Below are 56,565 nucleotides of genomic sequence, written 5' to 3'. Positions count from 1 at the left end.
CGCGATCAGCTCGCGCCGCGTCAGGCCGTAGCGGCCGCGGTACTCGGAGCCGTCGGCGAGCAGAGCGCCGTAGGGTCCCGCCGAGGCGGCGACCCAGCGCGCCCGCCCGTCGCCCGCGACGGCGTCGCGCGCCCGCCGGGCCAGCTCGACGCTGCGCCGCAGCAGCGCGGCGGCCCCGGCCCTGTCGATGCCGTGTGCGGCGAAGCCGGGGAAGCTCGCCTGGTAGCTCGCCGTCGTGGCGACCTCGGCCCCCGCGCGGAAGAACGCGGCGTGCGCGGCGACGATCTCCTCGGGCGCGTCGGCGAGCAGCCGCGCCGACCACAACGCGTCGGAGAGGTCGTGCCCGCGAGCCTCCAGCTCGGTGGCGAGCCCGCCGTCGAGCACCACGGGCCGCCCGGTCGACAACACGCTCCCAGCCTAACCACCGCGAGTCGTGCGTTCCGGGCCGCGAGTCGTGCGCTCCCGACAGCGAGTCGTGCGCTCCCGACAGCGAGTCGTGCGCTCCCGACAGCGAGTCGTGCGCTCCCGACAGCGAGTTCCCCGCTCCCTGCTTCCCTTAGCACACAACCGATCCACCCGGACGTGCCGGGCGGTCGGTACTCGGCCCGGCGCGGGGACGCCCTAGGGTGAGCGCTGCCGAGGAGGTGCCGGATGCCTGACGTCGACTACTACGAGCTCCTTGGCGTGCGGCCCGATGCCACCCCGGAGCAGATCAAGTCGGCCTACCGGGCACTGGCCCGCTCGATGCACCCCGACACGGGCGGAACGGCGGGGACGTTCCGGTTGCTGCGCGAGGCGTACGAGACCCTCGGCGATCCGGTTCGGCGCGCCGAGTACGACGCGGGTGACACCGACGAGTACGAGCGGGCCGCCCCCGCCACCCACACGGCGACGGCGACCCGCACCCGGCCCGCACCCCGCACGCGCCCCCGCCGCTTCGGCGAGGACCCCGCCTTCACCCCGGCGGCCCCGCGCGTCGATCCGGCGACGATCCCGTGGTGGCACACGGTGGATACCGGCCAGCGCATGCACGACACCGGAGCGCCCGGCCACGCTCCGGCCACCATCGCGCTCGGCGCGGTGGTGGTGCTCGCGCTGCCCCTGCTGCTCGGCGTCCCCTTCGCCACCCCGGTACTCGTGCTGTGGCTGCTCCTGCTCGCCGCGGCTCTCGGCGCGTCGTACGTACTCGTCCGGCGGCACCTGTCGGCGCTGCGCTCGGCGCGGTCGTTCCGCACCGAGTTCGGCGGCCGCGCCGTGTTCGGCACCCCCGGCCAGGACGACGACCAGGTGGCCGAGCGCCTCACCGCCGACCTGCTCGCCCGCTACCTCACGCGGCTGCCGGGCGTGCGGGTCTTCCACGGCCTCGCCTGGCCGGAGTCGGTGTTCGCCGACGTGGACCACGCGGTGCTGTGCGGGCGCAGGCTCGTGCTGGCGGAGTCGAAGCGCTGGCTTCCGGGGCACTACGAGACCGGCGAGGACGGGGTGCTGTACCGCAACGGGCAGCGTTTCCGCGGCGGTGGCAGCAGGCTCGCCGAGAGCGTCGCCGAGTTCCAAGCGCTGCTGCCGGAGGTGGAGGTCCGCGGCGCGCTCGTGCTGTACCCCAGCCGCGCGGGCGAGCTGACCACCGAGCCCGGGGCCGACGACGTCGCCGCGCCGATGACGCCGGAGCTGTTCGTGCGTGAGATCGGCGCGTGGCTCGCCGTGGAACCCTCCACAGTGGACCGCGACGTGTTCAGGACCATACTGCGCCGCGTCGTCACCTGACATCGCGCTCACACCCTCCGTGGCTGAATGGAACGAACCGGACACGGAGGGGGTTTCATGGCGGACGACGCACCGGCCCGCACCAGCGCCGCGCTCCCGGCGACGGGACTCGCGGCGCTCGCACTCGGCAGCCTCCTGATGGGCCTGCTGCACCTGCTGCCCGTCACCAGCGCCGACGTGGACCCGGTGCGCCGCACCATCAGCGAGTACGCACTCGGGTCCGGCAAGCTCCTGTTCGACCTCGCCGTGCTGCTCGTCGCGGCGGGGTCGGCGGCGGTGTTCCTGGCGCTCGTGCGGCAGGGCCGGGTGCGGGCGCTCTCGGCCACGACGCTGTTCGGCGCGGCCTGGACGCTGGGGCTGCTCGTGATCGTCGTGTTCCCCAAGACGGACTGGTCGATCGGGCCGAGCCTCGGCGGCACCATCCACCGCTACGCGAGCGTGGTCGCGTTCGTGGCCCTGCCGCTCGCGGTGCTCGCCGCCGCCCGCGCGGCCTATCCGCACTCCCCGGGCCTGCGGCTGCTCACCCGCGCGCTCGCGGTGACGTCGCTGGCGTGGTTCGGGCTGATCATCGGCGCGGTACTGGTGATGCTGGCCGGCGGCGAGCCGTGGTGGCGCGCGATCCCGCTCGGGCTCGTCGAACGGTTCCTCGCCCTCAACGAGGTACTCGCCCTCGCCGCGCTCGTTCCCGGCCTGATCCGCGTGCGCGCGCCCGCTGCCGCCACGGCCGGTCCCCTGGTACCTTCCTAAGCGCACGCTTACTCACTGAGGAGGAACCACGTGACCGAGTCCCCTTCCCGTGTCGCGATCGTCACCGGGGCGGGCCGCGGCATCGGCGCGGCCATCGCCCGCAAGCTCGCCGGTGACGGCTTCGCCGTCGGCCTGCTCGACCTGGACGAGGCCGGCGCCAAGGCGGGCGCCGAGGCGATCGTCGCCGACGGCGGCAGGGCGACCGGCGTGGGTCTCGACGTGAGCGACGCCGAACAGGTGGAGGCCGCCGTGGCCACCGTCGCCGAGCAGCTCGGCGCCCCGACGGTGCTGATCAACAACGCCGGCATCACGCGCGACAACCTGCTGTTCAAGATGAGCGAGGCCGACTGGGACTCGGTGATGGGGGTGCACCTGCGCGGCTCGTTCCTGATGAGCAGGGCCGTCCAGAAACACCAGACCGAGCAGGGCTGGGGCCGCATCGTCAACCTCTCCTCCACCTCGGCGCTCGGCAACCGCGGCCAGGCCAACTACTCCACCGCGAAGGCGGGCCTGCAGGGCTTCACCAAGACGCTCGCGATCGAGCTCGGCAAGTTCGGCGTCACCGTCAACGCCATCGCCCCCGGCTTCATCGCCACCGACATGACCGCGGCGACCGCCGAGCGGATCGGAATGTCGTTCGAGGACTTCAAGAAGGCCGCCGCGCAGGAGATCCCGGTGCGCAGGGTCGGCGAGCCCGAGGACATCGCCAACGTGGTGTCGTTCCTCGTCAGCGAGGGCGCCGGGTTCGTGTCGGGCCAGGTCATCTACGTCGCGGGCGGACCGAAGGCGTGAGCGGCGTGCGTGTCTTCCCCAGCCTCGACGACTTCGCCGCCGCCGTGGGCGAGCACCTCGGCCACAGTGACTGGCACACCGTCACCCAGGAGCAGGTGAACCTCTTCGCTGACGCCACGGGCGACCACCAGTGGATCCACGTCGACCCCGAACGCGCCACACAGGGCCCGTTCGGCGCGCCGATCGCCCACGGCTACCTCACGCTCTCGCTGATCCCCATGCTGGGCAAGGAGGTCTACCGCGTCGACGGGCTGCGCATGGGCATCAACTACGGCGTCAACAAGGTCCGCTTCCCGCAGCCCGTCAAGGTCGGCTCCAAGATCAGGGCGGGCGCCGAGCTCGCCCAGGTCACCGACACGGCACAGGGCAAGCAGGCCATCGTGCGCTGGACGATCGAGATCGACGGCGAGGCCAAGCCCGCCTGCGTCGCGGAGACCGTGGCGATCCTGGTCGCGTGACCCCGCGGGCGGCGCCCGCGACCAGTCGCACCGTTGACAAGGAGGTCAGATGAGCGACGAGAACCCGCCCGGGCTCGACCTGGCGCGGCTGCGTGCCCACCTCGACCGCGAGCGCCCCGGCCTCGTCTCGGGGCCGCTGTCGGCCACGGTCGTGGAGGGCGGCCGGTCCAACCTCACCTACATCGTCACCGACGGCACCGGCCGGTGGGTGGTGCGCAGGCCGCCACTCGGTCACGTGCTGCCCACCGCCCACGACATGAAGCGCGAGCACCGCGTGATGAGCGCGCTCGGCCCGACGAACGTGCCCGTGCCGCCGACGGTGCTGCTGTGCGAGGACGAGTCGGTGCTGGGCGCGCGGTTCTACGTCATGGCGTTCGTCGAGGGCACGCCCTACCGCGGCGCCGACGAGCTCGCCGCGCTCGGGCCCGAACGCACCCGCGCGATCGCCGACCGGCTCATCGACACGCTCGTCGACCTGCACGCCGTGGAGCCCGGGTCGGTCGGCCTCGGCGACTTCGGCAGGCCCGAGGGCTTCCTGGAACGGCAGCTGCGCCGCTGGAAGAAGCAGCTCGACGCCTCGCGCAGCCGCGAGCTGCCCGGCATCGAGGAGCTGCACGACCGGCTCGCCGCCCGGATCCCGGTCTCGCCGCCGCCCGCGATCGTGCACGGCGATTACCGGCTCGACAACGTGCTCGTGGGCGGCGACGACCGGATCAAGGCCGTGCTCGACTGGGAGATGTCGACGCTCGGCGACCCGCTCACCGACCTCGGCCTGCTGGTGGCCTACGGCGAGCGCAGCACGCTGGACCTGAGTTTCGTCAGCAATGTCAGCACCGCACCCGGCCACCCCGGCACCGACGAGGTGATCGCCCGCTACGCCGAGCGCTCGGGACGCGACGTCTCCGCGCTCAACTGGTACATCGGCTTCGCGTTCTTCAAGCTGGCGGTGATCCTGGAGGGGATCTACTACCGGTTCAGCCAGGGCAAGACGGTCGGCTCCGGCTTCGAGGCGATCGGCGACGGCGTGCCCCCGCTCGTGGCGCACGGCAACGCCATTCTGAAGGAGGACTGATGGACTTCACGTTCGACGCCCGGACCGAAGAGCTGCGGGAGAAGCTGCTGGCGTTCATGGCCGAGCACGTCTACCCCGCCGAGCCGGTGTTCCACGAGCAGCTCGCCGAGCGCGAGAACCCGTGGACCAGCGTGCCCGTGGTGGAGGAGCTCAAGGCCGAGGCGCGCAAGCGCGGGCTGTGGAACTTCTTCCTGCCCGGGGAGCACGGCGCGGGACTCACCAACCTGCAGTACGCGCCGCTGGCCGAGATCACCGGCCGCAGCCCCTCGCTCGCGCCGATCGCGCTCAACTGCGCGGCGCCGGACACGGGCAACATGGAGGTGCTCGCGATGTTCGGCAACGAGCAGCAGCGCAAGCAGTGGCTGCAACCGCTGCTGGACGGGGAGATCCGCTCCGCGTTCGCGATGACGGAGCCCGACGTCGCCTCCTCCGACGCCCGCAACATCGCCACCCGCATCCGCCGCGACGGCGCCGACTACGTCATCAACGGGCGCAAGTGGTACATCTCCGGCGCCATGAATCCGAACTGCCGGATCTTCATCGTGATGGGCAAGACCGACCCGGACGCCGAACCGCACCGCCAGCAGAGCATGATCCTGGTGCCCAGGGACACCCCCGGCGTGCACGTCAAGCGCGGCATGCACGTGTTCGGCTACACCGACGGCGACCACGGCGGCCACGCCGAGGTCGTGTTCGACGACGCCCGCGTGCCCGCCGAGAACCTGATCGCCGAGGAGGGCAGCGGCTTCGCCATCGCGCAGGCTCGCCTCGGCCCCGGACGCATCCACCACTGCATGCGCCTGATCGGCATGGCCGAGCGCGCGATCGAGCTGATGTGCCGCAGGGCCGTCTCCCGCGAGGCGTTCGGCAAGGCGCTCGCGCAGCAGGACGTGATCCAGGAGTGGATCGCCGAGGCCCGCGTGCGCGTGGAGCAGCTGCGGCTGCTGGTGCTCAAGACGGCGTGGCTCATGGACACCAAGGGCAACAAGGGCGCCCACACCGAGATCCAGGCCATCAAGATCGCCACCCCCGCCTCGGTCGAATGGATCCTCGACAAGGCCATCCAGACCCACGGCGCCGGCGGCGTCTCACAGGACTTCCCGCTCGCCGAACTGTGGGCGGCGGCACGCATGCTGCGCCTGGCCGACGGACCCGACGAGGTCCACAAACGCTCACTGGCCCGGCGCGAGCTGAAGAGGTACCTGTGATGAGCGAGTCCACAGTAGACGCGCAGGAGCTGCGCGAGCGGGTCGCCGCGCTGCTCGCCGAGCACGACCCCGCGACCACCGACCGCCTGGAGTTCCTGCGCGCGCGGTTCGACGCCGGGCTGGCCTGGGTGCACTACCCCGAAGGGCTCGGCGGGCTCAACGCGCCGCGCGAGCTGCAGTCCGTCGTGGACGCCGAGCTGGCCTCGGCGGGCGCGCCGGACAACAACCCGCGCCGCATCGGCATCGGGCTCGGCATGGCCGCGCCCACGGTGCTGCGCTACGGCTCCGACGAGCTGAAGCACCGTTTTCTGCGTCCACTGTGGACTGGCGAGGAGGTGTGGTGCCAGCTCTTCTCCGAGCCGGGCGCCGGATCGGATCTCGCCGCGCTCGGCACCCGCGCCGTGCGCGACGGCGACGAGTGGGTGGTCAACGGGCAGAAGGTGTGGACCTCCAGCGCGCACACCGCGCGGTGGGCGATCCTGGTGACCCGCACCGATCCCGACGTCCCCAAACACGCGGGCATGACCTACTTCGTGTGCGACATGACGCACCCTGGTGTGGAGGTCCGCCCGCTGCGCCAGATCACCGGTGAGGCCGAGTTCAACGAGGTGTTCCTCACCGACGTGCGGATCCCCGACGCGCACCGGCTCGGCGCCGTCGGTGAGGGCTGGCGGGTCGCACAGACGACGCTGATGAACGAGCGCGTCGCCATCGGCGGCAACGCGATGCCACGCGAGGGCGGGATGCTCGGCAAGGTCGCCGCGACCTGGCGGGGACGGCCCGAGCTGCGCACGGCCGAGCTGCACGACCGACTGCTGACGCTGTGGGTGGAGACGGAGGCGTTCCGGCTCGCGGGCATGCGGTTGCGCCAGCAGCTCGCCGTCGGCTCGCCGGGCCCCGAGGGCTCCGGGATGAAGCTCGCGTTCGCGCGGCTGTCGCAGGCGCTGTCGGGGCTGGAGGTGGAGCTGCTCGGCGACGAGGGGCTGCGCTACGACGACTGGACGATGCGCAGGCCCGAGCTGGTCGACTTCACCGGGCGCGAGGCCGGATACCGCTACCTGCGCGCGAAGGGCAACTCCATCGAGGGCGGCACCTCGGAGATCCTGCGCAACATCATCGCCGAGCGGGTGCTCGGGCTGCCGTCGGAACCGCGTGCCGACAAGGACGTCGCCTGGAAGGACCTGCCCCGATGAGCAACCCGGACCTGCTGTACTCGGACGTCGAGACCGATCTGCGCGCGAGCGTGCGCGACCTGCTCACCGACCGCTGCGAGCCCGCCGCGCTGCTGGCCAGGGTCGAGAGCGCGGAGCCCTACGACGCGAAGCTGTGGCGGACGCTGTCCGCGGAGCTGGGACTGGCGGGCCTGCCGGTGCCGGAAGACCTCGGCGGACAGGGCGCGTCGGTGCGGGAGACCGCGCTGGTGCTGGAGGAGCTGGGCCGCAGCGTCGCCCCGGTGCCGTTCCTCGGCAGCGCCGTGCTCGCCACGGCCGCGCTGCTGGGCGCCGACACCGCGCGTGAGCCCGTCGCGGTGCTGCTGCGCAGGCTGGCCTCGGGCGAGGCGGCGGGCGCGCTCGCGGTGCCGCTGTCGACGGCGCCCGGCTCCGCGTTCCCCGCGGCCGTGGCAGCCGACGCCGACGGGCGGCTGACGGGCACCGTTCGCTCGGTGGCCGACGGCCCGGCGGCCGACGTGTTCGTGGTCCCGGCGACCGGGCCGGACGGTCCGCGGCTGTACGCGGTCGAGGCCGCGGCGGCGTCGGTGTCCGAGCCGGTGCCGCTGGACCTCACGCGCCGCATCGCCGACGTGACCTTCACCGACGCCGACGCGACGCTGCTCGCCGGCGCGAACGGAGCGCCCGCCGCGCTGGAGCGCGCGCTGCTGACCGGCGCGGGCCTGCTCGCGTCCGAGCAGCTGGGCGTGGCCGACTGGTGCCTGGAGACGACCGTGGCCTACGTCGGCGGCCGGTACCAGTTCGGCCGCCCGGTCGGCTCGTTCCAGGCGCTCAAGCACCGGCTCGCGGACGTGTGGCTGGAACTAGTGGCGGCGCGGGCGGCGGCGCGCTACGCGGCCGACGCGCTGGCCTCCGGCAGCGACGACGCGGGCGTGGCCGTGGCGGTCGCGCAGTCGTACTGCTCAACGGTCGCGGTGCACGCCGCCGAGGAGTGCGTGCAGCTGCACGGCGGCATCGGCATGACGTGGGAACACCCCGCGCACCTGTACCTCAAGCGCGCCAAGGCCGACCAGCTCGCCCTCGGCACCGCGGGCAGGCACCGCACCACCCTGGCGACCCTGGTGGACCTCCCCGCGTAGGCCGGGATGCGTTGAACGCAGGCATGGTGGCCTTCACTGCATGGGGCCGCCCCGGGGCTAGACCTTGGTCTCCGTGATCAGCCAGGCCAGGTAGTCGGCGTGCCCGCCGGTGATCGGGGTGACGATCACCTCGGGCACGTCGTAGGTGTGCCGGGCCTTGAGTTCCTCCACCAGGGCGCCTGCGCGGTCGGCGGCCGTCTTCACCTCCACCCGCCACTCCGTGGCGGTCTCCACAGCGCCCTCCCAGCGGTAGACGCTCGTGATGGGGCCGACGATCTGCGCGCACGCGCCGGTCCTGGTCTCGACGGCCGCCGCGGCGAGCGCGCGTGCGGCGTCCTCGGAGTCCGTGGTGGTCGCGACGATGACGTGCTCGGTAGCCATGCCGTCACCTTAGGACTCAGTGCTCGATCGCCTGCTCCACCTTGCGCTGCAGCTTGTTCATCCCGCCGAGCCACCGCTCGTTCTGCGTGGCGCGCGCCGCGTAATAGTCGGCGATCTCCGGGTGCGGCAGGATCAGGAACCGCCCGTCGCGCAGGCCCTCCAGGCACGTGTCGGCCACGTCCTCCGGCTCGATCGCGGAGGCACCCATGATGAACTCGCCCTCCTTGCCGGTGTCGGCGAGCATCTTCGTGCGCACGCCCTGCGGGCAGATCGCCTGCACCGTGATGCCGCGGTGCCGGTAGGTCACCGACAGCCACTCGGCGAAGGCGAGCGCCCCGTGCTTGGTGACCGAGTACGGCGCCGAGCCGAGGCTTGTGAGCAGCCCGGCGGCCGAGACCGTGGCGAGGAAGTGCCCCCGGCCCCGTGCCAGCCACCCGGGCAGCAGCTCCCGCGCGGCGCGCACATGCGCCATCACGTTGACCTCCCACGACAGCGCCCAGCCGTCCTCGGGGGTCTCCGGCCCTCCGTGCACGGCCACACCCGCGTTGGCGCAGAAGAGATCCACCTCGCCGAGCGCGGCCCGTGCCTCGGTCACGAGCCGCCGCACGCCCTCCTCGCTCGCCGCGTCACCGGCCACGGCCACACCGCCGACCTCCTCGGCGACCGCGCGCACGGCGTCGCCGTCGAGATCGGCGAGCACGAGCCGCGCGCCCTGCCCCGCGAGTTTCCTGGCGAGCGCGGCGCCGATCCCGCCACCACCGCCGGTGATCACCACCCCGGCGCCGTCGAGTTCCACGCTCACAGGCCGCCGCCCAGCGTCACGCCGCCGTCGAGCACGAGCGTCTGGCCGGTGAGCCAGCTCGCCTGGTCCGAGAGCAGGAAGCCCACGGCACCGGCGATGTCGGCGGGCACGCCGAGCCGCTTCATCGGGTAGGCCGAGGCCACCTCCTCCTCGCGGTCCTCGTACAGGGCGGTGGCGAACTTCGTCTTCACGATCGCGGGCGCGACGGCGTTGACCCTGATGCCGGGAGCCAGCTCACCCGCGAGCTCCATGGTGAGCCGGATGAGCGCGGCCTTGGTGACGCCGTACATCCCGATGCCGGGCGACGTGCGCAGCCCCGCGATCGAGGCGACGTTGACCACCGACCCGCCGTGCTCGCCCATCCACGCGTCGCGGGCCTTGCGGGTCCACGACAGCGGTGAGAGCACGTTGACGCCGAACAGCTTGGCCGCCGCGTCGGTGTCGACGTCGAGGATCGGCCCGTAGATCGGGTTGATGCCGGTGTTGTTGACGAGGAAGTCGAGGCTGCCGAACGTCTCGATCGTCCTGGCGATGGCGTCGTCCTGGTGCGCCGGGTCGTCGGCCTTGCCGGGCACGCCGATGGCGACGGCGCCGCCGCCCAGCTCCTCCACCGCCTCGGCGAGCGGATCGGGCTTGCGTGCCGTGATGCACACCTTCGCACCGCGCTCGACCAGCTCCTTGGCGATGCCGAGGCCGATCCCCCTGCTCGCCCCTGTCACAATGGCGACGCGATCCTTCAGTGAGTTCACCGGTGCCGTTCTCCAATCCGCGCTAAGCGCTCGCTTACAATCCCCGCATGACGATGTCGTTGTCGGCCGAGTTGTGGCCGGATGTCCAACCGGAAACAGCGCGCAGGCTGATGCTGGCAGGCGTCGAGTCGTTCGCTCAGCGCGGCTACCACGCCACCACCACCCGCGACATCGCCAGCAGCGCGGGCATGAGCCCCGCCGCGTTGTACGTGCACTTTCCCTCCAAGGCGGCGCTGCTGTTCGCGATCAGCCGCAGCGGCCACGAGCAGGCACTCAACCTGGTGCAGGAGGCCGCCGAGAGCACGGACTCGCCTGTGGAGGCGATGCGCGAGATCGTCGAGCGGTTCGTGGCGTGGCACGCGCGGCGGCACACAGTGGCCAGGGTCGTGCAGTACGAGCTGGGCGCACTGCCCGAGCGGGAGTACGAGATCGTGGCGGACCTGCGCCGCGGCATCGAGCGCATCGTACGCGACCTCGTGGCGCGGGGCGTCGAGGAAGGCGTCTTCACGGCCACCGACCCGGGCACGGCCGCGCGCGCGGTGCTCTCGCTCGGCATCGACGTCGCCCGCTGGTACACCGACCGTTCGCGCAAGACGCCGGCGCTGCTCGGCAAGGAGTACGGCCAGCTCGCGTTGCGCATGCTCGGCGCCGCGCAGAGCTGACCGCGTCACCCGGACTTCGTCGGCCACGGCGACATACTAAGCGCTCGCTCACCACTGCCGCCACCGTCCGCGCGTGAACCCGGAAAATGCTTGCCGACGGCAGGCGCGCTGCCGGAGAGTGGAGATCATGACCGCGTTCGACCCCGCCGCCCTGCTCACCGTGGCACGGGAGGAGGCCCGCACCGGTGAGGCCGAGGGCGGCGTCCCCATCGGTGCCGCCCTGTTCACCGTCACCGGCGAGCTGCTCGGCCGGGGACACAACCGGCGCGTCCAGGACGACGACCCCTCGATGCACGCCGAGACCAGCGCCTTCCGCGCCGCGGGCCGCCGCCCGCACTACCGCGACACGGTGATGGTCACGACGCTGTCGCCATGCTGGTACTGCAGCGGCCTCGTGCGCCAGTTCGGCATCTCCCACGTCGTGATCGGCGAGGCGAGAACGTTCTCCGGAGGGCACGACTGGCTCGCCGAGCACGGCGTCGGCATCACCCTGCTCGAGGACCCCGAGTGCATCGCGATGATGACCCGGTTCATCGAGCGGCGTCCCGAGCTGTGGTTCGAGGACATCGGCACCGAGCCGCCCCCGGAACACTGACCACTCCACCGCCGCGCCACAGCCGGCGGCACCGTGGCCCGGCTACGGCCTAACCGACCACGGGCTCCAGCATCTTCGCCCACTGGCTGGTGATCTGCTGCCTGCGCGCGGTGTCGTCGGCGAGCAGGTTCGCCAGCCCGAGGCCGCGCGCGAGGTCCAGGGTCGCCTGCACCGTCTCCCGCACGCCCGCCTGCGACTCGTCCGCGCCCAGCAGCTCCACGGCGACCCTGTGCGCCTCGCGGCCGACCTTCGCCTGCAGGGGCACCAGCACCGCACGCAGCGCCGCGTCGGTGGACGCGGCGACCCAGAGGTGCAGTGCGGCGCGGAACTTCTCGCCGGTGTAGAGGTCCAGCAGCATCCGCGCCACGGGCAGCGCGCGCGACGGGCCCGCCGGCAGTGCCGCGGCCCGCTCGCGCAGTTCCTCGATCTGCTCGTCGCCGAGGTAGCCGACGGCGGCGACCACGAGATCCTCCCGCGTCGGGAAATGGTGCTGGGCCGCACCCCGCGACACGCCGGCCCGCTCGGCGACGACCGACATGGTGGTGCCGTGCCAGCCGAGCTCGGCCAGGCACTCGACGGCGGCGTCGATCAGCCGCCGTCGCGTGGTCCGGCTGCGCTCCTGCCTCGGCTCCCGCAGCACAGGGGTGTCGCGGGTCAAGCCGGATCAACCCAGAAGTCGAGCTGAAGGTCCTCCTCGCGCTCCCCGATCCGGTACTTCGACAGGTCCGTGACGCCCTCGGCGGCCAGCACCTCGTCGTCGATGAAGAACCGCCCGGTGACCTCGCGGCTCGGCTTGGTCAGCACCGCGTACGCCGCGTCGGCCATGATCTCCGGGGTCCGCGACCGGCTCGCCAGCTCGGCGCCGACGACGTTGCGGATGGCGGCCGTGTCGATCGTCGTCCTCGGCCACAGCGAGTTCGCCGCGATGCCGTCGCCCTTCAGCTCGGCGGCGAGGCCGACGGTCACGAGGCTCATCGAGTACTTCGCGATGCTGTACGCCAGGTGCCCGGCCTGGAACCACTTCTCCTCCAGCCGGATGGGCGGCGACAGCGTGAGAATGTGCGGGTTGGCCGACCGGCGCAGGTGCGGGATCGCGGTGCGCGAGAGCACGAACGACCCGCGCGCGTTGATGTCCTGCATCAGGTCGTAGCGCTTCATCGGGATGTGCTCGGACGGCGTCAGGTCGATCGCGCTCGCGTTGTTGACGACGATGTCGATGCCGCCGAACTGCTCCGCGGTCTTCGCCACGGCCGCGGCGACGGCGTCCTCGTCGCGCACGTCGCCGACGATGGGCAGGGCCTTCCCGCCCGCCTCCTCGATCGCCTTGGCGGCCGTGTGGATGGTGCCGGGCAGCTTCGGGTGCGGCTCGGTGGTCTTGGCGATCAGCGCGACGTTCGCGCCGTCGCGCGCGGCGCGCACCGCGATGGCCTCCCCGATGCCCCGGCTGCCGCCGGACATGATCAGCGTCTTCCCCGCCAACGTCATGGCTTTCGTCTCCGTTCCGGTCGTACTCAGTAGGACTTGGGCAGGCCGAGGCTGTGCTGGGCGACGAAGTTCAGCACCATCTCCCTGCTCACCGGTGCGATGCGGCCGACGCGCACGGCGCCGAGCAGCGTGCCCAGCCCGTACTCGGTGGCGAGGCCGTTGCCGCCGTGCACCTGCACGGCCTGGTCGACGGCCCGGATGGCCACCTCCGCGCCCGCGTACTTGGCCATGTTGGCGGCCTCGCCCGCGCCGAAGTCGTCACCGGAGTCGTAGAGCGCGGCGGCCTTCTGCGTCATGAGCTTGGCCAGCTCCAGCTCGATCTTCACCTGGGCGAGGGGGTGCGCGAGACCCTGGTGCGCGCCGATCGGCACGCCGAAGACGCTGCGCTCCTTCGCGTAGGCCACGCCCTTGGCGAGCGCGTACCGCGCGATGCCGACGGAGAACGACGCGCCCATGATGCGCTCGGGGTTGAGCCCGGCGAACAGCTGCGCGATGGCCGCGTCCTCCGAGCCGACCAGCGCCTCGGCGGGCAGCCGCACGTCGTCGAGGAACAGCCCGAACTGCTTGTCGGCCGAGACGAGGTCCATCGGGATCTGCTGGTACTCGAAGCCCGGCGTGTCGGTGGGCACGATGTAGAGCGCGGGCTTGAGCCGTCCCGTCTTCGCGTCCTCGGTGCGGCCGACGATCAGCACGGCGTCGGCCTCGTCGACGCCGGAGATGAACACCTTCCGTCCGCTGAGGATCCAGTCGGACCCGTCGCGCCGCGCGGTGGTGGTGATGCGGTGCGAGTTGGACCCGGCGTCGGGCTCGGTGATGCCGAAGGCCATGCGCACGCTGCCGCCCGCGAACCCGGGCAGCCACTGCTTCTTCTGTTCGCCGGTGCCGTAGCGGGCGATCACGGTCGCGCAGATCGCGGGCGACACCACCATGAGCAGCATCGGCGTGCCTGCCGCGCAGAACTCCTCACACACGGCGGCGAGATCGCCGATGCCCGCGCCCCCTCCGCCGTACTCCTCGGGCACGGACACGCCGAGGTAGCCGAGCCTGCCCGCCTCGTCCCACAGCTCGGTGGTGTGCCCACCGCTGCGCGCCTTCTCCGCGTAGTACTCGTGACCGTAGCTGCGCGCCAGGTCAGCGACGGCCTTGCGCAGCTCCTGCCGCTCGGCCGACTCGACGAACTCCATGCCTCACTCCTCCGTGTTCACGACCGCGAGCACCGTGCCCGGTTCGACCTGCTGGCCGACCACCACGGGCAGTTCCGTCACCACGCCGTCCGCGGGCGCGGCGATCCGGTGCTCCATCTTCATGGCCTCCAGCCACAGCAGCGGCGCACCCGCGCGCACCGTGTCCCCCGGCCCGACCGCGATCCGCACGACCGTGCCGGGCATCGGCGCGAGCAGCGAGCCCGCGGCGACCTCGGCGTCCGGGTCCGTGAACCGGGGCACGGGCGTGAGGCTCACGGGGCCGAGCGGCGAGTCCACCGCGACCAGCCCCGGGTACCGGGCGACGGTGAACACCCGCCGCACGCCGTCCGTCTCCAGCACCACGCGCTCCGGCGCGGCCTCGGCGAGCACCACATCCTCGTAGCCCTCGGCCTTCAGGCCGTCGCGGCCGAGGGTGTAGCGCACCTCGTGCTCCTCGCCTGTCACGGTGTAGGCCTTGCGCTGCGGCAGCCCGCCGACGTTGCGCCAGCCGCTGGGCAGCCCGCCCAGCACCGCCGCGCGCTCGCGGTTCGCCGCGGCGTCGGCGAGTGCCGCCGCGAGCACCGAGAGCCGCACGGTGTCGCCGCCGGCCAGTGGCGCGGCGAGCGTGGCGAGCCCGTGCCGGTCGAAGAACGCGGTGTCGGTCTCCCCCGCCAGGAACGCGGGGTGCCGCAGCACGTTGACCAGCAGGTCGCGGTTGGTGCGCAGGCCGTGGATCTTCGCCCTCGCCAGCGCACCGGCGAGGGCCCGGGCGGCCGCGGCCCGGTCGGGGCCGTGGGCGATCACCTTCGCGAGCATCGGGTCGTAGTGCACGCCCACCACCGAGCCGCCGGCGACGCCGCTGTCGAGGCGGATGCCGTGGCGACCCGGGACGGCGAACTCGGCGACCACGCCGGGCACGGAAAACGCGTGCAGCACCCCGCTCTGCGGCCGCCAGTCCGCGGCGGGATCCTCGGCGTAGAGGCGGACCTCGATCGCGTGCCCTGTCCACTGTGGAGGCTCGCCGTCGAGCCGGGCTCCCTCGGCGATCCGCAGCTGGAGGTCCACCAGGTCGAGTCCCGTCGTGCACTCGGTGACGGGGTGCTCCACCTGCAGGCGGGTGTTCATCTCCAGGAAGTAGAAGTCACCGTCGGCGGTGGCGAGGAACTCGACGGTGCCCGCGCCGACGTAGCCGACGGCCTTCGCGGCCTTCGCCGCGGCGTCGAACAGGCGCTCCCGCATCGCCGCGTCCACGAGCGGGGACGGCGCCTCCTCCACCACCTTCTGGTGCCGCCGCTGGATCGAGCACTCGCGCTCGCCGACCGTCCACACGGTACCGTGCCGGTCGGCCATCACCTGCACCTCGATGTGCCGCCCGGTGTCGAGATACCGCTCGCAGAACACGGTCGCGTCGCCGAACGCCGAGGCCGCCTCCGCGCTCGCGCCGCGCACGGCGTCGTCGAGGCCGGCGAGCTCGCGCACCACCCGCATGCCCCGTCCCCCGCCCCCGGCCGATGCCTTGACGAGCACCGGCAGGTCGGCCACGCCGACCTGCGAGGGGTCCAGCTCGGGCAGCACCGGCACGCCCGCGGCGGCCATGAGCCGCTTGGACTCCACTTTGGAGCCCATCGTCTCGATGGCCTCCGGCGACGGCCCGATCCACACCAGCCCGGCGTCGAGCACGGCACGCGCGAAGGCGGCGTTCTCCGCGAGGAAGCCGTAGCCGGGGTGCACGGCGTCCGCCCCGGCGTCGAGCGCCGCCTTCACCACGAGGTCGCCGCGCAGGTAGGTGTCCGACGGCGCGTCGCCGGGCAGGCGGATCGCGGCGTCGGCGGCGGCGACGTGCGGCGCGCCCGCGTCGGCGTCGGAGTACACGGCGACGGTGCCGATCCCGGCATCGCGGCAGGAGCGGAAGATCCGCAGGGCGATCTCACCCCGGTTGGCCACCAGCACGTTCTCGATCATCAGCTCACATCCGGAAGACGCCGAAGCCGGTGCCGTCGAAGGTGGCACCCTGGACAGGGTTGTTGTGGATGGCCGAGAGGCACAGGCCCAGCACCGTGCGCGTGTCCCTCGGGTCGATCACGCCGTCGTCGTAGAGGCGGCCGGAGAGGAACATCGGCAGCGACTCGGCCTCCACCTGCGCCTCGACCGCCGCCCGCATCGCGGCGTCGCCGTCCTCGTCATAGGCCTGCCCGCGCGCCTCGCTCGCCGCCCTGGCCACGATCGACAGCACGCCGGCCAGCTGCTGCGGGCCCATCACCGCCGACTTCGCGCTGGGCCACGCGAAGAGGAACCGCGGATCGTAGGCGCGCCCGCACATGCCGTAGTGGCCCGCGCCGTAGGAGGCGCCGATGAGCAGCGAGATGTGCGGCACCTTGCTGTTGGACACCGCGTTGATCATCATCGCGCCGTGCTTGATGATGCCGCCCTGCTCGTAGTCCTTGCCCACCATGTAGCCGGTGGTGTTGTGCAGGAACAGCAGCGGCGTGTCGGTCTGGTTGGCGAGCTGGATGAACTGCGCCGCCTTCTGCGACTCCTCGCTGAACAGGATCCCGCGCGCGTTGGCGAGCACGCCCACCGGGTAGCCGTGCACCCGCGCCCAGCCGGTGACGAGACTGTTGCCGTACAACGGTTTGAACTCGTCGAACTCGGAGCCGTCGACCACGCGCGCGAGCACGTCCCTCGGGTCGAACGGCACCTTGAGCCCGTCGGGCACGACGCCCAGCAGCTCCTCCTCGTCGTACCGGGGAGCGGTGACGGGGCCCGGTGCGGGGCCGCGCTTGCGCCAGTTGAGCCGCGCGACGATCCGGCGCCCCAGGCGGATCGCGTCGGGCTCGTCGCGCGCGAGGTAATCGGCGAGCCCCGAACGGCGGGCGTGCATCGCCGCCCCGCCGAGCGACTCGTCGTCGGACTCCTCGCCGGTGGCCATCTTCACCAGCGGCGGCCCGCCGAGGAACACCTTGGACCGCTCCTCGATCATCACGACGTGGTCGGACATACCCGGCACGTAGGCGCCGCCCGCGGTGGAGTTGCCGAAGACGAGCGCGATCGTGGGGATCCCGGCGGCCGACAAGCGCGTGAGGTCGCGGAACAGCCTGCCGCCGGGGATGAAGATCTCCTTCTGCGTCGGCAGGTCGGCGCCGCCCGACTCGACGAGGTTGATCACCGGGAGCCGGTTCTCCAGCGCGATGTCGGAGGCGCGGAAGATCTTGCGCACGGTCCACGGGTTGCTCGCCCCGCCGCGCACCGTGGGGTCGTTGCCGATGATCACGCATTCGACGCCCTCGACCACGCCGATGCCGGTGACCACGCTCGCGCCGACCGTGAAGTCGCTGCCCCAGCCCGCCAGCGGCGACAGCTCCAGGAACGGCGAGTCCTCGTCGAGCAGCAGCTCGATGCGCTCGCGCACGAGCAGCTTGCCGCGCTGGTGGTGGCGTGCGGTGTACTTCTCGCCGCCGCCCTCGACGGCCTTGGCGTGCTCGGCCTCCAGCTCGGCCAGTTTGGCGAGCATCGCGTCGCGGTAGCCGGCGAACTCCGCGCTCGCCGTGTCCAGTGTCGACCGCAGTGCCGTCACGCCGTGTACCCCAATCGCTTCGCCGCGAGTCCGGCCAGTATCTCGGTGGTGCCGCCGCCGATGCCGAGGATCCGCATGTCGCGGTAGTGCCGCTCCACCTCGGACTCGCTCAGGTAGCCGAGCCCGCCGTGCAACTGCACCGCTTCGTTGACCACCCACTCGCCCGTCTCGACCGCCGTGTTCTTGGCGAAGCACGCCTCGGCGATCATCTCCTCGCCCGCCACGTGCCGCTGGGCGACGTGCCGGACGTAGGTGCGCGCGACGTCGATCCTGCGCGCCATGTCGACGAGCTTGTGCTGCACGAGCTGCCGGGAGATGAGCGGCCTGCCGAACGTCTCCCGCAGCCGGCACCACTCGACGGTGAGGTCCAGCGCCCGCTGCGCCGTCGCGTACGCCTGCACCGCGAGCGACAGCCGCTCGGTGACGAACTGGGTGGCGACCTGCGCGAAGCCGCTGTTCTCGGCGCCCACCAGGTTCGCGGCCGGCACCTTGGCGTCCACGTAGGACAGCTCGGCGGTGTCGGAGCAGTGCCAGCCCATCTTGTCCAGCTTGCGGGTCACCGTGAAGCCGGGCGTGCCGCGCTCGACGACGAGCAACGACAGCCCGTGCGCACCGGGCTCGCCCGTGCGCACCACGGTGGTGACGAAGTCGGCCCGGCAGCCCGAGGTGATGAACGTCTTGGCGCCGTTGACGACGTAGTGGTCTCCTTCGCGCCGGGCGGTGGTGCGCACCCCGGCGACGTCGGACCCGCCGTCGGGCTCGGTCACGGCGAGGGAGCCGATCAGCTCCCCCTTCAGCGTCGGCCGGACCCAGGTGTCGATCTGGTCGGGATCGCCCGCCGCCGCCAGATGGGGTACCGCGATACCGCACGTGAACAGCGAGGCGATGAGCCCGCCGGAGCCGCCCGCGTAGTGGATCTCCTCGGTGACGGTGAGCGCGTCGAGGTAGTCGCCGCCCTCGCCGCCCACGCTCTCCGGGAAGGCGATGCCGAGCAGGCCGAGCTCGCCCGCCTTGCGGTGCAGGTCCCTCGGCAGCTCACCGGCACGCTCCCATTCGGCGAGATGGGGCAGCACCTCGGCCTCGGTGAAGCGGCGCACCGTCTTGCGCAGGGCCACGCGCTCCGGGGTGGCGAAGGGGTCGGTCACAGCAGCTCCTCCGGGATGTCGACATGGCGGCTTCGCAGCCATTCGCCGAGCGCCTTGGCCTGCGGGTCGAACCGGGCCTGCGCCGCGACGCCCTCGCCGAGCAGGCCCTCGATCACGAAGTTCACGGCACGCAGGTTGGGCAGCAGGTAGCGGTGCACCGGCAGTTCCGCGGTCTCGGGCAGCAGCCGCCGCAGCTCCCCAGCGGTCAGGGTGTGGGCCAGCCAGCGCCACGCGCGCTCAGAACGCACCCACACGCCGACGTTCGCGTTGCCGCCCTTGTCGCCACTGCGGGCGCCCGCGACGAGGCCGAGCGGCGCGCGGCGCACGGGCCCGTGCGGCAACGGCTCCGGCAGCGCCTGCTCGTCCACAGGGGACAGTTCGAGGGTCCGCTCAGCCGGGGCGACGTCCACCCTGGTGCCGTCGGGCAGCACGGCGACGTGCGGCACCTCGCGGGCGTCCACGTAGGCGTCGGTGTAGACGCCGTACGGCGAGGCGTCGGCCGGCGGCGCGGTGACGTGGAAGCCGGGGTAGCTCGCGAGGGCCTGCTCGATGGCGGCGCCGCTGAACGCCCGCCCGGCGACCTTCGGGTCGGGATCCTTGACGGCACAGTGCAGCAGCGCGCTCGCCGCCTCCTCGGTGCCGGCGTCCTCGTGGTCGGTGCGGCCGAGCGTCCAGCGCACCTCGCGCGGCGGCCGGTCCTTCAGCGCGGCCTCCAGCTGCTCGCGCACGAGTGCCGCCTTGGCCTCGATGTCCAGGCCGGTGAGCACGAACGTCACCTCGTTGCGGAACCCGCCGAGCCGGTTGAGGCACACCTTGAGCTCCGGTGGTGGCGGCTCGCCGCGCACACCGCCGATGCGCACACGGTCGGGGCCGTCGTCGCTCAGCACCAGCGTGTCGAACCGCGCGGTGACGTCGGGTCCCGCGTAACGGGCGCCGCCGATCTCGTACAGCAGCTGCGCGGTGACCGTGCCCGTGGTGACCACGCCGCCGGTGCCCTCGTGCTTGGTGATCACGCTGGAGCCGTCGGCGTGGATCTCGGCGATCGGGAACCCGGGCACGCCGACCGAGTGCTCGGTGAAGAACGCGTAGTTGCCGCCGGTGGCCTGCGCACCGCACTCGATCACGTGCCCGGCCGCGACGGCCCCCGCGAGGGCGTCGTAGTCGTCGCGGGCCCAGCCGAAGTGGGCGGCGGCGGGGCCGACGATCACCGACGCGTCGGTGACCCGGCCGGTCACCACCACGTCCGCGCCCGCCTTCAGGCATTCGGCGATGCCCCACGCGCCAAGGTAGGCGTTGGCGGTCAGCGGCTCGCCCAGCCCCAGCTCGCCCGCCCTCGGCAGCAGATCGTCGCCCTCGACGTGGGCGACGCGGACGTCGATGCCGAGCCGGGCGGCCAGCTCGCGCACCGCGTCGGCAAGCCCGGCGGGGTTGAGCCCGCCCGCGTTGGTGACGATCGTGACGCCGTTGTCCTTGGCCAGCCCCAGATTCTCCTCCAGCTGGCGCAGGAACGTCTTGGCGTAGCCGCGAGCGGGGTCCTTGAGCCGGTCGCGGCCGAGGATGAGCATGGTCAGCTCGGCGAGGTAGTCGCCGGTGAGCACGTCGAGCGGCCCGCCGGTGAGCATCTCGCGGACCGCGGCGAAGCGGTCGCCGTAGAAGCCCGACGCGTTGCCGATCCGGATCATGCGAACTGCCCCGGTTCCCGGCCCTTCCCCGGCGGGCCCGCGAACGCCTGCGCCAGGCCGAGCCACTCCTGGGCCGACTCGCCCTCGGCGCGCACGTCGGTGTCGGCGGGATGGCGGCGCTGGGTGACGATGAGGCAGAAGCCGAGCGCGCTGCCGGTGACGCGTTGCGTGGCGTCTTCCGGCCCGAAGGTCCAGCGGCTCCCGTCCGGCGCGGTCAGCTCGACGCGGAACTCCTCCGTGGGCGCGGCGAGCGAGTGCAGGGCGAACGCGAAGTCCCGGGTGCGCACACCGAACCTGGCGATGTGCCGCAGCCGCGCCGTGGGCGCGCGCTCGACGCCCAGCGCGTCGGCGATGTCCTGCCCGTGCGCCCAGGTCTCCATCATGCGGGCGGTCGCCATCGAGGCGGCGCTCATGGGCGGGCCGTACCACGGCAGTTTCGTGCCGGCGGGCACGGCGGCGAGCGCGTCGCGCAGGTCGGCCCTGCCGCGCCGCCAGCGCTCCAGCAGCTCGGCGGGCCGGGTGGGGGCCAGCTCAGCGGCGCCCTGATCGGCGTAGGCGTCGACCGCGACGAGGGCTCGCTTCAGCTCCTCGCCGAAGTCGTCCGGCCGGCGGGCGGCGAGCAGCGCCTTCTCGTCCGTCCAGTGCAGGTGGGCGATCTGGTGCGCGATCGTCCACCCCTCGGCCGGGGTCGGCCGGGCCCAGTCCGGCTCCGGTAGCCCGGCCACGAGCCCGTCGACGTCCCGGCTCTCCGCGTCCAGGTCGGTGAGGATCGCCTCGAGATCCGCCACGCAGCACCTCCTCGAGCTGTCTGCGGCCAGACTGGCACCGCCCACGACGGAAATCAAGCACGCGTGATTGTTTTCTTGTTGGCAAGTTGCCAGTAAGGTCGGCGTGCAATACGGTCGCCTCAACGACGACGCCAGGAGACCTTCGTGGGTGACGACAGCGAGTACACCGAGATCACGTACCGGGTCGCCGACCGGATCGCCACGGTCGCGCTGAACCGGCCGCAGGCGCGCAACGGCTACACCGTGCGCATGGCCGACGAGCTGGCCGCCGCGTTCGACCGGGCCGACGCCGACGAGGACGTGCGCGTCGTCGTGCTCACGGGCGAGGGCCCGGACTTCTGCGTCGGCGCCGACCTGTCGCAGGGCGGTTTCGACTTCGACGCCGAGACCGGGCCGGGCCCCGAGTGGCAGGAGCCGGCGGGCCGGTGCTCGAAGCGGATCTTCGCGATGGACAAGCCCGTGATCGCCGCCATCCACGGCGCCGCGATCGGCGGCGGCATCACCATCACGCTGTCGGCCGACTACCGGCTCGCCGCCACCGACGCGCGCTTCGGATTCGTCTTCACCCGCAGGGGCATCTACCCCGAGGGCGCGTCGGCGTGGTACCTGCCCCGGCTCGTCGGGCTCGGCCGCGCCGTCGACTGGATGGTCAGCGGCCGCGTGTTCGGCGCCGAGGAGGCCCACACCGCCGGGCTGGTGCACAGCCTGCACGAGCCGGGCGAGCTGCTCGACGCGGCGTACGCGCTCGCCGCCGACCTCGCCGCCAACACCGCGCCCGTGTCCGTCGCGGTCACCCGGCAGCTGCTCTACCGGATGTCCGGAATGGACTCACCGCTGCCCGTGCACGAGCTCGACTCCAAGCTCATCGGCAGCATCACCAGGAACCCCGACGCCGTCGAGGGCGTACTGTCGTTCCTGCAGAAGCGGCCACCGGAGTTCCGCCTGCGCGCCGGGGCGGACCAGCCGGACTTCCTGCCCTGGCGCCGGGAGAGCTGACATGCCGGAGTACCCGCCCGAACCGTGGAACCTCGCGGGCAACGCCTACCTGTCGGTGTGGACCGTGCCGCCGGCCGCCCTGCCCAGGGTGCCCGCCGTGGTCGATCCGGTCACGGTCGCCGGCAAGGCCGTGGTGTTCACCGCGTGGATCGACTATCAGCCGCCGGGCGAGCTGTCCTACCACGAGCTGCTGTCCACTGTGGCCGTCCGCAACGGACTGCGAGCCACCGGCAGCATCACCGAGATCTGGGTCGACAGCGAGGTGTCGCTCGCCGGCGGCCGGGCGCTGTGGGGCATCCCGAAGGACCTGGCGACGCTGGAGTTCGCCTACGGCAGGGGGTTCACCGCCTCGGCGAGCACCGGCGACGACTGGATCGCCACGGCGGCGTTCTCGCCCCGGCCCGGCCCGCCCGTGCGCCTGCCCGCGAACTTCGGGATCGCGCAGGAGGTCGACGGAAGGCCACTGGTGAGCGACGTCCGCTCGAAGGGCCGCCCGCACGCGGCGTCGGCGAGCTGGAACATCAATCCGCACGGCCCGCTGGGCTACCTGGCCGGCCGCCGTCCGCTGGTGAGCGCGCACCTGGGCGACTTCCGGATCCGGTTCGGCGCCTGAACTCCCTGGGGCTCACGCCCTTCCAGCGCGTGAACGCGTGGATGAAGCTCGACGCCTCGCTGTAGCCGAGCCGGTAGGCGATCTGCTCCACCGACAGCGCCTGCGTGGCGAGCAGCTCCTCGGCGTAGGCCTCCCGCACCTCGTCCAGCAGCGCGCGGTACGTCGTGCCCTCGGCGGCGAGCCTGCGCCGCAGCGTGCGCACCGTCATGGCGAGCGCGGCCGCGACCTGCTCCATGTCGGACCGCAGCCCGTCGACGGCCAGCAGCTGGTCCCGCACCAGGCGCGCGACCCCCGTGCGCGCGCGGCGGCGGGCGAGCAGCTCCCGGCACTGGCGCTCGCAGAGCGCCGCCGTGTGCTCGTTGGCCTGCGGCATCGGCTGGTCGAGCAGCGCCCGGCCGAACGACACGCGCGTGTGGTCGTACCCGAACTCCGGCTCGAGACCCAGCAGCCCCCGGTACGGCCCGGCATCGGCCGGCTCCGGCAGCCGCAGCGCGACCCGGTGCGCCCGCAGCGGCGCGCCGACCTGTTCCCTCACGAGGGTGAAGATCGCGGCGATGTCCCTGGCCAGCAGGAAGGACCGGACATCGGCGGGCACGTCGTCGTCGCGGCAGTGCAGGTGCGCGGCCTCGCCGTCGACCCGCAGCTCGGGCACGCAGAAGACGTAGGTCAGCTCGATGTAGCGCAGGGCGAGCTCCACCGCGTCGCGCACGGTGCGGCTGCTCGTGACGGCGTAACCCCAGATCCCGTACGACGTCGCGTGGTAGCGCTGCCCCGCGGTGAGCCCGAGCAGGGCGACGTCGCGGCCGGGACAGCTCCGGATCAGGTTGCGCACCACCGCCAGCTCCTGGTGCGCCTCGACCTGGGCGAGCGGGTCGTGGAGGACCGTCTCGTCGAGGCCCGTGCCGCGCAGCACCTCGCCCCTGGGTACGCCGAGCTCCCCCGCGAACTCGGCCAGCAGCGCGGCGCTCATCACCCCGCGCGGGAAGTCCCAGCCGATCATGTGTCCGAAAATATCAACAACTTGTCCCCGCTTCCGCTGGGGCGGGCCGAGGGCCGGACCTACCGTTGCCCGCATGACCACCACCCGCACGACCGCGCTGATCGTGGGGACCGGGTTCGGCGGCGTCGCCACGGCGATCGAGCTGCGCCGCTCCGGGCTCCATGACTTCGTCGTACTGGAGAAGGCCGAGGACCTGGGCGGGGTCTGGCGGGAGAACACCTACCCCGGCTCCGGCTGCGACGTCCCTTCGCCGCTGTACTCCTACTCCTACGCGCGCAACCTGCGGTGGCCCCGGCGCTACGCCGCCCAGCCCGACATCCACGCCTACCTCGAGCGCACCGCGCGCCGGTTCGGCGTGCTCCAGCACATCCGCTTCGGCCAGGAGGTGACCTCCGCCGAGTTCGACGGGGGCACCGGCGAGTGGCACGTGCGCACCGCGTCCGGCGCCGAGTACGTCACGCGTGCCTTCATCGCGGCCACCGGTCAGCTCTCGCGACCCGCGCTCCCGCCGATCCCCGGCATCGGCGACTTCGAGGGCACCTCGTTCCACTCGGCCGAGTGGAACCACGGCGCCGAGCTGGCCGGCAAGCGGATCGCCGTGATCGGCACCGGCGCGAGCGCGATCCAGTTCGTGCCGGAGATCCAGCCCGCCGCCGCGCACGTCACGGTGTTCCAGCGCTCGGCGCAGTACATCCTGCCCAAACGCGACCACGCCTACAAACCCTGGCACCACAAGGCTTTCCGGGTCCTGCCGATTCTGCAGACCCTGGACCGGCTCGGCTTCTGGCTCTACGCGGAGTTCGCGCAGCAGTGCCTGTCGAAGTGGCGGTTCTTCACCCCGTTGTTCGAACGGCAGACGAGCAGGCACCTGCGGGAGCAGGTCGCCGACCTGGAGCTGCGCCGCAAGCTCACCCCCGACTACGCGCTGGGCTGCAAGCGGGTGCTGTTCAGCAACGACTACCTCCCGGCCATGACGAAGTCCAATGTGGACCTTGTGACCGAGAAGGTGATCGAGGTGACGCCGCGGGGTGTGCGCACGGCCGACGGCGTCGAGCACGAGGTGGACGTGATCATCTACGGCACCGGCTTCGCCGCGCAGGAGCTGCTCGCGCCGATGCGGATCAGCGGGCTGGACGGGCGGGCACTGTCCGACGCCTGGAGCGAGGGCGCCCGCGCGCACCTGGGCATCACGGTTCCCGGCTTTCCCAACCTGTTCCTCATCTACGGGCCCAACACCAACCTCGGCGGCGGCTCGATCATCTACATGCTGGAGAGCCAGGCGCGCTACGTCCGCGACGCGGTGCGCATCCTCGCCGGGAATCCCGGCCGGTACCTCGACGTGCGCCCCGTGGCCGAGCAGGAATGGGACACCGAGGTGCAGACGCGGCTGGCGCGCTCGGTGTGGACCCGGTGCAGCAGCTGGTACCGCAACGAGCATGGCCGCGTGGTGAGCAACTGGCCCGGCCGCACGCACGAGTACCGCAGGCGGACCCGCAAGGTGAACCTGGCCGACTTCCGCGTCGGCGCCGCCGGGTAGGCTCTGAAAAAGACGCGGGCCATCGTGCTGGTGGCACCCGCTGGAGCGCTGTTAGCCTGCGCCTTTCCCACCACCCGCGGGGGAGCTTTCCGTGTCGCCCGGAACAGTTGCGGTCAGCGTTGCCGGATTCACCGAGGAACTGCGGTCACTCGCCTTCTGGATGAGCGACGAGGACGAGTTCCACGGCTGTGTGTCGCTGCGCGAGCAGCCGGACTGGGACGGCGAGCCGGGCGGCGTTCCGGATGCCGTCGTGGTGGTGCTCTGCGCTGACACGGCGAGCGCGTTCGTGACCTCCCTGCTCACCTGGCTCTCCCGCCACCATGCGCTCGGCAGGGTCACCCTCACGGCGCGCGGCCCCTCCGGCCGGGAGATCGAGCTGGAGTGCGGTGCCGAGGACGACGCGACCGCGCTCGTCGGGATCCTGCGCCCGCTGCTGGACGACGGCTGAGCTACCTCGGGCACCCGACCGGCGGAACGCTCTTGTCACGTTGCCAATAGTGCGGGACCGTGGAGACGGCTGAACGAGGAGATGGTCGCCATGGTGACAGCCGTCGACAGGATGACCGAGACGCTTCGCGAGCGGATCCCGCCGCTCACGGCCGTGCCCCTGCCCCGCGCGGTCGACGAGCGCGTGCTGCGCAGGCAGTGGCCGTCGAGCGAGTTCGCCGCCCCTCCGCCCGGCAGCGGGCTCAAGGCCATTCCCGGCGACGCCGGGCCACCGCTGCTCGGGCACACCGTCCGCATGATGCGCTACGGCGTGCCGTACGGCCTGCAGCGGTTCGAACGCTACGGGCCCGTGTGGTGGTCGGGCGCGTTCGGCAGGCGCATCGTGACGCTCACCGGCCCGGACGCCACACAGGTGGCCCTGATCAACAAGGACAAGGCGTTCAGCCAGGAGGGCTGGCGCTTCTTCATCGAGCGCTTCTTCAACCGCGGCCTCATGCTGCTCGACTTCGGCGAGCACCACACCCACCGCAGGATCATGCAGGAGGCCTTCACCCGCGACCGCCTCGTCGGCTACGTCGACAGCATGGGACCCACCCTGCGCGAGGGCGTCGCCTCGTGGGCGAGCACCCCGAACCCCCGCCTCTACTGGGCGCTCAAGCAGCTGACCCTCGACGTCGCCACCCGCGTGTTCATGGACATGCCCAGCGGCGCCGACGCGCTCAAGATCAACCGCGCGTTCGTGGCGTGCGTGCGCGCCGCGACGGCCGTGGTGCGCCAGCCCGTGCCCGGCGGCCGCTGGCGCGCGGGACTGAAGGGCAGGCAGCTGCTGGAGCGGTACTTCGCGAGCAACCTGCCCGCCAAACGCGCCGGCGAGGGCACCGACCTGTTCTCCGCGCTGTGCCACGCCACCACCGACGAGGGCGAGCGCTTCACCGACGCCGACGTGATCAACCACATGATCTTCCTCATGATGGCCGCGCATGACACGTCCACGATCACGAGCACGGCCGCCGCCTACTACCTCGCCAAGCACCCGGAGTGGCAGGAGCGGGCCCGCGAGGAGTCCCTCGCGCTCGGCGACGAGCTGCCCGGCACCGAGGCGCTCGACCGGCTGGACACGCTGGACCTGGTGATCAAGGAGTCGCTGCGGCTCGTCGCCCCGGTGCCGAGCATGTCGCGCAAGACGGTCAAGGACACCGAGGTGCTCGGCTACTACCTGCCCGAGGGCACCCTCGTCGGCGTGTCGCCCAGCGTGAACCACTTCGACCCGCGCTACTGGACCGCCCCGCACACGTTCGATCCCGAACGATTCGGCGCCGGGCGCAGGGAGGACAAGTCCCACCGGTTCGCGTGGATGCCCTTCGGCGGCGGCGCCCACAAGTGCATCGGCTTGCACTTCGGGACCTACGAGGTCAAGGCACTGCTGCACGAGATGCTGCGCCGGTACCGGTGGAGCGTCCCGCGCGGCTACCGGGTCCGCTGGGACTACGTCTCACTTCCCGTGCCGGTCGACGGCCTGCCCATCCACCTCCACCGCGTCTGACTACGATGAGTGATCATCTAGCGTGAGAGAACCACTCGGACAGCCGGTAGACACACCGTTGGGCGCATGATGCTGTTGCAAGGCTCTCGGCCGACTCGGGGCCGGTGCGTGCCGCGCGGCGGCCCACACCGGCACTGAGCTGGCCTTCGACGCGTGTGTGGAGAGGTGCAAGGTGCCGAAGCCTGGTGGCACACCAGGGTTGGTGGACATCGCCCGCCGCTGGGCGGCACAACTTGCCGGCACGAACGGGGTAACCCTGTCCGCCGGCGAACTCGAAGGCGTCCTCATGTCGGTCGCCGAGGAGGCCTACGCGCGCGCCGACACCGCCAAGGAGGCGGCGATCCAGCGCTTCGCCGACCTGTACTCGGCCACCCCCGTCGGGGTGCTGCTGGCCGACCAGGAGGGCAGGGTCCTCGACGCCAACCCCGCGCTCACCCACCTGCTCGGCCACCGGCCCGAGGACCTCGCGGGCAAGCCGGTCACCGACCTGTGCGCCACGCCGAAGGACACCGAGGCGGTGCTCGCCGGGCTGGAGGACCTGCGTTCGCTGCGCAAGTCCCGGCACCGCGAGCCGGTGGAGCTGGAGCACGCCGAGGACGGTCCACTGCGGACACACGTCACGATCGCGGGCCTGCCCGGTGACACCCCCGGCACGATCTACCCCGTGCTGCTGGTCGAGGACGTCAGCGAGCTGAGCCTGCTGCGCGAGGCGCTGCGCAAGCAGAACGTGCAGGACCCGCTCACGGGCCTGCCCAACCACCGCAGCTTCGTCAACAAGCTCGAGGCCACGCTCGCCCTGCCCGACGACGACCAGATCGCGCTCGTCTACCTCGACGTCGACGGCTTCAAGGTCGTCAACGACGGGCTTGGCCCCGGCGCGGGCGACCAGGTGCTGCGCCACGTCGCCCGCAAGCTCGAGGACACGTTCAGCGGCCACGGCGCGTTCCTCGCCCGCCTCTCCGGCGACGGCTTCGCCGTGCTGATGCGCGGCGCGCTCACGAGCGCCGCCGTGATCGACCTCGTCGAGGAGGCGATGACCGAGCTCGCGGAACCGGTCTACGTGGACGGCAAGGGCATCGGCGTGAGCGTCAGCGTCGGGATCGTCGTGCAGGACGCCCACGGCCGCACGCAGGAGGACCTGCACCGGGCCGCCGAGATCACGCTGCACCGCGCGAAGGAGAACGGGCGCGCGCAGTGGATGCTGTTCGAGGAGGAGCTCGACAGCCGCGACCGGCGCCGGTACGGCATCGGCGCCGTGATCGGCGGGGCGCTGGAGAACGGCGAGTTCGAGCTGGAGTACCAGCCGACCGTCAAGCTCGACGGCAGCGACGAGATCGCCGTCGTCAACGCCGTGCTCCGCTGGAACCACCCCGAGCACGGCGTGCTCGGTCCCGACGAGTTCTTCCCGCTCGCCGACACCACCGGCATGACGCCGAGCCTCGGGCGGTGGCTGCTCACCCGCTCGATGGCGGACGCGGCCGCCTGGCACGCCGCCTTCCCCGCCACCCCCGACCTCTGCATCCGGCTGCCGCTGCGGTTCGCGATCGACCCGAACCTCGTCGGCATCGTCAGGGACCAGCTGGAGTCCACCGGGCTGCCGTCGCACAAGCTGCGCATCTGCACCGACGCCGCCGCGCTGTCCGACCCGCGCGGGGAGGTGCTGGAGGCGCTGGCCGTGCTGGCCGACCTGGACGTCAAGATCACCCTCGCCGTGGCGGCGGGCGCCGATCTGGAGCTCATCCACACCCATCAGCTGCCGGTCGGCTTCCTCATCCTCGCCGGGCCGCTCGTCGACGCGCTCGCCTCCGAGGGCCCCGAGGCCGACACCGCCCGCAAGCACCTCGCCGCGCTGCTCGAGCGGGCCGCGGCGCTGGGCGTCAAGCGGATCGGCGCCGAGGGCGTGCACACCGTCGAGCACGCGCGGCGGCTGCGGGAGCTGGGCATCGTCGCCGGGCGCGGCAGGCTGTACGGCCGCGCCGCGACCGCCGACGAGATCACGTCGCTCATCGAGCAGCGCGGTCCCCGGCCCGTAGGATCGTGACCATGAAGCAGGGAGAGCTCGCGCCGGACTTCACGCTGCCCGACGAGAACGGCAAACCGCGCACCCTCTCGGAGTTCCTGGAGACCGGCCCCGTGGTGCTGTTCTTCTACCCCGCCGCCATGACGCCGGGCTGCACCGCCGAGAGCTGCCAGTTCCGCGACCTCGCCGCCGAGTTCACCGACGCGGGCGCGCACCGGATCGGCATCAGCCCCGACCCTGTCGACAAACAGCTCGAGTTCACCAACAAGCACAGCTTCGACTTCCCGCTGCTCTCCGACGCCGACGCCGCCGTGGCGACGCGGTTCGGGGTGCGGCGCAAGTTCGGCCCGCTGCTCACCAAGCGGCACACGTTCGTGATCGACACCGACCGCAGGGTGCTCGCGGTGATCAAGAGCGAGCTGCGCATGGCCGTGCACGCCGACAAGGCACTCGAGGTCCTGCGCTCGCGCTGACCCGGAGCGGCCGGCACGGCAACGGGCCACCCGAGGCCACCCCCAGGGGAAACCGGGTCTCGGATGGCCGCTGCCGAGCGCCGCGGCGGCGTGCCCGCGGCCAAGCCTGACGCATCGGTGTACATGTTTCGTACAAAGGCGGCGTGCGCGATGTTCACCCACCGGCCTACCTGTGGCACTGTTCGCGTCGGCGGTCTGGACCTAACATCCGGGTCTGGGCGGGATGGCCTGAGCATCCTTTCTGTACCCGTCCTGTATCTCCCTTGTGGAGAGCCGTCATGCGTGGCCGAACACTGCTGCCGTTGCTCGCGACCACATTCGCCGTACTCGCCCCGCCGCCGCCGTCGGCCAGGCTCGCCTCCCCGCTCACCTTGTCCGCCGATATGTCCACTGTGTACGGAGACGACATCGGCGCCCGGTACACCGGTGGTGCCTTCACCGGCACCGGCTACCTCCTGCCGCCCGAGCAGCCGCTGGGCGAGAACGTCAACCGCGTCACCACCGCCCTCGGAGCGGGTGACCGCCGGGACCGCCGTCGAGATCGACGTCCGGGGCTGGCCGGGGCCGGTGGACGCCGTGGACCCCGGCGGGAACCGTGCTGCCGCAACCCACATCGGACCCGACCACTACGTCTCCGCCGCTACCTGGACACCGGCGCGGCCGAACCTGGCGTGCCGGAGTGCCGAGCGACGTGATCAGGCCCTCGGCTTGCGGGCCTGCTTCACCTCGCGGTCGACGGCCCACGCGTCGGCGACCGGGCCGAGGTGCCCGAGCTTGTCGGGGTTGATGATCGAGCGGATCGTCTGGACTCGCCCGTCGAGCACGTCGAGGACCAGCGTGTAGAGGATCCGGCCCTCCCGGTCGCGGAAAAGGGCGCCGGGCTGCCCGTTGATCTCGTGCGGCTCGCACGTCACGCCCACCTGGAGCAGCCAGGAGTAGACCGTGTCCAGCAACGGGGCCACCTTGTTCGCACCCACGACGGCCCTCGCCAGCTGCGGCGCCTTGCCACCGCCGTCCCCGACCAGCTGCACGTCGGCGGCCAGCAGGCTCCGCAGTCCCGCCACGTCACCGCCGGCCAGCGCGTCGAAGAACCGCGTCGCCAGCTCCCGCCGTTCCCTCCGGTCGGCCGCAAACCGCGGGCGCCCCTCCTCCATGTGCCGCCGTGCCCGCACCAGCAGCTGCCGGCACGCCGCCTCCGACCGCCCCACCGCCGCGGCGATGTCGGCGAAGCCGAACGCGAACACCTCCCGCAGCACGAACACCGCCCGCTCCAGCGGGCTGAGCCGCTCCAGCAGCAACAGCGCCGCCATCGACACCGAGTCGGCCAGCTCCGCGGCCCGGCCGGGGTCCTCGTACGGGTCGTCGAGCAGCGGCTCGGGGAACCACGGGCCGACGTACTGCTCCCGCCGCACCCGCGCGGAACGCAGCACGTCGATCGAGATCCGGGTGACCGTGGCCGACAGGAACGCCTTGACCGACTCCGGCCGGGTCGCCGAGGCGTCGAACCGCAGCCACGTCTCCTGCACCGCGTCCTCGGCCTCGCCGACACTGCCCAGGATGCGGTAGGCGATCGAGAACAGCAGCGGCCGCAGATCCTCGAACTCCTCGACCTTGCTCACCGGGATCTCCTCCCCTGCCGCGCTGGCGTTCAGTGAAGCTGGCCGGCGACGTAGTCGCCAGCGGGCTGCTGGGTGATGATGTTCATCCGGTTGGCCGTGTTCATGAAGCCCACCAGGAGCACCAGTGCGGTGAGCTGGTCGTCGTCGTAGTGCTTGGCGGCGCGCTCCCACACCTCGTCGCTGACGCCGCCCGCCCCGTCGGCGACCCTGGTCCCCTCCTCCGCCAGCTCCAGCGCGGCACGCTCGGCCTCGGTGAAGACCGTGGCCTCGCGCCACGCCGCGACCAGTGCCAGCCGCACGGACGTCTCACCGGCGGCGGCGGCCTCCTTGGTGTGCATGTCAAGGCACACGGCGCAGCCGTTGATCTGGCTCACCCGCAGCGACACCAGCTCCTGCGTCGCGGCGGGCAGCGCCGACTCCTTGAGCGCCTTGCCCACCGACATGAACTGCTTGAGGACCTTGCCCGCGGTGGGGCTGGTGAAGAAGTTCAGTCGCGCGTCCATGCTGTCCCTCCAGGGGTCGTCCTTCGCTACAACCCCCGAGACGAGACAGCCCGGCACCCCTGTGACATGGCCTGGTGTGACCTGGGTCTCCGGTCAGCCGCCGAGGTCCGCCTCGGTCACCGTCGACCAGCGGATCGTCTCGTTCGCGCTGCCGGCGAGGCCCGCCTCGTCGCGCGCACCGCCCGAGGTGGCATTCAGCGGCACCAGGTCGATGTCGCCCGCATCGGCGCAGAATTTCGAGGACAGCCCCCAAGGCCACCTTTGTTGCGTTGAACGCAACAAAGGTGGCCTTGGGGGCCGATCAAGCGGCTAGTTGACGATCGCGCTGTCCGGGACGGGGGTGTCGTTGCGGAAGGCGTCGAAGAGGGCCTGCGACTTCTCCTCGTCCCAGTTCTCCGCCGAGCTGTCCGTGGTGGGCATGGTGGTGGTCACCACGCCGCCGTCGGAGATCCCGCGCATCGCCCAAGCCAGGCCCAGCAGGTTGTGCAGGTGGTCGCCGGTGTCCATGGTCAGCGCGTCCGGCGCGTCCGCGAGCAGCGGGAACACGTCGAACGGGTTCAGCAGCGTCGACGGGCTCGCCATCTGGCTCGCCATCGCGCCGATGAACTTTCGCTGGTTGGCCACGCGGTCGAGGTCCGACCTCGGCGTCGCCGAGCTGTACCGCATGCGCACGAAGCCCAGCGCCTGCGCGCCGTCGAGGGTCTGCTTGCCCGCCGGGATGACGATGCCGGTCTTGGTGTCACGCATCTCCGCGGGGATGTCCATCTCGACGCCGCCCATCGCGTCGACGAGGTTCGCGAAGCCGCCGAAGCCGATCTCGGCGTAGTGGTCGATCCGCAGGCCCGTGGCCTGCTCGATGGTCTGGGCGAGCAGCGGCGCGCCCCCGAACGAGAACGCCGCGTTGATCTTGTTGGTGCCGTAGCCGGGGATCTCCACCTGCGAGTCGCGCGGCAGGCTCAGCAACGTCGGCGCGGTGTCGTTGTCCGGGATGTGGGCGATCATGATCGTGTCGGTGCGCTGCCCGCCGGTGTCACCGGTCACCAGCTGCGCCTGCTGGTCGGCGTCGAGGCCCGCGCGCGAGTCGGAGCCCACGATGAGCCAGTTGGTGCCCGACGCCGCCGCCGGCCTGCCCTCGTAGTCGGGCAGGGCGTCGATGCGGTTGATGGAGAACTCGAGATAGAGCCACACGGCGCCGATGAACAGCACGAACACCAGCGCCAGAGCCATGAGCACGCGGCCGAACGACCAGCGCCTGCGGCGCGGCGGCCTCGGGCGTTCGCCGTCCGGCGGCGGCTGGTGCGGGGGCTGGTGGCCGGGCACGGGCGCCACGCGCGTCGGCTGGTGCCGGGGGCGGGGCGGCGGCCCCTGCCGTGCCCGGTCGCTGCCCGGCACGGGCAGCATCTGCGCGCTCTGGTGTTCCCTGGGGCCGCGGGGCGGCCGGCGGTTGCCGCCGGGCGGTTGCTGCCCGCCGTAGTGTCCGCCGTACGTCATCGTCGTCTCCCGATCGGTGTCGTGCCGCGTCCGTGCGGGCCTTACTAAACCTCATGTCCCTCGTTCATGGACGCACGGTCCCCCGGTCGGGTTGTGTACGACACGCCGCTACAGGCGGATGCGCAGGCGCGTCTCCGCGGGCCGGTCCCAGTCCGGGGCGGGCAGGCCGTCCCGCTCCGGGAAACCCAGCACGTCGGCGGCGAAGCCCACCACCAGCCGCCGCCACAGCGCGGGCCTCTGCACCATCGCGTGGCCTTCCTCGGCCACCTCGAAGCGGGCGAGCCGGTCCGCGGCCTCCTGGGCACGTTTGGCGTAGGCGTACGACGCCTCCGGGCTGGTCACGGCGTCGCGCGTGCCGTGCGCGAGCACCACGGTGCGGCCGCGCACCGGGTCCACCGGTTCGCCCTCGGGGGTCCACGGCGCGAGCGCGCACACCCCGGTCACGGCCGGGTCGTCGGCGACGCGCAGGGCCACCCGGCCGCCCATCGAGTGACCCACCAGGACCACCGGCAGGCCGGGGCTCTCGGCGTGCACCCGCTCCAGCGCCCAGCGGGCGTCCCGCACCGGGTCCAGGGCGGGCGCGTTCCACCCGCGCACGCGGTTGCGCAGTAGCCGCACCTCCAGCCCGTGCCGCGCGCCCGCGGCGCGCAGAGCGCGGGCGAAAGGCACCATCCGCAGGTAGGCGAGCCGCCACGGCCGGACAACGTCGGCGCCGTGCTCGGCCCCGCCGTGCAGCACGAGCGCCACCGCGCGGGCGGGAACCGGCGAGCGCCGGACGACCATCGCCGGTTCGTCGTCGATCACCCACGACCTCCTCACGCCGCTGTGGGCGTCTCCTCCCGGAACTGCGTGTGGTACAGCTCCGCGTAGCGTCCTCCGGCGGCGAGCAGCTGCTCGTGGGTGCCCTGCTCGACGACCCGGCCCGCCTCCACCACCATGATGCGGTCCGCGGCCCGGATGGTGGACAGCCGGTGGGCGATCACGATCGCGGTGCGCCCGTCGAGCGCGTCGCTGAGCGCCTCGCCGACCGCGGCCTCGGACTCCGAGTCGAGGTGCGCGGTCGCCTCGTCGAGCACCACGACCCTCGGCTGCGCGAGCAGCAGCCGCGCGATCGTGAGCCGCTGGCGCTCCCCGCCGGAGAGCCGGTAGCCGCGCTCGCCGATGATCGTGTCGAGCCCGTCCGGCAGCGAGCGCACCAGCTCGGCCAGCCGCGCGCGGTCGAGCGCATGCCAGATCTCGGCGTCGGAGGCGTCCGGGGCCGCGTAGGCGAGGTTGGCCCGGATGGTGTCGTGGAAAAGGTGCCCGTCCTGGGTCACCACGCCCACCGCCTCGCGCAGCGATGCGAACGTGAGGTCCCGGACGTCCACACCGGACAGCCGCACCGAGCCGGAGTCGGCGTCGTAGAGCCGGGGCACCAGCGACGCGATGGTGGACTTGCCCGCGCCGGACGAGCCCACCAGGGCCACCATCTCCCCTGGCTCCGCCCGCAAGCTCACGCCGTGCAGGACCTCGTCGCCGCCCCGGTTGTCCAGTGTGGACACGTCTTCCAGCGAGGCCAGCGAGTAGCGGTCGGCGGACGGGTAGGCGAAGCGCACGTCGTCGAGCTCCACCGAGACACCGCCGGAGGGGACCTTCCGCGCGTCCGGCCTCTCCTTGATCATCGGGTCGAGGTCGAGGACCTCGAAGACGCGCTCGAACGACACGAGCGCGGTCATCACGTCCACCCGCACGTTGGCCAGCGCGGTCAGCGGCGAGTACAGCCTGGTCAGCAGCAGGGCCAGCGCGACCACGGTGCCGGGAGCGAGGTCGCCGCGCAGCGCGAGCCAGCCGCCGAGGCCGTAGACCAGCGCCTGCGCCAGCGCCGAGACCAGCGTGAGACTCGTCATGAACCAGCGCGTGAGCATCGCGGTGCGCACGCCGATGTCGCGCACGCGGCCGGCCCGCGCACCGAACTCGGCGGCCTCCGCGTGCGGCCTGCCGAACAGCTTCACGAGCGTGGCCCCCGGCGCCGAGAACCGCTCCGTCATCTGCGTGGTCATGGAGGCGTTCAGCTCGGCCGACTCGCGCTGCAGGTCGGCCATCCGCCTGCCGATCCGCCGCGCCGGGAGCACGAACACCGGCAGCAACACCAGCGCCAGCAGCGTCACCTGCCAGGACAGCGTCACCATCACGGCCAGCGACAGCACGAGCTGGATCACGTTGGTGACCAGGCCGGACAACGTCGCCGTGAAGGTGCGCTGCGCCCCGATGACGTCGTTGTTCAGCCTGCTCACCAGCGCGCCCGTGCGCGTGCGGGTGAAGAACGCGATCGGCATGCGCTGGACGTGCTCGAACACGGCCCGGCGCAGGTCGAAGATCAGCCCCTCACCGATGTGCGCCGACTGCCAGCGCTCGGCGAGCCCGAGCCCGGCGTCGGCGATGGCGAGCGCGGCGATCGCGAGGGCCAGCCAGATCACCGTGGCCGCCGCTCCCCCGCCGACGATCTCGTCCACCACGCGGCCGGCGAGCAGCGGGGTGCTCACGGCGAGCACCGCGGAGACCACGGTGAGTGCGAGGAAGACCCCCAGCCGGGCCCAGTGCGGGCGGGCGAAGCGCGCGACCCTGCGCACGGTCCCCCTGCGCAGCCCCTTCGGCGCGTCCGCCGATCTCATCGCCCCGCTCAGCAACGTCCACGTGTTGTCCATGTCCCGCAGCCCCTCCCCGCTCGCCCCCGAGCGCGCAATACCTCGACAATAGTCGAGATCTTGATCCGATATGTCCTGGACAACACCGGGCTCCGCGCGATGCTTCCCGGATCCGCGCACCAATTCTGCCCGCGAGGTCCGACAGTTTCCGCGCATCGCCTAACCTGCTGCCATGGGGAGTCGCCGGGTTCAGCAGTGGGTGCGGCACAGCTGGGACGAGCGGCCCCTGCGGCTGGACCTCGTCTTCTACCTCGTCGCCGCGGGCTACGCCGTCGCGCTCGCGCTGACCGACAAGCACTACGGCTTCCGGATCTGGGCGAACTTCGCCATCGCAGGCTACGCGCTCGCACTCGCGCACACGTGCTGGCTGCGGTTCACGCCGGGCCGCGAGGGCGGCCGCCTGCGGTCGCGCTGGGTCGGCGTCGGCGCCGTCGCGGTGGTGGGCATGCTCGCGCCGCTGGTGTTCCTGCTCGTGCGCAGGCTCACCGGCACCGACTGGCTCGACACCCCGTGGTCGTGGAGCGCGCAGCCGGAGGTGTGGGTCATCGAGCGGTCGGCGAGCCTGCTGCTCGAGGGCGGCACGCCCTACGCCGACGTCACCGCGCTCGGCCGTCCGCCCGTGGTGAACGACTACACCCCGTACGGCCCCGTGATGACCGTGTTCGGTCTGCCGAGGGCCCTCGCGGGCGGCACGCCGGTCACCGACGTGCTGACGGACGCGCGCCTCTACTTCGCCCTCACGGCGGTGCTGTGCGCGTGGGGCGCGTGGCGGCTGCTGGGCAGGCCGAGGATCCCGGTCCGCGCGGCACAGCTCGTCGCGGTGTTCCCGCTCACCGCGCTGACCTTCGCGACGGCAGGCCCCGATCTCGCGATCGTCGGGCTGCTCGTGCTGGGTGCCGCGCTGGCCGCGACGGACCGGCCGGCGTCCTCGGCCACCGTTCTGGCGCTCGTCACGAGCGCGAAGCTCATCGTGCTGCCTGCCGCGGTGGTGCTCGGGGTGCTCGTGCTCGCGCGGCTCGGCCGTCGCGCGCTGGCCCGCTTCGTGCTGGTGCTGCTCGCCGTGTGCGCGGTGGTGAACGTGCCGGTGTACCTCGTGCGTCCGCACGCGTTCGCCGAGCACGTGATCCGGTTCCCGGCCGGGCTCGGAGCGGTCACCTCACCCGCCGCGAGCCCGCTGCCGGGGCACCTCATCGCCGGGACCGGCCCGGTCGGCAAGGTGCTCGCGTTCGTGCTGCTGGCCGCCGCGGCACTGGCGATCCTGTGGTGGCTCGTCCGGCGACCGCCCGTCGCCGGTGCGGATGCACTGCTTCGCATCGCGGTCGGCCTGGGCACCTTCACGATGCTCACGCCGGCCACCCGATTCGGTTATCTGGTGTATCCGGTTGTCCTGCTTGGCGCGATGTTGTGCTTCCCGAGCCGGGAATCGGCCTCCCGCGTCGCCGCGACACCGGGCTCAGGCACCACGCCGGAGTCGGCTCCCCTTACTTCTTCTTGACGCGAGTGGCGCCGCCGCGACCGCGGAGCTGCACACCGGATTCCGAGAGGACCCGGTGTACGAAACCGTAGGAACGTCCGGTTGACTCCGCCAGCGAGCGAATGCTCGCCCCCTTCTCGTATTTCTTCTTCAGGTCGGCGGCCAACTTGTCGCGTGTGTTTCCGGTGATCCGCGCACCCTTCTTCAGGTCTGCCACGTCGATCCACCTTCCGCCCGTATGGTGTTTCGGGCCACATTCGACCCCTGCCGCCGCAATGATCGAACACTGAGCGGCGGAATGCCAGACGACGGGCCAAAAACCTTCCGAAACCGCGAAGATATTGGGCCGATTCGGTGTTTGCCGAACATCAACTAACGACTTGGCCACCTATTTGGCATCGAGCCAACTCACGCGAGCTGCACGAGTTCCAGATAATCGGCCGACCAGTGGTCCTCCGTGCCGTCCGGCAACAGGATCACGCGTTCGGGTTCCAGCGCCTCCACGGCCCCCGGGTCGTGCGTCACGAGCACCACCGCGCCCGTGTAGCTCCGCAGCGCGTCGAGCACCTGCTCGCGGCTCGCCGGGTCGAGGTTGTTGGTGGGTTCGTCGAGCAGCAGCACGTTCGCCGCGCTCGACACCAGCCCGGCCAGCGCCAGCCGGGTCTTCTCACCACCCGACAGGGTGCCCGCGGGCTGGTCGAGCTGCTCGCCGGAGAACAGGAACGAGCCGAGCAGGTTCCGCAGCTCCTGCGCCCCCGTGTCGGGCGCGAGGTGCCGGGTGTTCTCCCACACCGTCGCATCGTGGTCGAGCGTCTCGTGCTCCTGTGCGTAGTAGCCGAGCCGCAGCCCGTGGCCCGCGACGACCTCGCCGGTGTCGGGCGCCTCCATCCCGCCGAGCAGGCGCAGCAGGGTGGTCTTGCCCGCGCCGTTGAGGCCGAGCACGACCACCTTCGAGCCGCGGTCGATCGCGAGGTCCACTCCGGTGAAGATCTCCAGCGACCCGTACGACTTCGACAGGCCCTCGGCGGTGAGCGGGGTCCTGCCGCACGGGGCCGGCGCGGGGAACTTGATCCGCGCGACCTTGTCGGCCTGCCGCTCGTCGTCCAGGTTCGCGAGCATCTGCTCGGCCCGGCGCGCCATGTTCTTCGCCGCGACGGCCTTGGTGGCCTTGGCACCCAGCTTGGCGGCCTGCTGCTGCAGCGCGGCGGCCTTCTTCTCGGCGTTGGCCCGCTCGCGGCGGCGGCGCTTCTCGTCGGTGGCGCGCGCCTCGAGGTACCGCTTCCAGTTCATGTTGTAGTTGTCGAGCTCCCCGCGCGTCGCGTCGAGGAACCACACCTTGTTGACGACCTCGTCGAGCAGCTCGACGTCGTGGCTGATCACCACGAGCCCGCCGTCGTGGGACTTGAGGAAGCCGCGCAGCCAGCTGATCGAGTCGGCGTCGAGGTGGTTGGTCGGCTCGTCGAGCAGCAGGATGGTGCCCGATTTGCCCCCCGCGCCCGCCTCCGAGGCGGCGAACAGGATGCGGGCCAGCTCCACGCGCCTGCGCTGACCGCCCGAGAGCGTCCGCAGGGGCTGCCCGAGCACGCGCTCCTCCAGGCCGAGGTTCGCGCAGATCCGCGCGGCCTCGCTCTCGGCCGCGTACCCGCCGAGCGCGGCGAACCGCTCCTCGAGCCTGCCGTAGCGGCGCACCGCCTTGTCCCGCTCGTTGTCGTCGACGAGCTCCGACATGGCGGTCTGCGCCTTCTCCATGTCCCGCACGAGCGTGTCGAGGCCCCGCGCGGAGAGCACGCGGTCCTTCGCGGTGACCGACAGATCGCCCTCGCGCGGGTCCTGCGGCAGGTAGCCGAGCTCGGCGCCGTGCTGGACGGCTCCCGCGTAGGGCTCACCCTCACCGGCGAGGACCTTGAGGGTCGTGGTCTTGCCCGCGCCGTTGCGGCCGACGAGACCGATGCGGTCGCCGGGCTGGATGCGCAGGGTGGTGTCGGCGAGGAGCACGCGCGAACCCGCGCGCAGTTCGAGGCCGGTGGCCGTGATCAAGGGACTCTCCGTGACGTGGAAGCGGAACTGGACAGCATGCGATACCCGCGCAGGGCGGAACGGCTACTCCAGGCGAACGACCACGACTCCCAGTGTACGGACCGCCGTCCAGCGGTTTTCCCCGGCGGTGACCGGACTCACCGCAGGACGATCTCCACAGCGAGCGCCCGCACCGCCGCGTCGTCCAGCACCGAGCGGCGCGGCTCGCCGAGGTCGAGCACGCGCGGCACGGCCAGCGCGAACAGCGGCTCCAGCCTGCGGTCGGCCCGCAGCTCGTCGAGCGCCCTGCGGTCCCCGCCGAGCACCACCGCGTCCAATTCGGACAACCTGGGCAGCAGCACCGCCGCGGCGTCGTCGGCCGCGGAGCGCAGCGCCTGCCGCGCCTGGCCCTCGCGGCGGCGGGCGAACCGCTGCTGCGACCAACCGCCCGCGGCGCTGCGGCCGTGCACGAGATGCCGGTCGGTGCGCGACACGAGCACCGTGCCCCGCTCGGCGACGCCCACGCTGTGCCCGCCGAGGCGCACGAGCAGCAGCCCCAGACGCCGGGGCGCGCGCACGTGCTCGACGAGCGGCTCCACCGCGAGCCCCTCCCGCTCGCCCTCGGCGGGCAGCGGCGGGAACGGCACCGCCACGGTCGCGGTGGTGCCGTTCCCGCCGGTCACCACCACCTCCGCGGGACCGAGCCGGGTGCTCACCACGCCGTCGTTGCGGGCGGCGAAGCGCTCGAACCACCCGGCGAGCCGTGCGGGCTCCACCTCGACGGCCCTGCCGCCGCCCCGCACCTGCCGCGCGCTCACAGGACGAACGATTCCGACCACGGCTGCGTGGCGTGCCCCGAGATCGCGTCGAGCATGCTCGCGGCCTGCCGGTCGGTCAGCGACGCCACGAAATCGACCACCGCCCGGCCGCGCGCGAGGGCCCGCACCGCGTCGGTGCCGCGCACGGGCTCGCCGGTCGCGCCGACGAGCAGTTGCGGCGAGCGTTCGGCCAGCGCCGTGTACTCCAGGTGGGCGAGCGCGACCAGGTCGTGCAGCCTGCGCGGCAGGCGGCGCGCCTCGTCGCGGTCGGTGAGCCACGCGTCGAGCGCGTCGACCAGGTTGGTGATCATGCTGGCCTGCCCGCGCTGGTGCAGCGCCAGATCGGGCCGCTGGAGCACGAACCGGCGGTGCACGAACTTCAGCACCTGCACCTCGTGCCACTGTGCCGGCCGCAGGGTCACGTGCCCCGTGCGGGTGGGCGGCGACGGGGTGACGAGCACGCCGTCCACGAGCCGGGCGGTCCAGCGCGCGGAGAACGTCGCCATCGCCTGCTCGGCCTCGATCGAGCCATCGAACGGGATCGCCAGCAGATCGTCCACCAGCTCGCCCCGCACCCGCGCCACGGCGTGCGCGAACGCGTCGTCGTCGACCACCCACGCGTCCTTGGCGTGCATCCGGCGGCGCAGGTACTCCAGCGAACGGCCGGGGTTGCGGTGCTCGTCGCGCAGCGCGGCCGACGGCAGTCCGGCCAGCTCGCCGGCGCGCGAGAGCCACTGGCCCAGCTCGGTAGCGACGGCGGCGTGCTGGAGCACGCCGATGCGGTGGAAGTCCTGGATGTCGTGGATGGCGTAGGCGATGTCGTCGGCGAGGTCCATCACCGAGGCCTCCACCGTCTGCTGCCAGCGCTCCACCCGCCCCGCGAACGGCGCGCGCGAGTGCTCCAGGTCCTCCAGCTCCGTGGAGTACGCGGAGAACTTCGCCGAGCCGGTGCCCGGCGCGTCGTCCGGCTCGGCCGCGCCCCTCGGCGGAACGGCGAGGTCGGCGGGGTGCGGGTCCGGGTAGTGCAGGCGTGCCCACGGGTACTTCAGCAGCGCGGCGCGCACGGCGGCCGTCAGGTTCAGCCCCTGCGGCGTGGGCCCGCCGACCTCGGTCTTGGTGACGATGCGGAACGTCTGCGCGTTGCCCTCGAACCCGTCGGGCAGGCCGTAGCGGTGCCGCGCCACGCGGTCGAGCACCTGCTCGCCGAGGTGACCGAACGGCGGGTGCCCGAGGTCGTGGCCCAGTGCCGCGGCCTCGGCGACGTCGGGGTCGCAGCCGCCCAGCTTGGCGACGATCTCACCCGTGTCGCCCTGCGCGGTGATGCGCTCGGCGATCGCCCGCGCGACCTGCGCGACCTTGAGGCTGTGGGTGAGCCGGTTGTGCAGCAGCCCCGACCCGCCCGCGCTCACGACCTGCGTGACGCCCCCGAGGCGGGCGAAGAACGGCGACGCGGCGATCCGGTCCCGGTCGAGCCGGAACGGGCTGCTGATCAGGTCGGCGAACCCGCCCGCCTCGGCTGGCTCGTCCCTGCGCCGTGCTCGGGGATCCGGCTCTGCTTCCATGCGCATAACCGTACGGGAGGATCAAGACCGGCCCGCGCCCTCGCTCGGCGACACGAACCCGGACTCGTAGGCCTCGATCACGGCCTGCGTGCGGTCGCGGGCGCCGAGCTTGGCGAGCACGTTGCCGACGTGGGTCTTGACGGTCTGCAGACCGAGGAACAACCGCTCCGCGATCTCCACATTGGACAAACCGGACGCCATGAGCCGCAGCACCTCCGACTCGCGCTCGGTGAGCCCGGCCCCGCGCAGCCCGTCCCGGCCCGCCCGGCCGGAGTGCCGCGCCGCGAGCCTGCGGATCGCCGCGGGGAACAACAGGGAGTCACCGCCCACGACCGTGCGCACCGCCGACACGATCTCCTCCGGCCGCGCGCGCTTGAGCAGGAACCCGCTCGCCCCGGCCCGCAGCGCGTCGTAGACGTAGTCGTCGTTCTCGAACGTCGTCACCACCACGATCTTCGGCGGACGGTCCGTTGTGGACAGCAGGTGCTCGGTCGCCCTGATCCCGTCCACCGAGGGCATGCGCACGTCCATCAGCACGACGTCGGGCCGGTGGCGCGCCACCAGCCCCGGCACCTCCGCGCCGTCGGCGGCCTCGCCGACCACCGCCAGGTCCGGCTCCGACTCCAGGATGGCCCGCAGGCCGGTGCGCACGAGCTGCTCGTCGTCCACGAGCAGCACCCCGATGCGGTTGCCGTCCACTCACTCGCCCCCTCGCACGCCGGAAGGCAGCCACACGGCGACCTCCCAGTCTCCGTCCTGTCTCCCGGCGCGCAACCGCCCGCCGAGCACGTCGACCCGCTCCGCGATGCCGCGCAGCCCGCTCCCGCCGCCCGCGCGCCCGTACCCGCGCCCGTCGTCGACGGGATTGCGCACGGTGAGCGCAAGCCCGCCGTCTGCCTCGGCCACGCGCAGCGTGACCGGCACCTTGCCCGCGTGCCGCAGCACGTTCGTGAGGCACTCCTGCAGGATCCGGTACGCCTCGCGCGACACCACCGGTGCGACGGCGGCGGCCCCGGTGCTCACGTCGCTGTCCACCTCGACCCCCGCCGCCCGCGTCGCCGACAGCAGCGCGGGCAGCTCGGAGAGCCCGGCCTGCGGCGCCCGGCCCGCGCGCTCCTCGCGCAGCAGGCCGAGCACGTGGTCCAGATCGTCGAGCGCGGCGCGGGCGGAATCCCCGATCGCGTCCAGCGCCCGCTCGGCGGCGTCCGGATCCCGGCGCAGCGTGCGCCGCGCCGCCCCGGCCTGCAGCGACACGACGCTGAGGGCGTGCCCCACGGAGTCGTGCAGCTCGCGGGCCAGCCGGTTGCGCTCGGCCAGCCGCCCGGCGCGCCGTTCGAGCAGGGCGATGCGCTCCGCGGCGGACGGGCCGAGCCACGCCACGGCCGCGCGCGTGAGCAGCGCGCCCGCGCCCGCGACGGCGTGGAACAGCAGCAGCGTCACCAGCAGGAAGGCGGCGGGCAACCACGCACTCGCCCAGCCGCGGGGCACCGGGAACGGCCCGCCTGTGCCCGCCCCGAAGCTTCCCGTGAACGGCGCCGCGAACGCGAGGCCCAGGAACGCGGGCAACATCAGGCTCGCCAGGCTGACCAGCGCGCCCAGCAGCACGTGCGCCACGAACATGGCGCCCGCGCGGACGCGGACCCTGCCGCTCACGGGCCCGGAGGCGGCCTCCGGCACCGGGTCGTCCAGCAGTTCGCGGATGGCGGCCAGCTCCAGTGCGCGCACCGGCGGCAACAGCGACGTCGCGGCGAGCACCACCAGCGCCCCGATCCCGCCAAGGAGGAACGCGCTCGCCAGGTCGTCGGTCGACAACGGCAGGACCGAGGGCACCACCACCGCCCCGAACAGCACATACGGAGCCGACAACGCACCGCCGAGAACCAGGAACACCAACCGGCGGTACGTCGAGCGGCTCGTCACCGGGCCGAGGATCCGCCGTATCACCCGGCGATCCTCGCAAAAGCTGAGAGAACGCGCCTCCCTCCTCAGCGGGAGATCCACAACACCGCCCCCGGCGGTTAGCCTGGGCCCGCCGCCCACCGAGAAACCGGGACCCACCGAATGCTCGCCTCGCTCATCGAACGACTCTTCGACCGCAAGCTCACCCCGGTGCGGGTCTCGCTGCTGGCCGCGATCGCCGTGGGCTACCTGCTGCTGCTCGCCCCACCGGCCGAGCTTCCGGACCCGGCGGGCTGGGCGCTGCTGTCCGGCGCCCTCGCCGCGGCCTGGTTCTCGCCGCGCAGCCCGCTGGCCAGCGCGCTGACGCAGTCGGCGATGCTCGCCACCGGCGAGCTCCTCGGCATCGACAACATGATCCCGCTCAAGGTGCTGGCGAGCTTCGCACTGCTGGAGCTGGCCATGCGCCGGACCGGGTGGGCGCTGCCCGCCGCGGCCACGGCGCTGTCGGGCGTGTACTTCCTCATCGGGCTGACCAACCCGCTGCGTTCCCCGGCCGAGGTCGTGTTCCAGACGGCCGTCGTGGTGGTGGGTCCGCTCGTGCTGGGCGCCTACATCGGCGGCATGAACGTGCGCGCGAGGCAGGCGGAGGAGCGCGCGGCGGAGCAGGAACGCCTGCGCCGCACGGAGTCGCAGATGGTGCGCGTCGCCGAGCGGACCGCGATCGCGCGCGAGCTGCACGACCTCGTCGCCCACCACGTCGCGTCGATCGTGCTGCGGACGGGGGTGGCGCGGCATCTGCTCGGGGAGGGCGACGAGCAGATGCGGCAGGTCCTCGACGACGTCCACGCCACCGGTTCCGGCGCGCTCACGGACCTGCGGCGGCTCGTCGCCGTCCTGCGGGACCCCGAGGCGGCGGACACGGCGGGCGGCGACCTCGTGGATCCCGCGGAGCTGCCCGCGGCCGTCGCCGCGGTGGTCGACCGGGGCCGTCAGGTGGGGCTGCGCATCGACGCCACGGTGGACCCCGCGCTCGCCGGGCTCGACGCCGTGAAGGCGCTCGCCGTGCTGCGCCTGGTACAGGAAGGGCTGGCCAACGTCGCCAAGCACGCGGGCTCCTCCGCCCGCGTGTGGCTGACCGCCGAGCTCGCCGGCGACGGCGTGCGGCTCGACATCGCCGACGACGGCGACGGTGGCCCCTCCGGCACCGTTCCCGCGCAGCACTCTGGCCACGGTCTGATCGGAATGCGCGAGCGCGTGGAACTACTCGGCGGAACGCTACGCGCGGGACCCGAGGGCACCGGCTGGGCCCTGTCGGCGAGGCTCCCCGCCCCGCAACCCGACCCGGACCCGGAACCGAAGCCCGTGGCGAGCGTGCCCTGACCCGCGAGTCGTGCGCTCCCGGCCGCGAGTCGTACGCCCAGGACGCCGAGTTGTGCGTTCCCGACCCCGAGTTGTGCGTTCGAGACGCCGAGTCCCCCACTCCGGCTCACGAGTTGCCGGCTCGGGCGGTACCGAACGGGTAACTCGCGGTCAGGAACGGGGGACTCGCACGCTGGAGCGGGGGACTCGCGAACGGGAGTGCACGACTCGCGAGCGGGAACGCACGACTCGCGCGCCTGAGTGCACGACTCGCGGTGGCGTCAGACCGTGAAGCCCAGGGCTCGGAGTTGTTCGCGACCGTCCTCGGTGATCTTCTCCGGGCCCCACGGCGGCATCCACACCCAGTTGATGCGGAAGTCCTTCACCAGGCTGGGACCGGTGAGCACGGACGCGGTCTGGTCCTCGATCACGTCGGTCAGCGGGCACGCCGCGGACGTCAGCGTCATGTCGATGGTGGCCGTGTTGTCCGGCTCGACGCGGATGTCGTAGACGAGGCCGAGGTCGACGACGTTGATGCCGAGCTCGGGGTCGACCACGTCGCGCATGGCCTCCTCGATGTCCTCGATCCTGGCCACCTCGGCGGCGGAGGGCTGGGTCTGCTCCGGCAGATCCGCGGCGGTCCGGCCCTCGCGGTGTTCGGGCGTCTCGGTCATGCTTCCACCTCGTTCGACGTCCGGGCCAGTGCGTCCTTGAACGCCATCCAGCCGAGCAACGCGCACTTCACTCTCGCAGGGTACTTCGCGACACCGGCGAAGGCGACGCCGTCCTCGAGCACGTCCTCGTCCGGCTCGACGGTGCCGCGCCCCTGCATCAGCTCGACGAAAGCGTCCATCGTGGACAGTGCCTCGCCGACGGTGTGGCCGGTGACCAGATCGGTGAGCACCGACGTCGAGGCCTGGCTGATGGAACAGCCCTGCCCCTCGTAGGAGACGTCGGCGACCTTGCCGTCGGTCACCTTCAGCCGCAGCGTCACCTCGTCGCCGCAGGTCGGGTTGACCTGGAACGACTCGGCGTCGTACGGCTCCCGCAGGCCCCGCCCGTGCGGGTTCTTGTAGTGGTCCAGGATGATCTCCTGGTACATGCCCTCAAGGTTCACTTACGCCACCCCGAAGAAGCGCTGCGCCTCGCGGACACCGTTCACCAGTTCGTCCACTTCGGACAGCTCGTTGTAGAGGTAGAACGTGGCGCGGACCGTGGCGGGGATGCCGCACGAGCGGTGCAGCGGCCACGCGCAGTGGTGACCCACCCGCACCGCGATGCCCAGGCTGTCGAGCACCTGGCCTGCGTCGTGCGGGTGCACGCCGTCGACCACGAACGCCACCGTCGCGCCCCGGTCCACCGTGTCCGGCGGGCCGATGATCCGCACGCCGGGGATCTCCTTGAGCCCGTTCAGCGCCCGCTCAGCGAGCCGGTGCTCGTGGGCGGCGACCCGGTCCATGCCGATCGCGTTCAGGTAGTCGACCGCCGCGCCGAGCCCCACCGCCTGCGAGGTCATCGGCACGCCCGCCTCGAACTTCTGCGGCGGCGGCGCGAACGTGGAGCCCTCCATGCGCACCAGCTCGATCATGGAACCGCCCGTGAGGAACGGCGGCATCGCCTCGAGCAGCTCCCTGCGCCCGTAGAGCACGCCGATGCCCGACGGCGCGAGCATCTTGTGCCCCGAGAACACCGCGAAGTCCACGTCCAGCTCACGGAAGTTCACCGCGAAGTGCGGCACGGACTGGCACGCGTCCAGCAGCACCAGCGCACCGACCTCGCGTGCCTTGCGCACCAGCGTCCCGACCGGGTTGACCGTACCGAGCACATTGGACTGGTGCGCGAAGGCGACGACCTTCGTGCGCTCGGTGATCAGCTCGTCGATGCCCGAGAGGTCGAGTCTGCCCTCCGCCGTGACGGGGAACCAGCGCAGCACCGCCCCGGTGCGCTGGCACAGCTGCTGCCACGGCACGAGGTTCGCGTGGTGCTCCATCTCGGTGACCACGATCTCGTCACCCGGGCCGACGACAAAGCGCTTCGCGTCGTCGCCCGCCGTGGCGGCGTTGCTCATCGCGTAGGCGACGAGGTTGATGGCCTCGGTGGCGTTCTTGGTGAACACGAGCTCGCCCGGCGTCGCGCCGACGAAGTCGGCGATCTTCGCGCGGGCGCCCTCGTAGGCGTCGGTCGCCTCCTCCGCGAGCTGGTGCGCGCCGCGGTGTACGGCGGCGTTCGACGTCTCCAGGAACCGCCGCTCCGCGTCGAGCACCGGCAGCGGCCGCTGCGACGTGGCCCCGGAGTCCAGGTACACCAGCGGTTTCCCGTCACGGACCGTGCGGGACAGGATCGGGAAGTCGGCGCGCACGGCGGCGACGTCCAAAGGCGTGGTGTTGGCCGTGGTGGTGGTCATCGCGCCAACTCCTCTCTGGGGCCAGTCGGGAACGTGAGGATCACACCTTGGCGGGCTCGGCCTTGCCGATGTACTTCACGTAGCCGTTCTCCTCCAGCTCGTCGGCGAGCTCCTTACCGCCCGACTCGACGACACGGCCACCGGCGAACACATGCACGAAGTCCGGGTGGATGTGCTTGAGGATCCGCGTGTAGTGCGTGATCAGCATGACGCCGACCTCGTTGCCGGCCTTGTACTCGTTGACCGCGTCCGACACCACGCGCAGCGCGTCGACGTCGAGGCCGGAGTCGGTCTCGTCGAGGATGGCGATCTTCGGCTTGAGCAGCGCCAGCTGCAGGATCTCGTGGCGCTTCTTCTCCCCGCCGGAGAAGCCCTCGTTGACGCTGCGCTCGGCGAACTCCGAGGAGATCTCGAGCTTGCCCATCTCCTCCTTGACCTCCTTGACCCAGTGCCGCAGCTTCGGGGCCTCGCCGCGCACCGCGGTGGCGGCGGAGCGGAGGAAGTTCGACATCGAGACGCCGGGCACCTCGACCGGGTACTGCATCGCGAGGAAGAGGCCCGCGCGGGCGCGCTCGTCGACGCTCATGTCGAGCACGTTCTCGCCGTCCAGCAGCACCTCGCCGGAGGTCACCTCGTACTTCGGGTGGCCGGCGATCGCGTACGACAGGGTCGACTTGCCGGAACCGTTCGGGCCCATGATCGCGTGGGTCTCGCCCGAGCGGATCGTCAGGTTGACGCCCTTGAGGATCTCCTTGTTGCCCTCGTCGGTCACGACCTCGGCGTGCAGATCCTTGATCTCCAGTGAGCTCATGCTTCTCGTTTTCTCTCGTCAGTTCGGGGGTGGGTCAGGCGCCGACGGCCTGCAACTCGGCTTCGATCGCGGCCTCGAGGCGCTCGCGCACCTCGGGAACGTCGATCTTCATCAGGATCTCGTGGAAGAACCCGCGCACGACCAGCCTGCGCGCCTGCTCCTCCGCGATCCCCCGCGACTGCAGGTAGAACAACTGCTCGTCGTCGAACCTTCCCGTCGCGCTCGCGTGACCGGCTCCGGCGATCTCACCGGTCTCGATCTCCAGGTTCGGCACCGAGTCGGCGCGGGCGCCCTCGGTGAGCACCAGGTTGCGGTTCAGCTCGAACGTCTCGGTGCCCTCGGCGGCCGCGCGGATGAGCACGTCGCCGATCCACACCGAGTGCGCGTCGGCGCCCTGCAGGGCGCCCTTGTAGAGCACGTTCGACTTGCAGTGCGGCACCGCGTGGTCCACGAAGAGCCGGTGCTCCTGGTGCTGGCCGGCGTCGGCGAAGTGCAGGCCGAGCATCTCGACGTCGCCGCCGGGGCCGGCGAACGTGGCCGTGGGGCTCACGCGCACCAGGTCGCCGCCCAGCGTCACGACGACATGCTTGAGCCGCGCGTCCCGGCCGAGCCGCAGGTGCTGCTCGGAGACGTGCACCGCGTCGTCGGCCCAGTCCTGCACGCTCAGCACGGTGAGCTGCGCGCCGTCGCCGATCACGAACTCCACGTTGTCGGCGTAGGTGCCGGAGCCCACGTGGTCGAGCACGATCGTGGCCTGCGCGAACGCCTCCGCGCGCACCTGGACGTGGCCGTAGGCGGTCTTGCCCTCGCCGGGGCCGGTCAGCCGGATCAGGCTCGGCTTGGAGGCCACCGTCTCCTTCGGCACCGTCACGAGCGTGGCGGACTCGAACTCCGAGTACGCCTGCGCCGCGATGCGGTCGCTGGGCACGCCGGCCTCGCCGAGGCGCTCGTCGTCGCGGGCGACGGTCTCGACGCGCACCTCGGGGGCGGCGTCGGCGTCGACCTTGACCTCGCCGGTGGCGGCCGCGGAGCCGTCGTGCAGGCCCCGCAGCCGCTTCATCGGCGTGAAGCGCCAGTTCTCCTCGCGGCCGCCGGGGACCTCGAAGGCCTCGACGTCGTAGGAGGCGAACCGCTCGGCGCGGGAGGCCGCAGGCACGGTCGCCTCCGCGGCCTCGGCCGTGCGCGCCGCGTCGTTCGTCACCGTCATGTCAGCCGACGGCTCCTTCCATCTGCAGTTCGATCAGGCGGTTCAGCTCGAGCGCGTACTCCATCGGGAGCTCCCTGGCGATCGGCTCGACGAACCCGCGCACCACCATCGCCATCGCCTCGTCCTCGGACAGGCCGCGCGACATGAGGTAGAACAGCTGGTCCTCGCTCACCTTGGACACCGTGGCCTCGTGGCCCATCGACACCTCGTCGTTGCGGATGTCCACGTAGGGGTAGGTGTCCGAGCGCGAGATGGTGTCCACCAGCAGCGCGTCGCAGACCACGCTCGAGCGCGAGTGGTGCGCCCGCTTGGCGACCTTGACCAGACCGCGGTAGGAGGTGCGGCCGCCGCCGCGCGCCACCGACTTCGACACGATCGTCGAGGACGTGTGCGGCGCGAGGTGCTCCATCTTGGCGCCCGCGTCCTGGTGCTGGCCCTCACCGGCGAACGCGACCGAGAGCACCTCGCCCTTCGCGTGCTCGCCCATGAGGAACACCGACGGGTACTTCATGGTCACCTTGGAGCCGATGTTGCCGTCGATCCACTCCATCGTCGCGCCCTCTTCGCACTTGGCGCGCTTGGTGACCAGGTTGTAGACGTTGTTCGACCAGTTCTGGATCGTCGTGTAGCGGCAGCGGCCGCCCTTCTTCACGATGATCTCGACGACCGCGGAGTGCAGCGAGTCGGACTGGTAGATCGGCGCGGTGCAGCCCTCGACGTAGTGCACGTAGGCGCCCTCGTCGACGATGATCAGGGTCCGCTCGAACTGGCCCATGTTCTCGGTGTTGATCCGGAAGTAGGCCTGCAGCGGGATGTCCACGTGCACGCCCGGCGGCACGTAGATGAAGGAGCCACCGGACCACACGGCGGTGTTCAGCGCGGAGAACTTGTTGTCACCGGCCGGGATCACGGAGCCGAAGTACTCCTTGAACAGCTCCGGGTGCTCCTTGAGCGCCGTGTCCGTGTCGAGGAACTGCACGCCCTGCTTCTCGAGGTCCTCGCGGATCTGGTGGTAGACCACCTCGGACTCGTACTGCGCGGCGACACCGGCGATGAGGCGCTGCTTCTCCGCCTCCGGGATGCCGAGCTTGTCGTACGTGTTCTTGATGTCCTCGGGCAGCTCGTCCCAGCTGGTGGCCTGCTTCTCCGTGGAGCGCACGAAGTACTTGATGTTGTCGAAGTCGATCCCCGACAGGTCCGCGCCCCAGTTGGGCATGGGCTTGCGCTCGAAGAGCTTGAGAGCCTTCAGGCGTGCTTCGCGCATCCACTCCGGCTCGGACTTCTTCTCGGAGATGTCGGTGACGACCTCCTCGTTGAGCCCGCGTCGGGCGCTCGCGCCCGCGGTGTCCGGGTCCGCCCAGCCGAACGCGTACTTGCCAAGGGACTCGATGGTCTCTTCCTGGCTCAGCGGCGTGGTGGTGGGATTGCGCTGCTCGGCAGCGGCAGTCATGCGGTGGTCCCTCCATTCGGAGATCGTGCTTCGTCACCCGGCGTGTCGGCGGGCACGTGCGTGGTGCACGCGGCGTCGCCGCGTGCGATCGTCGCCAGTCGCTGCACGTGCGTGCCGAGCAGCTTGGCGAATGCCTCCGTCTCGGCCTCGCACAGCTGCGGGAACTCGGCTGCGACGTGAGCGACGGGACAGTGGTGCTGGCAGAGCTGTTCGCCCGCGCCGACCTGCCGGGTCGACGCAGCGTAACCCTCCCTGGTCAACGCCGTTGCCAGGGCCTCCGCCCTGGACGCGGGCGCGGCCTCGCTGGTGACCGAGTCCCGGTACGGCTCGACGAGGGCCGCCACGCGGCTCTCGGCGAAGGCGCGCACCGCGTCGTCCCCCGCGTGCTCCGCGAGGAACCGGACGGCGGCGACCGCGAGGTCGTCGTAGGCGTGCCCGAACCGCGCCCTGCCCTGCTCGGTCAGCAGGAAGAGCTTGGCCGGGCGGCCCCGGCCCCTCGGCCCTCGCCGGGGGGCTTCCCTGGTCTCGGCCTCGGCGTCGGCCAGCAGCACGTCGAGGTGGCGACGCACCGCCGTCGGGCTGATGCCGAGCTGCTCGGCGACCGCCACCGCTGTCATCGGCCCCTGCTCCAGCAGCAGCCGGGCGACCTCGTTGCGGGTCCGGCCCTCGGCCGTCACCTGGACAGGCACACCGGTGGCAGCCGATGACTGGCCGCCATCGTGCTGGTCGAAGGTGTCCTGCTTTTTCACAACATAAGTGTGTCGTATTTCCCTGCGGGGAGCAAAGACCCGCGAAAATCGAGTGACCGGACTCACGTCCGGGGGCAGTCGATACGCTCTCGCTCGTGGCTCTGGGCAAAGGCGGAACGCAGCAGCAGGCGGACGGCGACCTCGCGGTCGCGGGCGCCGCCGGCGCCGCGGCCCCCTCGCTCTCGCCGGTGCACCCCGGCGATCCGGAGCCGCTGAACGCCGAGGAGAACCGTGCACTGCGGGTCGTCAAGCGGCTCGGCATCGTCGGCGCGCTCTTCCTCGCTTTCGGCTCGCTCGGCGCGGGCGCGGCGCCGATCCTGAACCCGGTGCTGGACATCCCGGTGCTGCGTCTCTTCGCCCGCATCCCCACCGTGTCGCTGGCGATCGCCTTCACCGGCATGGGCATGATGGTCGCGGCCTGGCTGCTGCTCGGCCGCTTCGCGAGGCCGGGCAGGACGCGGCTCGCCAGCCCCGCGCAGGTGTACCGCACGCTCGCGATGTGGACCGTGCCGCTGCTGGTCATCCCGCCGCTGTTCTCGCGCGACGTCTACAGCTACCTCGCGCAGAGCGCGATCGTCGACCGCGGCATGGACCCCTACGAGCTCGGTCCCGCGCAGGCACTCGGCGTCGCCGACCCGCTCACCGCGGGCGTGTCGAACATGTGGCGCGAGACGCCGGCTCCGTACGGCCCGCTGTTCCTCGACATCGGCAGCTGGATCTCCGGTGCGGTCGGCACCCACGTCGCCGTCGGCGTGCTGCTCATGCGCGGGCTCGCGCTCGTGGGCCTCGGCCTGATCGTGTGGGCACTGCCCCGCCTCGCGCGGCGCTTCGGCGTGCAGCCGAGCACCGCGCTGTGGCTCGGCGCGGCCAACCCGCTCGTGCTGTTTCACCTGGTGGCGGGCGCGCACAACGAGGCGCTCGGCATCGGCCTCATGCTGGCAGGCCTCGAGCTCGGCATCCGCAGACTGCCCATCCGCGTCTCCGGCGACAGCCCGCCCCCGCTCGCGAAGGGCGAGCTGGCCTGCATCCTGCTCGGCGCCGTCGTGATCACCGGCGCCGCCATGATCAAGATCCACGCGATCGTCGCGCTCGGGTTCTTCGGGGTGATGATCGCGAGACGCTGGTACGGCAGGCTCACCGACCTGCTGTGGGCCGCCGCGCTAATGACCGCCGTGTGCGCCGCCGTGACCGCCGCGATCTGCTTCGGCACCGGGCTCGGCTTCGGCTGGGTCGGCGCGCTGGGCACGCCCGGCATGGTGTGGAACTGGATCTCGCCGGTGGCTGAGCTCGGGCAGCTCGGCGGGATCCTCGGCATCATGCTCGGTCTCGGCAACCACACCGCCGCCGTGATCGCGATCCTCGGCATCCTCGGCTACGTCGTGGCCGGTTCGATCACGGCCAAGTTCCTGTGGGACAGCTTCCGCTGGCGCTACCGCCCGATCATCGGCCTCGGCGTCTCGCTCGGCGCGTTCATGACCCTGCACGTGGCGATGCAGCCGTGGTGGCTGCTGTGGGCGGTCATCCCGCTCGCGGCCTCGGCGGGCACGTCGCGGTTCCGGGCCGCCGCCACGGCGGTGAGCGCCGTGCTGGCGATGGTGATCCCGCCGACCGGCAGCACGTTCGACGGGCGCTCGTACATCGTGTCGCAGGCGTACGTGGCGGGCGGCATCGTGCTCCTCGGCGCGCTGGTGATCGTGTGGCGCGCCGCCCCGCTGCTGTTCTCGCGGCGGATGGGCGAGACGCGGCCCGAGGCCGTCTGAGGTCACGCCGTACCCTTGACACCTGTGAGTGCAGCCGTCGAGATCACCGGGCTGGTGAAGCGCTTCGGAGCGGTCACGGCGGTCGACGGACTCGATCTGAAGATGCCGAGGGCCGGCCTGCTCGCCCTGCTGGGCCCCAACGGCGCGGGCAAGACCACCACGGTCGAGATCTGTGAGGGCTTCCTGCGGCCCGACGCGGGCACCGTGCGCGTGCTCGGGCTCGACCCCGCCCGCGACGGCGCCGCGCTGCGCCCCCGCATCGGCGTGATGCCGCAGGGCGGCGGCGCCTACCCGGGTGTGCGGGCCGAGGAGATGCTGCGGCTCGTCGCCGCGTGCGCGGCCACCCCCCTCGACCCGGCCTGGCTGCTCGACGTGCTCGGGCTCGCCTCCGCGCGGCGGACCCCGTTCAAGCGGCTCTCCGGCGGCCAGCAGCAGCGCCTCTCGCTCGCGTGCGCGCTGGTCGGCCGCCCCGAGCTGGTGTTCCTCGACGAGCCGACCGCCGGCATGGACCCGCAGGCGAGGCGGCTGGTGTGGGACCTGCTCGCCGCGCTGCGCGCCGACGGCGTGAGCGTGCTGCTCACCACGCATCTCATGGAGGAGGCGGAGACGCTCGCCGACGAGGTCGTGATCGTCGACGGCGGCCGCGTGATCGCGCAGGGCTCGCCGAGCGCGCTGACCGCCGAGCACGCCGAGGACGCCCAGTTGCGGTTCAAGGCGCGTCCCGGCCTCAACACCGACCTGCTCGGCGCCGCACTGCCGGAGGGCTACCTGGTGCGCGAGTCCTCCCCCGGCGCCTACCGCGTCGCCGGCCTGGTGAACCCGCAGGTCGTGTCCACGGTCACCGCGTGGTGCGCGCAGCAGGGCGTGCTCGCCGAGGAGCTGCACGTCGGCAAGCGCGACCTCGAGGAGGTCTTTCTCGAGCTGACCGGACGGGAGCTGCGGACGTGACGGCGACAGGCACCCGGTTCGAGCCCGGCACGTTCACCCCCGCCCCCGGCGCGGGCAGCCACCCGCGCATGCTGCTCACCCACGCGCGGATCGAGACGAGTCTCACGCTGCGCCACGGCGAGCAGATCCTGCTCACGCTGCTCATCCCGCTGGCACTGCTCGTGGGCCTGAGCCTGCTCGACTTCCTGCCCACCGGCGAGCTGGGTTCGCTGTCCCGGGTCGACTGGGTCACGCCGAGGATCCTCGCGCTGGCCGTGATGTCGTCGGCGTTCACCGGCCAGGCCATCGCGCTCGGCTTCGACCGCCGCTACGGCGTGCTCAAGCGCCTCTCCGCCACCGCGCTGCCGCGCTGGCTGCTCGTGGCCGGACGGCTCGTGGCCGCCTTGGTCGTGGTGCTCCTGCAGGTCGTGGCGCTCGGGATCGTCGCGGCGCTGCTCGGCTGGTCGCCCTCGGCCGAGGGCATCGGGGCGGCGGTGGTGCTGCTCGTGCTCGGCACGCTCGCCTTCGGCGCGCTCGGCGTGCTGCTCGGCGGGGCGCTGCGGGCGGAGGCCGTGCTGGCGCTGGCCAACATCGTGTGGTTCGTGCTGCTGCTCGCGGGCGGGATCCTGATGGCGCCGTCGTCGCTGCCCGGCGTGCTCGGTGAGCTGGTGGCCCTGCTGCCTTCGGGCGCGCTCGCGGAGGGCCTGCGCACGGCGCTCGTGGACGGCACGTTCGCCTGGGACGCCGTGGCCACGCTGGCCGTCTGGGCCGCCGCCGCCGGCGCCCTCGCCACCCGCACCACCAAGCTCACGTAACGGGCCAACCAGAAGCTCACATACCTGCCCCAAGGCCACCTTGGGTGCGTTGAACGCACCCAAGGTGGCCTTGGGGGCCGTCAGACGGAGGCGCTTCGCGCCGCTCTACTCCCCACCCGTCTCCCCCCACCACCCAAACGGAGGCGCTTCGCGCCGCTCTACTGGCCAGCCACTTCCCCTCCCCCACCCAAACGGAGGCGCTTCGCGCCGCTCTACTATCTAGTGTCGTGCAACTGAGTTCCCTCGTCGCCCGGCTGCCGTACCCCTCCAAGGCGGTGCAGCGGGCCCTCGCGATCGCCGCCATCGTCACCCAGGGCGGCATCGGGGTCACCGGGTCGGTCGTGCGGGTCACCGGGTCCGGCCTCGGGTGCCCGACGTGGCCCCAGTGCTTCGAGGGCAGCATGTTCCCCGTCTCCCACCCCGAGTATGAGACGCTCACGCAGTGGATCGAGTTCGGCAACCGCCTGCTCACCGGCGTGGTCGGCATCGTCGCCGCACTCTGCGTGCTCGCGGCCTGGCGGATCCAGCTCGACCACCCCGAGCGCAAGCGCCTCGTCAAGCTCGCCTGGACCATGCCCGGCGGCGTCGTCGCGCAGGCCGTCATCGGCGGCATGACCGTGCTCACGGGCCTGCTCTGGTGGACGGTCGCCATCCACTTCCTCGCCTCGACGGTCCTGGTGTGGCTCGCCACCCTGCTTCTGCACGCCTTCAACGAGGGCGACGAGCGGCCGCGCTGGCGCGTCGCCGAGAGCGGCAAGGCCCTGCTCGTGACGCTCGTCGCCGCGATGGCGGGCGTCCTCGTCGCCGGCACCACCGTCACGGGCGCCGGACCGCACGGCGGCGACCCCGACACCCCCCGGCTGCAGGCGCCCATCGAGACGCTCACGTTCGTCCACGGCAGCCTGCTCGCGGTGTACCTGATCGTGCTGGCCGTGCTCGGCCTGCAGTGGCTGCGCGCGGGCGCGCCGAAGCAGCTCTGGCGCCGCTACACG

General features: G+C 72.1%; 55 protein-coding genes (2 of these 55 running past the window's edge). 24 read left to right on the top strand and 31 right to left on the bottom strand.

Annotated features, from left to right (window positions below; genetic code table 11):
• Positions 1–408, bottom strand: partial view of a homocysteine S-methyltransferase gene (gene mmuM / locus BA062_RS21450; protein WP_110339480.1) — the 5' end (the start) only. Its footprint begins 483 nt before the window's first position; the window shows 408 of its 891 coding nt (coding positions 1–408); the start codon lies at positions 406–408; its stop codon lies beyond the left edge, outside the window.
• Between the two features lie 243 nt (positions 409–651).
• Between mmuM and BA062_RS21445 the strand changes: the two genes are divergently transcribed.
• Genes BA062_RS21445 through BA062_RS21410 form a run of 8 tightly spaced genes read left to right on the top strand, consistent with a single transcriptional unit; the run spans position 652 to position 8,349 of the window.
• On the top strand, positions 652–1,764 hold the full coding sequence (locus tag BA062_RS21445) for a J domain-containing protein (RefSeq protein ID WP_110339479.1): 1,113 nt from the start codon (positions 652–654) through the stop codon (positions 1,762–1,764).
• 57 nt (positions 1,765–1,821) lie between these two features.
• Positions 1,822–2,511 carry a DUF998 domain-containing protein gene (locus BA062_RS21440; RefSeq protein WP_110339478.1) on the top strand — a complete coding sequence of 230 codons (690 nt, stop codon included), beginning with the start codon at positions 1,822–1,824 and terminating at the stop codon, positions 2,509–2,511.
• Between the two features lie 30 nt (positions 2,512–2,541).
• Positions 2,542–3,303 (top strand): 3-oxoacyl-ACP reductase FabG, encoded by a 762-nt coding sequence (gene fabG / locus BA062_RS21435; RefSeq protein ID WP_110339477.1) that lies wholly within the window; start codon positions 2,542–2,544, stop codon positions 3,301–3,303.
• Entirely contained in the window at positions 3,300–3,761 is a 462-nt protein-coding gene (locus BA062_RS21430; RefSeq protein ID WP_110339475.1) for a MaoC family dehydratase, read from the top strand. Before fabG ends, BA062_RS21430 begins: the two co-directional genes overlap by 4 nt.
• A gap of 49 nt (positions 3,762–3,810) precedes the next feature.
• Positions 3,811–4,833, top strand: coding sequence for a phosphotransferase family protein (locus BA062_RS21425; protein WP_110339473.1), 1,023 nt, complete (start codon positions 3,811–3,813; stop codon positions 4,831–4,833).
• Positions 4,833–6,041 (top strand): acyl-CoA dehydrogenase family protein, encoded by a 1,209-nt coding sequence (locus BA062_RS21420; RefSeq protein WP_110339471.1) that lies wholly within the window; start codon positions 4,833–4,835, stop codon positions 6,039–6,041. Before BA062_RS21425 ends, BA062_RS21420 begins: the two co-directional genes overlap by 1 nt.
• Positions 6,041–7,234 (top strand): acyl-CoA dehydrogenase family protein, encoded by a 1,194-nt coding sequence (locus BA062_RS21415; protein WP_110339469.1) that lies wholly within the window; start codon positions 6,041–6,043, stop codon positions 7,232–7,234. Before BA062_RS21420 ends, BA062_RS21415 begins: the two co-directional genes overlap by 1 nt.
• Positions 7,231–8,349: an acyl-CoA dehydrogenase family protein gene (locus BA062_RS21410; RefSeq protein WP_110339467.1), complete on the top strand. Its 1,119-nt coding sequence runs from the start codon at positions 7,231–7,233 to the stop codon at positions 8,347–8,349. Before BA062_RS21415 ends, BA062_RS21410 begins: the two co-directional genes overlap by 4 nt.
• 57 nt (positions 8,350–8,406) lie before the next feature.
• On the opposite strand, the gene cutA is transcribed toward BA062_RS21410, so the two are convergent.
• From cutA to BA062_RS21395, 3 genes are read right to left on the bottom strand one after another with little or no spacing between them, the layout of a single operon-like run.
• Positions 8,407–8,730 carry a divalent-cation tolerance protein CutA gene (cutA, locus tag BA062_RS21405; protein WP_110339465.1) on the bottom strand — a complete coding sequence of 108 codons (324 nt, stop codon included), beginning with the start codon at positions 8,728–8,730 and terminating at the stop codon, positions 8,407–8,409.
• A 16-nt stretch (positions 8,731–8,746) separates the two neighbouring features.
• On the bottom strand, positions 8,747–9,532 hold the full coding sequence (locus BA062_RS21400) for an SDR family oxidoreductase (protein ID WP_110339463.1): 786 nt from the start codon (positions 9,530–9,532) through the stop codon (positions 8,747–8,749).
• Positions 9,529–10,281, bottom strand: coding sequence for an SDR family oxidoreductase (locus BA062_RS21395; protein ID WP_110339461.1), 753 nt, complete (start codon positions 10,279–10,281; stop codon positions 9,529–9,531). Before BA062_RS21395 ends, BA062_RS21400 begins: the two co-directional genes overlap by 4 nt.
• 47 nt (positions 10,282–10,328) lie before the next feature.
• On the opposite strand from BA062_RS21395, the gene BA062_RS21390 reads away from it, so the two are divergent.
• On the top strand, positions 10,329–10,943 hold the full coding sequence (locus BA062_RS21390) for a TetR/AcrR family transcriptional regulator (protein WP_110339459.1): 615 nt from the start codon (positions 10,329–10,331) through the stop codon (positions 10,941–10,943).
• Between the two features lie 127 nt (positions 10,944–11,070).
• Complete coding sequence (locus tag BA062_RS21385) at positions 11,071–11,538, top strand: nucleoside deaminase (protein ID WP_110339694.1); 468 nt, start codon at positions 11,071–11,073, stop codon at positions 11,536–11,538.
• A 49-nt stretch (positions 11,539–11,587) separates the two neighbouring features.
• Here the strand turns inward: BA062_RS21385 and BA062_RS21380 are convergent, their stop codons facing one another.
• The 8 genes from BA062_RS21380 to BA062_RS21345 are packed head-to-tail and all read right to left on the bottom strand — an operon-like array spanning position 11,588 to position 21,396.
• A complete protein-coding gene (locus BA062_RS21380; protein ID WP_110339692.1) occupies positions 11,588–12,178 on the bottom strand; it encodes a TetR/AcrR family transcriptional regulator in 591 nt (196 codons plus the stop codon).
• Between the two features lie 14 nt (positions 12,179–12,192).
• Entirely contained in the window at positions 12,193–13,023 is an 831-nt protein-coding gene (locus BA062_RS21375; protein WP_110339457.1) for an SDR family oxidoreductase, read from the bottom strand.
• Between the two features lie 26 nt (positions 13,024–13,049).
• Positions 13,050–14,207: an acyl-CoA dehydrogenase family protein gene (locus BA062_RS21370; RefSeq protein ID WP_110339455.1), complete on the bottom strand. Its 1,158-nt coding sequence runs from the start codon at positions 14,205–14,207 to the stop codon at positions 13,050–13,052.
• 3 nt (positions 14,208–14,210) lie between these two features.
• Positions 14,211–16,169: an ATP-binding protein gene (locus BA062_RS21365; protein WP_110339453.1), complete on the bottom strand. Its 1,959-nt coding sequence runs from the start codon at positions 16,167–16,169 to the stop codon at positions 14,211–14,213.
• 4 nt (positions 16,170–16,173) lie between these two features.
• Positions 16,174–17,781, bottom strand: coding sequence for an acyl-CoA carboxylase subunit beta (locus tag BA062_RS21360; RefSeq protein WP_110339451.1), 1,608 nt, complete (start codon positions 17,779–17,781; stop codon positions 16,174–16,176).
• A complete protein-coding gene (locus BA062_RS21355) occupies positions 17,778–18,926 on the bottom strand; it encodes an acyl-CoA dehydrogenase family protein (RefSeq protein ID WP_110339449.1) in 1,149 nt (382 codons plus the stop codon). The genes BA062_RS21360 and BA062_RS21355 overlap by 4 nt, the downstream gene beginning before the upstream one ends.
• Positions 18,923–20,608 (bottom strand): acyclic terpene utilization AtuA family protein, encoded by a 1,686-nt coding sequence (locus tag BA062_RS21350; protein WP_110339447.1) that lies wholly within the window; start codon positions 20,606–20,608, stop codon positions 18,923–18,925. Before BA062_RS21350 ends, BA062_RS21355 begins: the two co-directional genes overlap by 4 nt.
• The gene (locus BA062_RS21345) at positions 20,605–21,396 is read right to left on the bottom strand and encodes a TIGR03084 family metal-binding protein (protein WP_110339445.1); all 792 of its coding nucleotides are present in this window, start codon (positions 21,394–21,396) and stop codon (positions 20,605–20,607) included. The genes BA062_RS21350 and BA062_RS21345 overlap by 4 nt, the downstream gene beginning before the upstream one ends.
• A 144-nt stretch (positions 21,397–21,540) precedes the next feature.
• Between BA062_RS21345 and BA062_RS21340 the strand changes: the two genes are divergently transcribed.
• Together BA062_RS21340 and BA062_RS21335 are read left to right on the top strand one after the other, a co-directional pair.
• Complete coding sequence (locus BA062_RS21340) at positions 21,541–22,392, top strand: enoyl-CoA hydratase-related protein (protein ID WP_110339443.1); 852 nt, start codon at positions 21,541–21,543, stop codon at positions 22,390–22,392.
• Between the two features lies 1 nt (position 22,393).
• The gene (locus BA062_RS21335; protein ID WP_110339441.1) at positions 22,394–23,005 is read left to right on the top strand and encodes an acetoacetate decarboxylase family protein; all 612 of its coding nucleotides are present in this window, start codon (positions 22,394–22,396) and stop codon (positions 23,003–23,005) included.
• Here BA062_RS21335 and BA062_RS21330 read toward each other — a convergent pair.
• On the bottom strand, positions 22,914–24,005 hold the full coding sequence (locus tag BA062_RS21330; protein WP_110339439.1) for an AraC family transcriptional regulator: 1,092 nt from the start codon (positions 24,003–24,005) through the stop codon (positions 22,914–22,916). The genes BA062_RS21335 and BA062_RS21330 overlap by 92 nt on opposite strands.
• Before the next feature lie 73 nt (positions 24,006–24,078).
• Here BA062_RS21330 and BA062_RS21325 point away from each other — a divergent pair, with 73 nt between their 5' ends.
• The 6 genes from BA062_RS21325 to BA062_RS21300 all read left to right on the top strand — a co-directional run bounded on the left by BA062_RS21325 (position 24,079) and on the right by BA062_RS21300 (position 30,720).
• Positions 24,079–25,542, top strand: a complete 1,464-nt coding sequence (locus BA062_RS21325) for a flavin-containing monooxygenase (protein ID WP_110339437.1) — start codon at positions 24,079–24,081, stop codon at positions 25,540–25,542.
• A gap of 91 nt (positions 25,543–25,633) precedes the next feature.
• Positions 25,634–25,990: an effector-associated constant component EACC1 gene (locus tag BA062_RS21320; RefSeq protein ID WP_146240055.1), complete on the top strand. Its 357-nt coding sequence runs from the start codon at positions 25,634–25,636 to the stop codon at positions 25,988–25,990.
• A 90-nt stretch (positions 25,991–26,080) separates the two neighbouring features.
• Positions 26,081–27,532 carry a cytochrome P450 gene (locus BA062_RS21315; protein ID WP_168214047.1) on the top strand — a complete coding sequence of 484 codons (1,452 nt, stop codon included), beginning with the start codon at positions 26,081–26,083 and terminating at the stop codon, positions 27,530–27,532.
• A 172-nt stretch (positions 27,533–27,704) separates the two neighbouring features.
• Positions 27,705–29,573 carry a diguanylate cyclase domain-containing protein gene (locus BA062_RS21310; protein ID WP_110339690.1) on the top strand — a complete coding sequence of 623 codons (1,869 nt, stop codon included), beginning with the start codon at positions 27,705–27,707 and terminating at the stop codon, positions 29,571–29,573.
• Positions 29,574–29,575: 2 nt separating this feature from the next.
• Positions 29,576–30,025, top strand: coding sequence for a peroxiredoxin (locus BA062_RS21305; RefSeq protein WP_110339431.1), 450 nt, complete (start codon positions 29,576–29,578; stop codon positions 30,023–30,025).
• A gap of 278 nt (positions 30,026–30,303) precedes the next feature.
• Positions 30,304–30,720, top strand: a complete 417-nt coding sequence (locus BA062_RS21300; RefSeq protein ID WP_110339429.1) for a hypothetical protein — start codon at positions 30,304–30,306, stop codon at positions 30,718–30,720.
• On the opposite strand, the gene BA062_RS21295 is transcribed toward BA062_RS21300, so the two are convergent.
• The 5 genes from BA062_RS21295 to BA062_RS21275 all read right to left on the bottom strand — a co-directional run bounded on the left by BA062_RS21295 (position 30,721) and on the right by BA062_RS21275 (position 36,322).
• Positions 30,721–31,644 (bottom strand): RNA polymerase sigma-70 factor, encoded by a 924-nt coding sequence (locus BA062_RS21295; RefSeq protein ID WP_110339427.1) that lies wholly within the window; start codon positions 31,642–31,644, stop codon positions 30,721–30,723.
• Between the two features lie 29 nt (positions 31,645–31,673).
• A complete protein-coding gene (locus tag BA062_RS21290) occupies positions 31,674–32,147 on the bottom strand; it encodes a carboxymuconolactone decarboxylase family protein (RefSeq protein ID WP_110339425.1) in 474 nt (157 codons plus the stop codon).
• A 309-nt stretch (positions 32,148–32,456) separates the two neighbouring features.
• Complete coding sequence (locus BA062_RS21285; RefSeq protein ID WP_110339423.1) at positions 32,457–33,638, bottom strand: LCP family protein; 1,182 nt, start codon at positions 33,636–33,638, stop codon at positions 32,457–32,459.
• Between the two features lie 108 nt (positions 33,639–33,746).
• Positions 33,747–34,421: an alpha/beta hydrolase gene (locus BA062_RS21280; RefSeq protein ID WP_110339688.1), complete on the bottom strand. Its 675-nt coding sequence runs from the start codon at positions 34,419–34,421 to the stop codon at positions 33,747–33,749.
• Positions 34,422–34,453: 32 nt separating this feature from the next.
• Complete coding sequence (locus BA062_RS21275; protein ID WP_110339421.1) at positions 34,454–36,322, bottom strand: ABC transporter ATP-binding protein; 1,869 nt, start codon at positions 36,320–36,322, stop codon at positions 34,454–34,456.
• Between the two features lie 172 nt (positions 36,323–36,494).
• Here BA062_RS21275 and BA062_RS21270 point away from each other — a divergent pair, with 172 nt between their 5' ends.
• Complete coding sequence (locus BA062_RS21270) at positions 36,495–37,817, top strand: glycosyltransferase 87 family protein (protein ID WP_110339419.1); 1,323 nt, start codon at positions 36,495–36,497, stop codon at positions 37,815–37,817.
• Here BA062_RS21270 and BA062_RS21265 read toward each other — a convergent pair.
• The 6 genes from BA062_RS21265 to BA062_RS40555 all read right to left on the bottom strand — a co-directional run bounded on the left by BA062_RS21265 (position 37,804) and on the right by BA062_RS40555 (position 44,136).
• Positions 37,804–38,013, bottom strand: a complete 210-nt coding sequence (locus BA062_RS21265; RefSeq protein WP_110339417.1) for a helix-turn-helix domain-containing protein — start codon at positions 38,011–38,013, stop codon at positions 37,804–37,806. The genes BA062_RS21270 and BA062_RS21265 overlap by 14 nt on opposite strands.
• Positions 38,014–38,204: 191 nt before the next feature.
• Positions 38,205–39,833 carry an ABC-F family ATP-binding cassette domain-containing protein gene (locus BA062_RS21260; protein WP_110339415.1) on the bottom strand — a complete coding sequence of 543 codons (1,629 nt, stop codon included), beginning with the start codon at positions 39,831–39,833 and terminating at the stop codon, positions 38,205–38,207.
• 137 nt (positions 39,834–39,970) lie between these two features.
• Positions 39,971–40,630, bottom strand: coding sequence for an acVLRF1 family peptidyl-tRNA hydrolase (locus BA062_RS21255; RefSeq protein WP_110339413.1), 660 nt, complete (start codon positions 40,628–40,630; stop codon positions 39,971–39,973).
• Positions 40,627–42,192: a deoxyguanosinetriphosphate triphosphohydrolase family protein gene (locus BA062_RS21250; RefSeq protein WP_110339686.1), complete on the bottom strand. Its 1,566-nt coding sequence runs from the start codon at positions 42,190–42,192 to the stop codon at positions 40,627–40,629. The genes BA062_RS21255 and BA062_RS21250 overlap by 4 nt, the downstream gene beginning before the upstream one ends.
• A gap of 21 nt (positions 42,193–42,213) precedes the next feature.
• On the bottom strand, positions 42,214–42,891 hold the full coding sequence (locus tag BA062_RS21245; RefSeq protein WP_210406943.1) for a response regulator transcription factor: 678 nt from the start codon (positions 42,889–42,891) through the stop codon (positions 42,214–42,216).
• A complete protein-coding gene (locus BA062_RS40555; protein WP_245959928.1) occupies positions 42,892–44,136 on the bottom strand; it encodes a sensor histidine kinase in 1,245 nt (414 codons plus the stop codon).
• A gap of 117 nt (positions 44,137–44,253) precedes the next feature.
• On the opposite strand from BA062_RS40555, the gene BA062_RS40550 reads away from it, so the two are divergent.
• The gene (locus BA062_RS40550) at positions 44,254–45,471 is read left to right on the top strand and encodes a sensor histidine kinase (RefSeq protein WP_110339411.1); all 1,218 of its coding nucleotides are present in this window, start codon (positions 44,254–44,256) and stop codon (positions 45,469–45,471) included.
• 260 nt (positions 45,472–45,731) lie between these two features.
• On the opposite strand, the gene BA062_RS21230 is transcribed toward BA062_RS40550, so the two are convergent.
• The 7 genes from BA062_RS21230 to BA062_RS21200 are packed head-to-tail and all read right to left on the bottom strand — an operon-like array spanning position 45,732 to position 52,071.
• The gene (locus BA062_RS21230) at positions 45,732–46,124 is read right to left on the bottom strand and encodes a metal-sulfur cluster assembly factor (RefSeq protein ID WP_110339409.1); all 393 of its coding nucleotides are present in this window, start codon (positions 46,122–46,124) and stop codon (positions 45,732–45,734) included.
• Positions 46,121–46,567, bottom strand: a complete 447-nt coding sequence (sufU, locus tag BA062_RS21225; RefSeq protein WP_110339407.1) for a Fe-S cluster assembly sulfur transfer protein SufU — start codon at positions 46,565–46,567, stop codon at positions 46,121–46,123. The genes BA062_RS21230 and sufU overlap by 4 nt, the downstream gene beginning before the upstream one ends.
• Positions 46,568–47,854: a cysteine desulfurase gene (locus tag BA062_RS21220; RefSeq protein ID WP_110339405.1), complete on the bottom strand. Its 1,287-nt coding sequence runs from the start codon at positions 47,852–47,854 to the stop codon at positions 46,568–46,570.
• A 40-nt stretch (positions 47,855–47,894) separates the two neighbouring features.
• A complete protein-coding gene (gene sufC / locus BA062_RS21215; protein ID WP_110339403.1) occupies positions 47,895–48,665 on the bottom strand; it encodes a Fe-S cluster assembly ATPase SufC in 771 nt (256 codons plus the stop codon).
• Positions 48,666–48,699: 34 nt separating this feature from the next.
• The gene (sufD, locus tag BA062_RS21210; RefSeq protein WP_110339401.1) at positions 48,700–49,872 is read right to left on the bottom strand and encodes a Fe-S cluster assembly protein SufD; all 1,173 of its coding nucleotides are present in this window, start codon (positions 49,870–49,872) and stop codon (positions 48,700–48,702) included.
• Between the two features lies 1 nt (position 49,873).
• Positions 49,874–51,322, bottom strand: coding sequence for a Fe-S cluster assembly protein SufB (gene sufB / locus BA062_RS21205; RefSeq protein ID WP_110339398.1), 1,449 nt, complete (start codon positions 51,320–51,322; stop codon positions 49,874–49,876).
• The gene (locus BA062_RS21200; RefSeq protein ID WP_168214045.1) at positions 51,319–52,071 is read right to left on the bottom strand and encodes a helix-turn-helix transcriptional regulator; all 753 of its coding nucleotides are present in this window, start codon (positions 52,069–52,071) and stop codon (positions 51,319–51,321) included. The genes sufB and BA062_RS21200 overlap by 4 nt, the downstream gene beginning before the upstream one ends.
• Positions 52,072–52,259: 188 nt before the next feature.
• Here BA062_RS21200 and mptB point away from each other — a divergent pair, with 188 nt between their 5' ends.
• The 4 genes from mptB to BA062_RS21180 all read left to right on the top strand — a co-directional run.
• Complete coding sequence (gene mptB / locus BA062_RS21195; RefSeq protein ID WP_110339396.1) at positions 52,260–53,831, top strand: polyprenol phosphomannose-dependent alpha 1,6 mannosyltransferase MptB; 1,572 nt, start codon at positions 52,260–52,262, stop codon at positions 53,829–53,831.
• Positions 53,832–53,855: 24 nt separating this feature from the next.
• Complete coding sequence (locus BA062_RS21190) at positions 53,856–54,779, top strand: ABC transporter ATP-binding protein (RefSeq protein ID WP_110339394.1); 924 nt, start codon at positions 53,856–53,858, stop codon at positions 54,777–54,779.
• Positions 54,780–54,847: 68 nt separating this feature from the next.
• Positions 54,848–55,573: an ABC transporter permease gene (locus tag BA062_RS21185; RefSeq protein WP_110339678.1), complete on the top strand. Its 726-nt coding sequence runs from the start codon at positions 54,848–54,850 to the stop codon at positions 55,571–55,573.
• Between the two features lie 227 nt (positions 55,574–55,800).
• A protein-coding gene (locus tag BA062_RS21180; protein ID WP_110339392.1) for a COX15/CtaA family protein crosses the window boundary here: on the top strand, positions 55,801–56,565 show its 5' portion. It continues 210 nt past the right edge of the window; only the first 765 of its 975 coding nucleotides appear in the window; it begins with the start codon at positions 55,801–55,803; its stop codon lies beyond the right edge, outside the window.

It is taken from the genome of Prauserella flavalba, from assembly GCF_003202235.1.
GTDB lineage: Bacteria > Actinomycetota > Actinomycetes > Mycobacteriales > Pseudonocardiaceae > Prauserella_A > Prauserella_A flavalba.
The sequence above is the reverse complement of the archived record's forward strand: the minus strand, read 5'-3'. Positions and strand labels throughout refer to the sequence as shown.

Coding starts and splice junctions, on each gene's coding strand:
- BA062_RS21445 (WP_110339479.1), top strand. CDS start 652: ATGCCTGACGTCGACTACTACGAGCTCCTTGGCGTGCGGCCCGATGCC.
- BA062_RS21440 (WP_110339478.1), top strand. CDS start 1,822: ATGGCGGACGACGCACCGGCCCGCACCAGCGCCGCGCTCCCGGCGACG.
- BA062_RS21425 (WP_110339473.1), top strand. CDS start 3,811: ATGAGCGACGAGAACCCGCCCGGGCTCGACCTGGCGCGGCTGCGTGCC.
- BA062_RS21420 (WP_110339471.1), top strand. CDS start 4,833: ATGGACTTCACGTTCGACGCCCGGACCGAAGAGCTGCGGGAGAAGCTG.
- BA062_RS21415 (WP_110339469.1), top strand. CDS start 6,041: ATGAGCGAGTCCACAGTAGACGCGCAGGAGCTGCGCGAGCGGGTCGCC.
- BA062_RS21410 (WP_110339467.1), top strand. CDS start 7,231: ATGAGCAACCCGGACCTGCTGTACTCGGACGTCGAGACCGATCTGCGC.
- cutA (WP_110339465.1), bottom strand. CDS start 8,730: ATGGCTACCGAGCACGTCATCGTCGCGACCACCACGGACTCCGAGGAC.
- BA062_RS21390 (WP_110339459.1), top strand. CDS start 10,329: ATGACGATGTCGTTGTCGGCCGAGTTGTGGCCGGATGTCCAACCGGAA.
- BA062_RS21385 (WP_110339694.1), top strand. CDS start 11,071: ATGACCGCGTTCGACCCCGCCGCCCTGCTCACCGTGGCACGGGAGGAG.
- BA062_RS21375 (WP_110339457.1), bottom strand. CDS start 13,023: ATGACGTTGGCGGGGAAGACGCTGATCATGTCCGGCGGCAGCCGGGGC.
- BA062_RS21370 (WP_110339455.1), bottom strand. CDS start 14,207: ATGGAGTTCGTCGAGTCGGCCGAGCGGCAGGAGCTGCGCAAGGCCGTC.
- BA062_RS21365 (WP_110339453.1), bottom strand. CDS start 16,169: ATGATCGAGAACGTGCTGGTGGCCAACCGGGGTGAGATCGCCCTGCGG.
- BA062_RS21350 (WP_110339447.1), bottom strand. CDS start 20,608: ATGATCCGGATCGGCAACGCGTCGGGCTTCTACGGCGACCGCTTCGCC.
- BA062_RS21335 (WP_110339441.1), top strand. CDS start 22,394: ATGCCGGAGTACCCGCCCGAACCGTGGAACCTCGCGGGCAACGCCTAC.
- BA062_RS21330 (WP_110339439.1), bottom strand. CDS start 24,005: ATGATCGGCTGGGACTTCCCGCGCGGGGTGATGAGCGCCGCGCTGCTG.
- BA062_RS21325 (WP_110339437.1), top strand. CDS start 24,079: ATGACCACCACCCGCACGACCGCGCTGATCGTGGGGACCGGGTTCGGC.
- BA062_RS21315 (WP_168214047.1), top strand. CDS start 26,081: ATGGTGACAGCCGTCGACAGGATGACCGAGACGCTTCGCGAGCGGATC.
- BA062_RS21305 (WP_110339431.1), top strand. CDS start 29,576: ATGAAGCAGGGAGAGCTCGCGCCGGACTTCACGCTGCCCGACGAGAAC.
- BA062_RS21300 (WP_110339429.1), top strand. CDS start 30,304: ATGCGTGGCCGAACACTGCTGCCGTTGCTCGCGACCACATTCGCCGTA.
- BA062_RS21290 (WP_110339425.1), bottom strand. CDS start 32,147: ATGGACGCGCGACTGAACTTCTTCACCAGCCCCACCGCGGGCAAGGTC.
- BA062_RS21285 (WP_110339423.1), bottom strand. CDS start 33,638: ATGACGTACGGCGGACACTACGGCGGGCAGCAACCGCCCGGCGGCAAC.
- BA062_RS21280 (WP_110339688.1), bottom strand. CDS start 34,421: ATGGTCGTCCGGCGCTCGCCGGTTCCCGCCCGCGCGGTGGCGCTCGTG.
- BA062_RS21275 (WP_110339421.1), bottom strand. CDS start 36,322: ATGGACAACACGTGGACGTTGCTGAGCGGGGCGATGAGATCGGCGGAC.
- BA062_RS21270 (WP_110339419.1), top strand. CDS start 36,495: ATGGGGAGTCGCCGGGTTCAGCAGTGGGTGCGGCACAGCTGGGACGAG.
- BA062_RS21250 (WP_110339686.1), bottom strand. CDS start 42,192: ATGGAAGCAGAGCCGGATCCCCGAGCACGGCGCAGGGACGAGCCAGCC.
- BA062_RS40550 (WP_110339411.1), top strand. CDS start 44,254: ATGCTCGCCTCGCTCATCGAACGACTCTTCGACCGCAAGCTCACCCCG.
- BA062_RS21230 (WP_110339409.1), bottom strand. CDS start 46,124: ATGACCGAGACGCCCGAACACCGCGAGGGCCGGACCGCCGCGGATCTG.
- BA062_RS21220 (WP_110339405.1), bottom strand. CDS start 47,854: ATGACCACCACCACGGCCAACACCACGCCTTTGGACGTCGCCGCCGTG.
- sufC (WP_110339403.1), bottom strand. CDS start 48,665: ATGAGCTCACTGGAGATCAAGGATCTGCACGCCGAGGTCGTGACCGAC.
- sufD (WP_110339401.1), bottom strand. CDS start 49,872: ATGACGGTGACGAACGACGCGGCGCGCACGGCCGAGGCCGCGGAGGCG.
- sufB (WP_110339398.1), bottom strand. CDS start 51,322: ATGACTGCCGCTGCCGAGCAGCGCAATCCCACCACCACGCCGCTGAGC.
- BA062_RS21185 (WP_110339678.1), top strand. CDS start 54,848: ATGCTGCTCACCCACGCGCGGATCGAGACGAGTCTCACGCTGCGCCAC.